The 57,671-nt window shown below is 33.4% G+C and carries 40 protein-coding genes; 7 read left to right on the top strand and 33 right to left on the bottom strand.

Going from position 1 to position 57,671, the window contains the following annotated elements; all coding sequences use genetic code 11:
- Nucleotides 1-215: 215 nt before the first annotated feature.
- Both N4A68_17230 and N4A68_17225 read right to left on the bottom strand, forming a co-directional pair.
- The gene (locus tag N4A68_17230; GenBank protein ID MCT4566037.1) at nucleotides 216-737 is read right to left on the bottom strand and encodes a chromate transporter; all 522 of its coding nucleotides are present in this window, start codon (nucleotides 735-737) and stop codon (nucleotides 216-218) included.
- Nucleotides 738-767: 30 nt separating this feature from the next.
- Nucleotides 768-1,307 carry a chromate transporter gene (locus N4A68_17225; GenBank protein ID MCT4566036.1) on the bottom strand — a complete coding sequence of 180 codons (540 nt, stop codon included), beginning with the start codon at nucleotides 1,305-1,307 and terminating at the stop codon, nucleotides 768-770.
- 311 nt (nucleotides 1,308-1,618) lie between these two features.
- Between N4A68_17225 and N4A68_17220 the strand changes: the two genes are divergently transcribed.
- Nucleotides 1,619-2,851: an LL-diaminopimelate aminotransferase gene (locus tag N4A68_17220; GenBank protein ID MCT4566035.1), complete on the top strand. Its 1,233-nt coding sequence runs from the start codon at nucleotides 1,619-1,621 to the stop codon at nucleotides 2,849-2,851.
- A gap of 220 nt (nucleotides 2,852-3,071) precedes the next feature.
- Here the strand turns inward: N4A68_17220 and N4A68_17215 are convergent, their stop codons facing one another.
- From N4A68_17215 to N4A68_17150, 14 genes are all read right to left on the bottom strand, one after another.
- Nucleotides 3,072-4,130: a serine hydrolase gene (locus N4A68_17215; GenBank protein ID MCT4566034.1), complete on the bottom strand. Its 1,059-nt coding sequence runs from the start codon at nucleotides 4,128-4,130 to the stop codon at nucleotides 3,072-3,074.
- 86 nt (nucleotides 4,131-4,216) lie between these two features.
- The gene (locus tag N4A68_17210) at nucleotides 4,217-5,218 is read right to left on the bottom strand and encodes an ABC transporter ATP-binding protein (protein ID MCT4566033.1); all 1,002 of its coding nucleotides are present in this window, start codon (nucleotides 5,216-5,218) and stop codon (nucleotides 4,217-4,219) included.
- Between the two features lie 5 nt (nucleotides 5,219-5,223).
- Entirely contained in the window at nucleotides 5,224-6,195 is a 972-nt protein-coding gene (locus N4A68_17205; protein ID MCT4566032.1) for an ABC transporter ATP-binding protein, read from the bottom strand.
- 5 nt (nucleotides 6,196-6,200) lie between these two features.
- Entirely contained in the window at nucleotides 6,201-7,076 is an 876-nt protein-coding gene (locus N4A68_17200) for an ABC transporter permease (protein ID MCT4566031.1), read from the bottom strand.
- Between the two features lie 12 nt (nucleotides 7,077-7,088).
- Nucleotides 7,089-8,060, bottom strand: coding sequence for an ABC transporter permease (locus N4A68_17195; protein MCT4566030.1), 972 nt, complete (start codon nucleotides 8,058-8,060; stop codon nucleotides 7,089-7,091).
- 141 nt (nucleotides 8,061-8,201) lie between these two features.
- Complete coding sequence (locus N4A68_17190; protein ID MCT4566029.1) at nucleotides 8,202-10,061, bottom strand: ABC transporter substrate-binding protein; 1,860 nt, start codon at nucleotides 10,059-10,061, stop codon at nucleotides 8,202-8,204.
- Nucleotides 10,062-10,419: 358 nt separating this feature from the next.
- Complete coding sequence (locus N4A68_17185; protein MCT4566028.1) at nucleotides 10,420-11,148, bottom strand: M15 family metallopeptidase; 729 nt, start codon at nucleotides 11,146-11,148, stop codon at nucleotides 10,420-10,422.
- A gap of 697 nt (nucleotides 11,149-11,845) precedes the next feature.
- Nucleotides 11,846-13,807: a beta-galactosidase gene (locus tag N4A68_17180; protein MCT4566027.1), complete on the bottom strand. Its 1,962-nt coding sequence runs from the start codon at nucleotides 13,805-13,807 to the stop codon at nucleotides 11,846-11,848.
- Nucleotides 13,808-13,835: 28 nt separating this feature from the next.
- Nucleotides 13,836-16,073: an alpha-galactosidase gene (locus N4A68_17175; GenBank protein ID MCT4566026.1), complete on the bottom strand. Its 2,238-nt coding sequence runs from the start codon at nucleotides 16,071-16,073 to the stop codon at nucleotides 13,836-13,838.
- 34 nt (nucleotides 16,074-16,107) lie between these two features.
- Nucleotides 16,108-16,968, bottom strand: coding sequence for a carbohydrate ABC transporter permease (locus N4A68_17170; protein ID MCT4566025.1), 861 nt, complete (start codon nucleotides 16,966-16,968; stop codon nucleotides 16,108-16,110).
- An 11-nt stretch (nucleotides 16,969-16,979) separates the two neighbouring features.
- Nucleotides 16,980-17,861, bottom strand: a complete 882-nt coding sequence (locus tag N4A68_17165; GenBank protein MCT4566024.1) for a sugar ABC transporter permease — start codon at nucleotides 17,859-17,861, stop codon at nucleotides 16,980-16,982.
- A 128-nt stretch (nucleotides 17,862-17,989) separates the two neighbouring features.
- Nucleotides 17,990-19,318 (bottom strand): extracellular solute-binding protein, encoded by a 1,329-nt coding sequence (locus tag N4A68_17160; GenBank protein MCT4566023.1) that lies wholly within the window; start codon nucleotides 19,316-19,318, stop codon nucleotides 17,990-17,992.
- Between the two features lie 141 nt (nucleotides 19,319-19,459).
- Nucleotides 19,460-21,031 carry a response regulator gene (locus tag N4A68_17155; GenBank protein MCT4566022.1) on the bottom strand — a complete coding sequence of 524 codons (1,572 nt, stop codon included), beginning with the start codon at nucleotides 21,029-21,031 and terminating at the stop codon, nucleotides 19,460-19,462.
- Nucleotides 21,028-22,782 (bottom strand): sensor histidine kinase, encoded by a 1,755-nt coding sequence (locus N4A68_17150; GenBank protein ID MCT4566021.1) that lies wholly within the window; start codon nucleotides 22,780-22,782, stop codon nucleotides 21,028-21,030. Before N4A68_17150 ends, N4A68_17155 begins: the two co-directional genes overlap by 4 nt.
- 92 nt (nucleotides 22,783-22,874) lie before the next feature.
- Here N4A68_17150 and N4A68_17145 point away from each other — a divergent pair, with 92 nt between their 5' ends.
- Complete coding sequence (locus N4A68_17145) at nucleotides 22,875-23,525, top strand: DUF624 domain-containing protein (protein MCT4566020.1); 651 nt, start codon at nucleotides 22,875-22,877, stop codon at nucleotides 23,523-23,525.
- A 139-nt stretch (nucleotides 23,526-23,664) separates the two neighbouring features.
- Nucleotides 23,665-23,826, top strand: coding sequence for a rubredoxin (locus N4A68_17140; protein MCT4566019.1), 162 nt, complete (start codon nucleotides 23,665-23,667; stop codon nucleotides 23,824-23,826).
- Nucleotides 23,827-23,846: 20 nt separating this feature from the next.
- On the opposite strand, the gene yihA is transcribed toward N4A68_17140, so the two are convergent.
- The 8 genes from yihA to N4A68_17100 form a co-directional block, all read right to left on the bottom strand.
- Nucleotides 23,847-24,473, bottom strand: coding sequence for a ribosome biogenesis GTP-binding protein YihA/YsxC (gene yihA, locus N4A68_17135; protein ID MCT4566018.1), 627 nt, complete (start codon nucleotides 24,471-24,473; stop codon nucleotides 23,847-23,849).
- On the bottom strand, nucleotides 24,463-26,802 hold the full coding sequence (lon, locus tag N4A68_17130) for an endopeptidase La (protein ID MCT4566017.1): 2,340 nt from the start codon (nucleotides 26,800-26,802) through the stop codon (nucleotides 24,463-24,465). Before lon ends, yihA begins: the two co-directional genes overlap by 11 nt.
- A 211-nt stretch (nucleotides 26,803-27,013) precedes the next feature.
- A complete protein-coding gene (clpX, locus tag N4A68_17125) occupies nucleotides 27,014-28,294 on the bottom strand; it encodes an ATP-dependent Clp protease ATP-binding subunit ClpX (protein ID MCT4566016.1) in 1,281 nt (426 codons plus the stop codon).
- An 18-nt stretch (nucleotides 28,295-28,312) separates the two neighbouring features.
- Nucleotides 28,313-28,897: an ATP-dependent Clp endopeptidase proteolytic subunit ClpP gene (gene clpP / locus N4A68_17120; GenBank protein MCT4566015.1), complete on the bottom strand. Its 585-nt coding sequence runs from the start codon at nucleotides 28,895-28,897 to the stop codon at nucleotides 28,313-28,315.
- Between the two features lie 32 nt (nucleotides 28,898-28,929).
- Nucleotides 28,930-30,216, bottom strand: coding sequence for a trigger factor (gene tig, locus N4A68_17115; GenBank protein MCT4566014.1), 1,287 nt, complete (start codon nucleotides 30,214-30,216; stop codon nucleotides 28,930-28,932).
- 372 nt (nucleotides 30,217-30,588) lie between these two features.
- On the bottom strand, nucleotides 30,589-31,218 hold the full coding sequence (locus tag N4A68_17110) for a RecX family transcriptional regulator (protein MCT4566013.1): 630 nt from the start codon (nucleotides 31,216-31,218) through the stop codon (nucleotides 30,589-30,591).
- Nucleotides 31,219-31,258: 40 nt separating this feature from the next.
- Nucleotides 31,259-31,813, bottom strand: coding sequence for an HD domain-containing protein (locus N4A68_17105; GenBank protein MCT4566012.1), 555 nt, complete (start codon nucleotides 31,811-31,813; stop codon nucleotides 31,259-31,261).
- 329 nt (nucleotides 31,814-32,142) lie between these two features.
- Entirely contained in the window at nucleotides 32,143-32,988 is an 846-nt protein-coding gene (locus N4A68_17100) for a patatin family protein (GenBank protein MCT4566011.1), read from the bottom strand.
- A gap of 402 nt (nucleotides 32,989-33,390) precedes the next feature.
- On the opposite strand from N4A68_17100, the gene N4A68_17095 reads away from it, so the two are divergent.
- Nucleotides 33,391-33,573 carry a uracil-DNA glycosylase gene (locus tag N4A68_17095; protein MCT4566010.1) on the top strand — a complete coding sequence of 61 codons (183 nt, stop codon included), beginning with the start codon at nucleotides 33,391-33,393 and terminating at the stop codon, nucleotides 33,571-33,573.
- 792 nt (nucleotides 33,574-34,365) lie between these two features.
- Here the strand turns inward: N4A68_17095 and N4A68_17090 are convergent.
- Nucleotides 34,366-43,221 (bottom strand): S-layer homology domain-containing protein, encoded by an 8,856-nt coding sequence (locus N4A68_17090; protein MCT4566009.1) that lies wholly within the window; start codon nucleotides 43,219-43,221, stop codon nucleotides 34,366-34,368.
- A 189-nt stretch (nucleotides 43,222-43,410) separates the two neighbouring features.
- On the opposite strand from N4A68_17090, the gene N4A68_17085 reads away from it, so the two are divergent.
- Complete coding sequence (locus N4A68_17085; GenBank protein MCT4566008.1) at nucleotides 43,411-44,310, top strand: LysR family transcriptional regulator; 900 nt, start codon at nucleotides 43,411-43,413, stop codon at nucleotides 44,308-44,310.
- Here N4A68_17085 and N4A68_17080 read toward each other — a convergent pair.
- Nucleotides 44,293-45,039 (bottom strand): folate family ECF transporter S component, encoded by a 747-nt coding sequence (locus N4A68_17080; GenBank protein ID MCT4566007.1) that lies wholly within the window; start codon nucleotides 45,037-45,039, stop codon nucleotides 44,293-44,295. The genes N4A68_17085 and N4A68_17080 overlap by 18 nt on opposite strands.
- A 199-nt stretch (nucleotides 45,040-45,238) precedes the next feature.
- Between N4A68_17080 and N4A68_17075 the strand changes: the two genes are divergently transcribed.
- The gene (locus tag N4A68_17075; GenBank protein ID MCT4566006.1) at nucleotides 45,239-45,550 is read left to right on the top strand and encodes a hypothetical protein; all 312 of its coding nucleotides are present in this window, start codon (nucleotides 45,239-45,241) and stop codon (nucleotides 45,548-45,550) included.
- Nucleotides 45,551-45,819: 269 nt separating this feature from the next.
- Here the strand turns inward: N4A68_17075 and N4A68_17070 are convergent, their stop codons facing one another.
- The 5 genes from N4A68_17070 to N4A68_17050 form a co-directional block, all read right to left on the bottom strand.
- Nucleotides 45,820-48,264: a leucine-rich repeat domain-containing protein gene (locus N4A68_17070; GenBank protein ID MCT4566005.1), complete on the bottom strand. Its 2,445-nt coding sequence runs from the start codon at nucleotides 48,262-48,264 to the stop codon at nucleotides 45,820-45,822.
- Nucleotides 48,265-48,346: 82 nt separating this feature from the next.
- Nucleotides 48,347-48,694 (bottom strand): hypothetical protein, encoded by a 348-nt coding sequence (locus N4A68_17065; protein MCT4566004.1) that lies wholly within the window; start codon nucleotides 48,692-48,694, stop codon nucleotides 48,347-48,349.
- Between the two features lie 20 nt (nucleotides 48,695-48,714).
- Entirely contained in the window at nucleotides 48,715-48,990 is a 276-nt protein-coding gene (locus N4A68_17060) for a hypothetical protein (GenBank protein ID MCT4566003.1), read from the bottom strand.
- Between the two features lie 219 nt (nucleotides 48,991-49,209).
- A complete protein-coding gene (locus N4A68_17055) occupies nucleotides 49,210-52,641 on the bottom strand; it encodes a pyruvate carboxylase (GenBank protein MCT4566002.1) in 3,432 nt (1,143 codons plus the stop codon).
- A gap of 503 nt (nucleotides 52,642-53,144) precedes the next feature.
- On the bottom strand, nucleotides 53,145-55,259 hold the full coding sequence (locus N4A68_17050; protein MCT4566001.1) for an ATP-dependent helicase: 2,115 nt from the start codon (nucleotides 55,257-55,259) through the stop codon (nucleotides 53,145-53,147).
- Between the two features lie 242 nt (nucleotides 55,260-55,501).
- Here N4A68_17050 and N4A68_17045 point away from each other — a divergent pair, with 242 nt between their 5' ends.
- Entirely contained in the window at nucleotides 55,502-55,882 is a 381-nt protein-coding gene (locus tag N4A68_17045; protein MCT4566000.1) for a helix-turn-helix transcriptional regulator, read from the top strand.
- 249 nt (nucleotides 55,883-56,131) lie between these two features.
- Here the strand turns inward: N4A68_17045 and N4A68_17040 are convergent, their stop codons facing one another.
- Nucleotides 56,132-57,001 (bottom strand): radical SAM protein, encoded by an 870-nt coding sequence (locus tag N4A68_17040; GenBank protein MCT4565999.1) that lies wholly within the window; start codon nucleotides 56,999-57,001, stop codon nucleotides 56,132-56,134.
- Between the two features lie 399 nt (nucleotides 57,002-57,400).
- Nucleotides 57,401-57,671: FAD-binding protein (locus tag N4A68_17035; GenBank protein MCT4565998.1), on the bottom strand; the 271-nt coding region annotated here is incomplete at its 5' end.

Below are 57,671 nucleotides of genomic sequence, written 5' to 3'. Positions count from 1 at the left end.
GGTGTAAGCCCATGCTTACACCTTTTAAAATTGCAATAATCCATTGAAGGTTTTCAATAGAGCAAATTGCATAATTACTTTCTATAAAAATCATCTACTATATATAGTTTTAAAATCTCCGAAGCTATACCACCAAATATGCTATATCTTAAATATTCAAATTAAGGATGATATTCGCATATCAGGTTCTGCCAAGTCAGAGTTATACAATTTCCTCAATATACAATACACCCTAATACGCCTGCCATTATTACACAAACAATAGGATGAATCTTTAATTTTAATATAGATAGTAATACTACTGTTGCAATGAAAAAGCTCTTTACATCTATCAACGCAGTTTTACCAACAGATACAGCTGCTGAAAAAATGAGTCCTAAAACTGCTGGCCTTATGCCCATAAAAATATTTTTGATAACATCAGAGTCCTTTGCATCAGTCATATATTTACCTGTCAATATTAGAAGAATAAATGAAACAAGTATTACTCCAATAGTTCCCGCTATTGCTCCTTGGGTCATTGCAATCTTATAGCCCACAAAGGTCGCAGAATTGATGGCTATAGGCCCTGGAGTCATTTCTGCTATAGCAATTATATCGATAAATTCTTTAATGTTTAGCCAGCCATTGGAAGTTACTATCTCCTTTTCAATAAATGGGATCATAGCATAGCCCCCACCAAAGCTAAAGCCTCCTATTTTTAGGAAGGCAAGAAATATATTTAAGACTAATTTCATCAAATCCTACTCCTTTAGATAAGAACTTTTCTATAGGGATTCCTTTTCCTTATATAAGAAGTACCCTAATGCTCCAGCCACAATTATGATAAATATTGGATGCACCTTGAGTATAGTAATCAAAAGTATTGTAGATATAACTACTATATAACTAAATGTAGTCCTTTTAACTCCCCTCTTCAGCTTAAAAACTGCTACCAATATAAGTGAAACAACGGCAGGTCGTATGCCTTTGAATATTTTCTCCATTAGGTCTTTATTAATTGATCCAATTAAGAATTTAGCTATAATCAATATAATAAAAAATGAAGGTAATACTGCTCCAAGACATGCAATAACAGCACCCCTAAATCCAAATTTTCTATATCCTATGTATACAGCAGTATTAACGGCTAGTGCCCCTGGTATGGATTGTGCAAGGGCTATAATATCTAAAAATTCTTCTTCACCAATCCAATTATTTTTATCAACAATTTCCTCTTCTATTAAGGGTATCATTGCATAGCCTCCGCCAAAGGTAAAGGCTCCAATCTTAAAAAAAATCAAAAAAAGTCTAACAAGCTCTTCCATTTATATAACCTCGGCAATTCCTTATTTTTCGTCCATATTCTACTTAATTGTAAAGTAATTCATATAATCCGTCAAATCCACAAAAATTATACGCTCTTGTATGTGAACATATTATTTAAGGTCAGAATACTATATTTTATAGATAAACAACATTAGGCCCTAGGGTCGTTTATCTATATAGGAATATTAATTTGACCTAGATTATTCATAGTAAGTCAAAGCTCTGTGAAGCATACTTGAATTCCTGTGAATATGCTGGGTTAAAATTGCTTTTTTTATCCTTGTCTTGATTATGAAAGGGGATGGTTCAAATGAGCTACATAAAAGATATGATCGCCGATAGATTTAGAGATGAAAGCTTCGACATAGCCAAAGAAGACTACAAATTTATAAAAATAAAAAAAGCTAAGGATTCTGTGAAAAAAAAATATCCGAATGTTGACCTAATAGATTTAGGAATTGGAGAGCCAGATTTACCTGGGGATTCAAAGGTTGTGGAAGTACTATGTAAAGAAGCAGGAAAATCTGAAAATAGATGGTATGCAGATAATGGAATCCCAGAATTTCAAGAGGCAGCCGCAAGATATCTATATAAAGTATTTAAGGTAAAGGATATTGATCCATATAATGAAATTTTACATGGAATTGGCGCTAAATCAATCCTCTCAATGCTTCCCCTATGCCTAATAAATCCAGGAGATATAACCATAACTACTCTCCCTAGCTATCCTATAATCGCCACACATACCAAGTACTTAGGCGGTGTAGTTTATGGATTACCATTAACAACATCTAATAATTTTTATCCTGATTTCACTAATATCCCAAACATTATTTTATATAGATCTAAGCTTTTATATATTAATTATCCCAACAATCCAACTGGGCAAATTCCTACAAAGGATTTCTATAAAAGAGTAATTGATTTTGCACATAAAAATAATATTGTTGTTGTAGCTGATTCATCCTATGCAGCTTTAACCTTTGATGGTGAAAAACCTTTAAGCTTTTTGTCCATAGATGGTGCAAAGGAAGTGGGTGTAGAAATACACTCATTGTCTAAGTCCTTTAACATGACAGGCTGGCGTCTTGCTTTTATTGCTGGAAATGCTGATGTTATAAATATCTATGGTAAAGTAAAAGCGAATTCTGACTCTGGACAATTTAGAGCCATACAGAAATCAGGAATCTATGCTTTAAATCACCCAGAGATAACCCATATGAATTGTGAAAAATACTCTAGAAGATTTGACTTACTTGTGGCCGCATTAAGGTCCGTAGGTTTTGAAGCAAAAAAACCTAAATCCACCTTCTATTGCTACGTACCTATCCCAAAGGGTACTAAATCCGGTATAGTTTTTGAAAATGCTGAGGATTTCTCTTTGTTTTTGCTAAATAACGCCTTTATATGTACAGTCCCATGGAACAATCCAGAACCGTATGTAAGACTTTCAGTAACCTTTGAAGCCGATAATCATGATAAAGAGGTGGAAATCATAAATGAATTAAAGAGAAGATTGATGAAATTAGAATTAGTATTTTAGAGATAAAAGCGTCTGACGACGCTAAGGCTGCCTAACAAACCCGAATTTCTTCGTTGTTGCTTCAAGCAAGAACCCTTACGTATGTCTATATACACTGCGGTCTCTCGCTTTCACCACGCCTCGAACTTCAGTTTTTTAGACAGCCTGCCATCTAGTTGACTTTGTCAACAAGCTGAGCGTCTGACGACGCTTTTTTAGTTGCAAGTCAAAAGCACTTATTTTAACGCATACAAGTCATGGCAATATTATTAATTAGCTTTCTTCTATTCACCAATTTTTCATTATTCACCCTAGATGGATGATTAACATTTGATAATAAAATGAATGCTTTGCCATAATATCTATCTATTAAAATGGATGTCCCCGTAAACCCTGTATGATATATAGCCATATCACTAGCCAGTTCCCCGACGGAGTTTTCACTATCCTTCATAGCCCACCCATATGTTCTATTAAGATTAAGATTTTTTGTTTTAGGTGTGCATATTAAATCAATTGTATTCCTACTAAATATTTGCTTATCCTCAAACATTCCATCCTTTAAAACCATCATCGCAAAGTTTGAAAGATCTTCTACGGTAGAAAATAATCCAGCATGTCCTGCTACACCTTCAAACAAATAGGCTTTTTCATCATGAACTTCTCCTCTAACAATTGTATTCCTCAATGTACAGTACTCAGTGGGAGCAATTTTTGAGACCATATCCTTGGAAGGGTTAAAAAATGTATTTTCCATTCTAAGTGGCTTAAATAATCTTTCTTTTAGAAAGACTTCAAAGTCTCCTGTAATCTCCTCAATAATGAGCCCTAAGAATAAAAACCCAATATCAGAATACATAACTTTCTTTTCAAATTTTTCTTCATCAATAGTACAACCATATAATATCTCCATCAATTCCTTTTTGTTTTTACAACCTTTATAGACTGGCTCAGCAGAATATCCAGCCGTATGGAGCATAAGATGCTCAATAGTTAAATGGTCGTACTTAAAACCACTAAGGATATCTTTTATTTTTGTATTCATTTTTAATTTTCCATCTTCAAGCAATATCATTATGGCAGATGTAGTTGCTATTACTTTTGTAAGGGATGCTAGATCAAATATGGTATTCTGGGTCATGGCCTCACTATTAGGATATTTCTGTTTTTCTCCAACAAAGCCAATATATTTGTCTTCGGGAGCTACAAGTCCAAAAACAGCACCGGGAAAAACTCCTTTATCATATACGAGATCCCTTAAATATTCTTCAAAATAAGTTATTCTTTCCTTAATAAACATAATCTAACTCCTTTGTATTTTCAATAGCAAAAGCGATTTACCCTTTACCCCCTAGACTCCCTATTAGCTTTCAGCTTTTAATCTTTTTATATTAATTTCTCATTAAAATGACATGCTACAAAGTGATTTTTTCCCCTCTCCACCAGTTGTGGTTCTTCCTTTCTACACTTTTCCTTTGCTATGGGGCATCTTGTATGGAATCTGCATCCCCGAGGTATATCTGTAGGTGAAGGTGTTTCTCCCCTCAGAACAATTTTCTTTCTTTTTTTTCTAATATCTATATTGGCTAATACACTAATAAGGGCTTGAGAATATGGATGGATACAATTACCTGATATTATTTCGCTAGGGCCTATTTCAACTATCTTGCCTAGATACATAATGGCTATCCTATCGGAAACTAACCATGCTAAAGCTAAATCATGGGTAATAAATAGGTAAGATGTTCCTTTTTCCTCTTTCATTTCAAACATCAATTTCACTATATCCGCCCTTACAGAAGCATCTAACATAGATACAGGCTCATCGGCAACTATAAAGTCCGGTGAAATAATAAATACAGCTGCTATAGCCACCCTCTGCCTTTGCCCCCCACTAAGCTCATGGGGATATCTATATAAATAATCCTTTCCAGGCTTTAATCCCGCAAATTCCAAAGCCTCTATAACTCTTCTTTCTATCTCATCCTCCCATAGATTTTTTTCTATAAATCTAAGGGGCTCAGCTACTATGTCTACTATCATAAATTTCGGATTTAAGGATTGATATGGATCTTGAAAAATCATTTGTGCCCTTTTTCTAAAATTCTTCATCCATTTCTTATCTTTACAATTAAAGGATTCCCCATTAAATTTTATCTCCCCTGTATTATGGTGTACCAAATTTAATATAGCCCGTCCTGTAGTAGTTTTGCCACTTCCACTTTCTCCAACAAGGGAAACAATCTCCCCTTTATCTATGGAAAGGTCTATTCTATCAACAGCCTTTACTACTTTTTTATCTTTTTTTAATAAATCCTTAAAAAACCCTTCTCTAACATCAAAGTATACACTTAAATCATTGACTTTAACTACAGCATTACTCCCCATCCCTACTATTCCCCCTTTACTACATGACATGCTACAAGGTGTCCATCTCCCAAAACAGTATACCTAGGAACGGTGGTTTTACAAATGTCCATGCATTTATGACATCTTGGATGAAATCTGCATCCCTTGGGAGGAGCTAATAAATTAGGTGGAACTCCAGGTATTGACTCAACCATCTTTTTATCACCATATATATTAGGAAAAGCTTTAATAAGCTTCTGGGTATATGGATGCCTACAGTTTTCAATTATATCTTCAATACAGCCAACTTCAACTATATTTCCAGCATACATAACTGCTACCTTGTCACATATTTCCGAGATTATGGATAAATCGTGGGTTATAATAATCATGCTCATGCTTAATTTGCTTCTTAGGTCATTTATTAGATCTATAATCTGTGCTTGAACCATAACATCTAATGCCGTTGTGGGCTCATCTCCTATGATAAGCCTTGGATTACAAGCTAAAGCCATGGCAATCATTACACGTTGTTTCATTCCTCCACTAAACTCATGGGGATAATAATTGATTCTCTTTTCATCTAGTCCAACTAATTTAAAAAGCTCTATTACCCTTTTTTCTACAGCTTCCTTTGTTACATTAGGCTGATGAAGCTTTATCGCTTCACCTATTTGATCACTTATCTTCATAACAGGATTTAGTGAATTCATCGCACCTTGAAAAATCATGGCTATTTTATCCCATCTATATTTTTGCCACTGGATTTCATCATTTTTTATTACATTTTCTCCTTCAAAAAAGATATTTCCTTCATTTACATATCCATTACTTGGCAGCATTCCCATTATGGATAGTGCAGTTGTTGTCTTCCCACATCCCGATTCTCCAATGAGGCCTATGGACTCACCATCCTTAAGTTCAAAGCTCACATTTTCAACAGCTCTTACTACCCCTTCATTTATTTTAAAGAATACACTTAAATCTTCTACCCTTAGTATGTTTTTATTTTCCATAGCTACTATCTCTCCCTTAGCTTAGGATTGAGTATTTCATCAAAGGAATATCCTAAGAATGTAAAACTAAGTACAAGTAAAATAATACAGATTCCTGGAGGTGCATAGTACCACCAAGCCCCTATACTCACCGCCCCATTTGTAAATGCTCCATTCAGAATTTGACCCCAGCTAACGGCTAAAGGATCTCCAAAGCCTAAAAAGCTCAAGGTTGCTTCCCTTAGAATGGCCCCAGATGTAACTAGTATGGTGTTAGCAAAAATAACGGGAAATACATTTGGCAAAATGTGCTTTATCATTATATATACATTACTTGCTCCTATACATTTCGCCCTTTCAATAAATTGTCTTTTTTTAAAGGAAAGGGTTTGTGAACGTACTAATCTAGCCGTACCCGTCCACCCCGTCAGTCCAATAACTAGTATAATATTCCTGATACTAGTTCCCAATAATGCTGCTAACACCATTATGAGTGGCAAAGCTGGAAGCACCATCATGCCATCAGTAAGACGCATCAGTATACTATCAACCTTTCCCCCTATATATCCTGACCATAAACCTACTAAGGTTCCAATGGAAACCGAGATAGCTGCCCCGGTAAAACCAACTATCAATGATATTTTTGCTCCATTTATCAATGCCCCAAATAAATCCCTACCTAGCTGATCAGTTCCCAAGAAAAATTCCTTGCTAGGCTTTGCAAGCATATCACCCTTAGCTACATCAGTAATATCATAGGGATATAAAATAGGACCAATAAATGCTACAGCAACAAAAGAAGTCAACATTATAAATCCAACTAACCCGATTCTATTAGCAAAAAATACCTTTAAAAAGCCTTTGAAATTTTTTAATTTTACATCAACTTTATTTCTACCCATAGAACTAACCCCTTATTCGTATTTAATTCTAGGATCAATATACATGTAAACAATATCAGCAATGAAATTAGCCGTGACAACACAAAAACTAATAATTAGGAATACACCTTGTAACAAAGGATAATCCCTCATTTGAAGTGCTTTTATTGTCAATGTCCCAACACCTGGCCATGAAAATACAGTTTCCACTTGTATAGCCCCTGCAACCACAAAACCCAAACTGATTGCAATCACCGTTACCATTGGAAGCATGGCATTAGGAAGAGCATGCTTCTTTATAATGTATTTTCTATCAAAGCCCTTTGCTCTAGCAGTGGTAATATAATCCTCTGTGAATATGTCTAATAATGATCCTCTCATGATCATTGCGTACCTTCCTGTTATGGCTAACCCAAAGGTTATAGCAGGAAGTATTATATGATGGGCGACATCTTTATAATATGCAGCCTTTGAAGCATGATTAAGTCCCGGTGTGAGCATTCCAAAAAGAGGTACTGCTCCTAGCTTTACTCCAAAGTAAGACAATAATATAATACCTAACCAGAAAGCTGGTATAGCATATATGAAAAGCGCACTTCCCAACAAAATTACGTCTATTTTCTTTCCCCTTTTAGCAGCAGCTATGGTACCTAACAATATACCGAATACCATTGCAAGAATTTGTGCCGCTAATGCTAAAATAATCGTATTGGGTAACCTTTGACCTATTACGCCAAGTACGGGTTTTTTAAAGGAAAATGATTGACCAAAATTTCCTCCCAGCATATCTTTAATATATACTAAATACTGCTTATGTAATGGTAAATTCAGCCCATATTGTTTAACAATTGCCCTTGCGACCTCGGGATCTAGACCATCGGATTTTACAAACATGCTTACAGGATCACCGGGCATAGCTCTAAACAATATGAAGCTTATGGTTAATACAATCCATATGGTTACTAAGCTTTGAACTAGCTTTTTTATAAAATATCTCAGATTCATTTATATTCCTCCACGTTTACTATGTGAGTAAATCATCAAGAACCTATTTTCTCTTCTTTTTATATAGACTCCATTGCAACAATCTTTTTGTCATATGCCTTTTGAAAGCAAAGGCATATGACAGAAACTTATATATTATTTTTATCTTTTATCTTTCTTATTGAACATAATAAAACCAACAACAACTACTATAACAACTAACCATAAAATTGGACTTGAAAGTATTCCCTTGGATTCTTGTGGTTGCTCAGGGGAGGCATCTTTAGCTGTATTATCACCACTAGGCTCTTCCGCCTTTTGTACTGGAGCTTTAGATTTGATTTCTAGGTAGCTGGTGTTATTAAATATAGTCCCATCTCCATTTCTCTGTACCCAACCCTCAAACCTATCAGTTCTGAAGGCTTCATAGTATCCTTGATAGTAAAGAGCTACATATGGAGCTTCTTCTAAAGCCATTTTTTGTAATTCATTAATTGTCTCTAATCTTTCCTCTTCATTTACTTGCGTTAATTGTAATTTATATAACTCATCATACTTAGAATTAGAGTACATACAATCTGAGCGTCCACCTATTTGGTCTGTAGTCATAACAGATAAAATAAATCCTGGCTCATATCCAGGTGTCCATCCCCAAATAAATAGATCAAAGTCGCAGGCATTATCCCCCTCCAATTGCTGTTTCTCACTAAGGGTACTTCCATCCATTGATTCAACGATTAGTCCTATACCTACTTCCTCTAACCACTTAGTCATGAAGGGCATACTTTCCCTATAGTGCCAAGCATATCCATTACTCAATAGGGCTAGTCTAAATACAAGCTTTTCACCTTTATCATTTTTACGAACCTTAACCTCTCTACCACTTATCTCTTCAGTGGAAAATGAAGTGAATCCTTGTTTTTCTAGTAACTCTATTGCCTTTTCTGGACTATATTCGTGGGATATATCCAAATGCCATTTTCCAGATGCTGTTGGTACTAATGTGGAGCCTACATTTCCTACTCCCCCAAGTACCATATCCACAAGCTTATCTTTATCTAAGGCATAGTCAAAGGCTTTACGGATATTAGCATTTAGTAATAGTGGATTACCATTTGAAAGGGGATGTGACTTATCTGGATTTTCCGGATCAGTCCAGCAGTTAAAGCCCAATTGTGTTAGTTTTGGAGCCATAGACTTCACTACTTTAAAGGTTTCTTCTCCCTCTAGCTGAGGTACCTGGGTCTTAGATGGACTAAATACATCTATATCACCATTTCTAAAGGCCTGGAACATAGTATCCTTATTTTCAAAAAGTATATTGATTATACCATCTATGTTTGCAGTGCCATCATAATACTCATCATTTCTTTCTAATTCAAATATATTATCTTGGGGATTAAAGTTGCCCTTAAGCTTAAAGGGGCCTGTTCCTATAGGATTTTCATTAGTAAAATCTAGCATTTCCTGTGGAGTCATTTTTCCCCAAATATGCTCTGGTACTATTCTAACTGTATTAAGTGGTTCTGTAGTAAAATTTGCTTTTGGTGTAGAACATGTCATTTTCACTGTATACTCATCGATCTTTTCTATTTTTTCTACTTCCGATATATCCTTTTTACGTCTAAATGTCTGCTCTTCCTTATCCTTTGAATCTAATAGTGTTTGATACGTGAAAATCACATCATCTGCATCAAATTTTTCTCCGTCATGCCATACAATATTTTCCTTAAGGCTAATGGTCCATACAAGCCCATCTTTACTTACATTCCAGCTTTCTGCCAAATCCCCTTCCATCTCTAAGGTTCTATCATTCATTTTAACTAACCATGAATATACTCTGCCTTGAAGTGCATTATCAGCTTGCTTAGATTGAGTCCATGGATTTGCATTGGTTGGAAAGGCTGTTATACCTAATCTCAGCTTATTATCCCCTACAGCCTGTGCATCTACACCTATGGGCATCAACCCCACAAAAACTAACAGAACTGCCAATGATAAACTTAAAAACCTTTTACTCATGTTTAAAATCCCCCTCTAAAATTTATATGTACATTCTAAGTAACCATAGGCTTGGTCACTTATTAATAATTATGTGTAAATCCATAAACATATGATTTCGTAGTTCAATTTAATTCAATTTAATTATATTCAAAATATCAACAATATATATTGCTTATAATGCCTTAAATATTGCAAAAAGTGCTTTAGAACTGATTTGTCTTTTATGATACAAAAAACTAAAAAAACAACATAGAAAACCAAAGTCCAAGGTAATCTATGCTGTATTCTTCTATTGATCTATAGCCTTTAAATAATCTAATACTAATTTTTAAAGCATCCTTCCAGTCTATATAAAAGCTCTTTGCGATGAACTCTACTACCGTTGAGTTAGATCAATTTGTTTTTGAAAATGCTGATAATCCTTAAGGGATTTCCATTCACCACCCCAAATCCATCCTCTTTTTTTAAAGGCTTTATAGCAAATATCATCCTTTACTATCATACCCTTTCTCACATTTTTTCTATTCTTATATTCTTTACCCTCTATGGGAGATACTCTTTGTCCTGTGATACAAGGGTTTTGTACAGGATTAATATCAATAGCTAAACCATAGCTGTGTTTTGATAAAGTTCCCTTCTTCCCAGCAACTTCTCGATAACAAAATGATGAAGTATTATTATCCTCCATTGATAGATCATCACTGGCATCGTATTCATCAATAAGCCTTATTTTCTCAATTGGGAATTTAGCTTCATGAAGCTCTTTAAATATTTCTAGGATTTCCTCAGCAACTTTTTTATGTACAATCAACTCCCCCATATGTTCTTCTTCATCAAAACCCCAGTACTTGACCTTTACATAGGATAAATCCTCAAACTCTACGGGAGCGCCTTTTTTCCACGATACGCCATTAATCCTATTAATTATTTCCTCGGATAATGGCTCAAGGGTAAAGCTATCCATAGCATTTTTAGAAATATCCTCTGCCATTAATTGCAGGTCATATTTATCAGCAAGCTGCTCAGTCAATGTGGCTTTTACATCACCTATATGTAAAAGCAGTAATGTTGGTATTAACATAAATACACCTCTTTTACTCTTCATTTCAAGTCCCCTTTTCTTTAAGGTTTCAAGCAAAATACTAACCCCTTCTATATAAACTCTATAATTATAATTTTATCATAAATATTAAAATATATAGGGTTTTCATAGTATAAAGTTAAAGTCTATACTAAAATCCCCATAGAGAGTTTCAATTTCTTTTCAAAAAATAAAATGACCTTCCTCTACTATAAGGAAGGTTAATTACTATATTTACATAAAATAACGAGAACATAACGATCTACCTTGCACCATTATAGATAGCTTAGTACCCAGCCATGATCTTTCGACCATAACCAAGCAGGTCACCACCCATAATAATGGTTCGTTCGACCCTACATGATATCTTAACAACCCTATGCAATCTTTCGACTGCATAGAATCATTAGCAGCAGCTTAATCCATAAGAATACTACATCGACACCATGCAAAATCTTCGCTCGACCCTATATGATAGGTTGGGATCATATTACGATAATACTAGGTACGACCGTAATACAACCTTTCCCAACCATATAGAATCTTCCCTCCGACTGCATACCAGCCAACTAAGACCAATATACAATCTTTGGCCGACCCATATACACCCCTCGGCGAGAAGCATATATAAATCTTGGCTCAACCGTTATATCCCCGTTAATAATATTATGCCCTGATATTATTTTTATATTTAATTTTAAAAATGGTATTTTTTTGAATTTTAAGTTACTTCTTTACGGTTTACGAGCTTACTTTCATATGCCCCTATCTCAATATCATTAAATTTCTTCATTTTGTCGGTATGATTGGTAATCACTAAATATTCTTCATCATTATTATCCCGTATATATACCTCAAGCCCATCCTGGCTATTAATATAACGGATTCCTCTTTCAACAACAACTTCCTCTGCTATCCCTTGAATAATCTGGGTATCTACCCCGCCACCGATGTAATACACTCTACCCTTGCCATATTCATTTACAGTTACACAGGCTTTATCACTATACAGCTTATCCCTATACCCATATAGTATCCTGGCAGTTTTTGGGGTGATTAAATCCCTCCAAACTTCACACAGACCTAGCCTTCCTTTATATTTTCCTTTACCTACTATTCCCACTTCTTGACCTGTCTGAAGCGACTCTACCTCATTTACTTCGATCCCAGATATTTTCCTTACATTACATGGAATAACATCTCCAAAATTAATATTATTATCTCTATCCTTAATCCCAGCTCTAAAGGAAAATATAATTATACCTCCCCTTGCCGCAAAGGCTTCCAATCTATCCCCAAGGTCTCTATCAATAATCTGCAAGGTGGGTATTACTAAAACCTTATATTTTGTAAAATCCCGGGTAACAGGAACTACATCCATGTTTGTATTTAAATTATAGAAGGGTGTATACAGTCTCATTAGCTCCTTAGTAAAATCATACCCTGTACTTTGTGGTTGGAAGTTCCATGACCAAATATTGTCGTAGTCATACAAAATTGCAATATCCGATTTTATTTCTGAGTTGAAAATCCCTTCGTGGGCGGCAATTTCAGTCATAAAGGATTGAACTTCCCTATATTTTCTTCCATATCTATTGTCATGGTCCACTATGCCAAAACAAAACTGCTCTGCTCCCCTGTTCATACCCCTCCATCTAAAATAAAGCATATTTGTACAACCATGGGCAAAGGCCTGATAAGACCACATTTTTCCTTGATTGGGCCTAGGAAGATATCCTATGACAGTATGACCCTGGGCACCCATTAGTTGCTCTACAATCCAGAAATTTTTATCCTGGAGTCCTCTGATAAAATCTAGGTTCATGGCAATTTCAGCCCTTGGTAATGGTTCCGAAAGACCTCCCCAAACTGGATAATTATCATAGGATACAAAATCCAAATCCTTTACATGCTCCCCATGATCAAAGTATTTACCAAAAAATCCACCGGCAACGTTGGTTGTAATGGTTTGATGATCTCCCTTCAAACTCCTAACAAGTTCTATATGCTCCTTTGCAAAATCATTAAGGGAAAAGGATCTAAATCTAGCCCAATCCAATTGTAAGGATGGATTATGGGTGGTTATAGTCTTTAATGGAATTGGTATCTCATGGAAATTATTATAGGTTTGCCCCCAGAAAATAGTTCCATAGATTTCATTTAGCTCATGGATATTTCTATATTTATTTCTTAAAAATATCTGGAATTCCCTTTGACAGCTTTCACAGAAACACATATCACTGCCCTCATGTCCAAATTCATTATCAATTTGCCATGAAATAATAGATCCCTCATTTTTGTAATGCTCAACTAATTTAGCAACTATCCTCTTGCTATATTTCTTATAGATTTCAGAGTTATAGCAGTATTGCCTTCTACCTCCAAATGCTCTACTTTGTAAGCCCTCGTCCTTGGATAATATAGAAGGGTGTTTTTTTGCAAGCCATGCTGGAAACGTGGCCGTAGGAGTACCAAACATCACCTTTATATCTTGAGCCTTTAGCTTCTCAATCACCATATCGAAAAATGAAAAGTCAAACTCTCCATCTTTCTTTTCCATTAGGTACCATGCAAATTCACCTATTCTAACGATGTTAACTCCAAGCTCCTTCATGGCCCTTATGTCCTCATCTATCATTTGTATATTCCAATGCTCTGGGTAATAGTCCACACCTAAATACATATGACTTCCCTCACTTTATTTTTTCCATTTAGTCCACAGCCTTTATAATAAAAATCCTTGAACCAAAATCCCCTACAAAATTGGTATTCTCCGTGAAAGCAGTTCCTAGGTATTCTGGCTCCAATAATAAGCCTACATTCATTAGCTCATCTCCATTTAAGACCAAGTCTCTCCCATTTATTCTATAGCTCAGTACTTCACTAAGACCCTTAAGTTTGATCCTTTCAAAGGATGGATTAGGCTCTGCCAATATCTTATAGTATCCTAATATAGACTCCCTACCATCTTCTGATACTACCATCCATGCTGCCCTGTTTGAAGTATAGGGTGATATCAGTCTATAAAATTTACCATTTAATATCAATTCCCTATATCTCCTATAGAATTCTATCTGTTCTTTGATTTCATCTAGCTCTACTTCCCTCAATTTATTTAAATCAAGCTCATATCCTAATACCCCGAAGATAGAGGCGGCAAACCGTGTTTTTAAGGGCGTCGTTCTTCTTAGCTGATGATTCGGTACGGCAGAAACATGGGCTCCTATTGATGATATTGGATATACCATGGAGGTTCCATACTGTATTTTCAATCTTTCAATGGCATCCGTATTATCACTTGCCCATGTCTGGGGCATATAGTATAACATTGCGGGGTCAAACCTATTCCCCCCACTGGCACATGATTCAAATAGGATATCTGGAAATTCAGCTGTAAGTCTTTCTAATATTTCATATAATCCAAGGATATAACGGTGAGTAACCTCTCTTTGCCTATTTTCTGGTAATCCTAGAGAACCAATTTCCGTCATATTTCTATTCATATCCCATTTCACATAGGATATTGGAGTATCCAACAGGATTTTTCTGATCATCGAATAAATCTCTTCCCTAACCTCTATACGACTCAAATCCAATACATACTGATTTCTTCCATGGGAGGTTTTTCTATTGGAAACCTTTACAATCCAATGGGGATGCTTGCAATAGAGCTTACTATTTTTAGATATCATCTCCGGTTCAAACCAAATTCCAAATTTCATTCCCAGATCCCTTATCTTAGCAGCCAATCCATCCAATCCATTTGCCAGCTTACTTCTATCCACAAACCAATCCCCCAATGAACTAGTATCATCATTTCTGCCTTCAAACCATCCATCATCCAATACAAAGAGTTCAATTCCTACTTCCCTTGCTTTCTCCGCCAGCCTAACTATTTTTTCTTCATTGAAATCGAAGTATGTTGCCTCCCAATTATTTATGAGTATTGGTCTTTCCCTATCCCTCCAAGGTCCCCTTGCTAATCTTTTTCTATATATTCCATGATAGGTTTGACTCATTCCGTTTAAGCCCCTATCACTATATACACTTACTACTTCTGGGCTTTGGAAAGCCTCACCGGGTTCCAGCAGCCAATTGAAATCAAAGGGATTTATACCCATTTGTATCCTTGAAGTATTGTAGTAGTCTACCTCCACTTGGGCTAAGAAGTTTCCACTATATACGAAGCTAAAGCCATATACCTCTCCACTGTCTTCCCTAGTTTCAAATCTCTTAAGGGCAATAAATGGATTGTGCTGTGAGCTACTACATGTTCCCCTTTTACTATCTATAGCTTGGATTCCCGGCTTCAAGGCTCTAGTATTTATATGCCTCTCCCTGATCCATGCCCCATCCAGCTGAAGCATTTCAAAGTCGGAATCGGGGAGGTCTATACTTATACCCATTATCCTATCTATGTTTAGCTTCTGCTTTCCTTTATTGGTTATCTTTACACTTCTTGTTATAGCATTATAGTTTTCAAAAACTGAATATATCAACCTTAGTTCAGCATCAATTACTCCATCATATAAAATAATTTCCAAGGTGGAAGCCTCACTTTTATCCTCCACATAGGTTGCAGGAAGCCCCTTTAATTTAGGCTTACCTTTGTATAGTTTATATTCCTTGTATTTAAAATCCGTTATTCTACTGCCATTTTCTTGAATCACCTGGATTGCAGGCTCCCTGTAATCCGTTGTTCCATATGAAGGATATTCCTGTTTTATCACTTCCATGGTGAAAATATTATCACCCTCATAGACAAATGATGCATTCCCTACGGGTTCATTTGGTAATTGCAATAGATATGAAAAATCATCCCTATGTCTAATTGCCTTTCCATAATATAGCTGACCTAGATGTCCATTGCTCAAAACCTTAAATATATAACTGGAACCCTTTGATTTCAAATGAAATTCTTTATTATATTTATTAATAAAAACGGGCATTTTCTACACCTCTATTCTTAAAACCCATTTATTTTTATCCCTTAACGGCCCCACCAATGGTTATAGCTTTTTCCACTTGATTGCTAAAGAATATGTACATTATCACTGTGGGTAAGCTAGCAATGGCCATTGCCGCCCCCATTGCTCCCCAATCAGTGGTAAACTGTCCTTGAAAAAATAGTAGTCCCAATGGTAATGTTTTCATGCTTTCCTCAGTAATTAATATTAGGGCTATGGGAAATTCATTCCATGCCTGCAAAAAGGTAAAGATGGTAAGGGTTGATATGGCTGGCTTTAAATTTGGGACAATGATTCTGAAAAAGGTTGTAAATATCCCTGCTCCATCTATACAAGCTGCTTCCTCAAGCTCTATAGGTATACTCCTTAGAAATCCATATAATACCATGGATGAAAAGGCTAGATTGAAGGCTGAGTATGGAATTATTAGGGATAAATATTTATTAGAAAGATGTAGGTCCCTCACTAATACCGCTAGGGGGATCAAAATCGATTGAACCGGTATAAACATACCAATAGCCACAAATATCCTCGCAAAATTTTGACCCTTCCATTTCATTCTGGCCGTTGCATAGGCAAACATAGTGGCCAATGAAATGGTTACAATAACCGTAACAACAGATACAATTACACTGTTCAAGAAATATCTTGGTACATTGTATTGTGTCAATGCCTTAATATAATTTTCCCATCGAAGTACCCTAGGTGGCCCAAATGGATTTGATACGAATATTTCGTCATTATTTTTAAATGAATAAAAAATCATCCATATAATAGGATAAAAGGATACTATAGCATACACCCAAAGAAATACCTTATAAAAAACTCCCCTTGTACCAACTTTATTCTTCTTCACTTTTCTAGTAACGGCCTCCATTTTAACACCTCCTAGTATACAATATTTTCCTTGGCTATTAATTTATTAATAACTATTGTTGCTATTAAGCATTCTATAACTAAAAATGATGCTGCTGCCATACCGTATCCATATTCCGTTGCTCTAAACGCCGATGAATACATCATATATGTAAGGGTGTAGGTTGAAGTACCAGGCCCTCCATTCGTCATTATAAACATCTGGGTAAATGCATTTAATCCCCCTGTAATAGCTAATACTAGACAAAATCGATAGGTCTCCGCTAACATAGGAACAGTGATTTTCAAATGGGCTTGAAAAGGCGATGCCCCATCGATCTGGGCCGCCTCATAGTAATGACTGGGAATAGATTTTATCCCCGCAAGAATTAATGCAAATTGATATCCTAGGTAATGCCACGCATTAACAAAGGCAACAACATATATTGCATTATCCCTTTCACTAAGCCAATCCTGGCTGAAGGCCATCCCAATCATTTCAAATATTTTATTTAGTAATCCGTATTCCGAATTAAAAACCGATAGCCATAGCTGACAAACTACCGTCACTGAAAGAACAACAGGTAGGAAATATACGATTCTAAAGAAGCCTCCAGCCTTTGTTTTAATATTTGATGCAGCAAAGGCCAGTACAGTTCCAAGCCCAATTTGATATATGGTTAGGAAAGCCGCAAATATCAATCCGTTTTTTATTGAAATCTTAAATGTGGTATCTTCAAAAAGTCTTGTGTAGTTTTCCAGTCCAATAAATGTCCCCTTACTTAGTCCATTCCAATCATAAAAGCTCTTTATAAATATCTGAGCAAGGGGATAAAAAACTATGATTGTAAATAGAAGCAGGGACGGAAGAACAAATATGGCTATTGCCTTTTTATTTGAAAAAAAACTCTGCATACCTCATCCTCTTTTCCTTTAAGAATAAAAACCCATAAACACAGCCCTACTTAATTTTCATCTGATTTTTCTTGAAGAAATTTCCTTAATAAAAGGGCCATCCCATTTAGACAGCCCCCCATAGCATATTATTTTTTTAATCTTTGGATTATTTTTTCTAGCTCCTCTATAAACTCTTCAGAGGAATATCCCTCTGTTAGTAAAAATTGTGATTGATCTTCTATTGCTACCTTGAACTTTGGCTCTGTCAGTCCCCAGGCAAATGCTGTTGTAGATGTTATATTTGGCAATTCCCTTGCTAACTTTTCCATCATTGGAGGAAATTTTTCTACAGGCTCTAGTGACGGGTCTATCTTTAAAGCCAATAGGGGATTTGCCCTATATAGATATTTTGCTTCGCAATATTTCTCTGAGATAAATGCAGCAACTTCAGCTGCAAGCTCCTTATGATCTGAGTGGGGTGATACAGCATATCCACCGGGGGCACCTCCCCCTGCAAAGGCATATTTAGCTTCTGGATTTTCACTGAACACAGGATAGAACATCCAGTCCACCTTATCCCCTAGTTTTTCAGTAGATGCTTGAATTTCCCACTGTCCGTTAATAAACATGGCTGCCTTTTCTTCGTAGAATAAAGATGCCGCCTGATCATAATTCATATTTGTTGCCCCATCAGCTAATAAGCCTAATTCTATCAACTCGTGTAATTTCTCAGCTGCCTTTACATATGCCTCTTCCTTTGCACTACCATTTCCACTATCAAGCTTTCTAATTCCACCTGCATCAAATCTAGTTGCAAATACATCATATAATGCGGTTGTTATCCATTTCTCCTTTGCAAAGATAGAAAGTGGTACTATATCAGCTTCCTTAAATTTAGCAATAGCTGCCTTAAGCTCTTCATATGTCTCTGGTACTTTAGCACCATGTTCTTCAAATAATGCCTTATTATAATATATTAGTACTAGTTCGTTGCCAGCATAGGGAAATGCATATGCATGGCCATCCTTATTCCACAATAAATTATTGGCACTCGGGTGTATCTTTTTATCAAAGCCGGTGCTTTTAACATATTCATCTAGGAGTAAAATATTTTTTGATTCCTTGAAGGTTTCAATCTGAGATGTCCCGACCTGAAAAATGTCTGGTAAATTTCCAGTTGCCGCATAGGTTTGGAGCTTCTGTCCGTCATCCTGACTTTGGATGTCTAATTCTAGTTTTACATTTGGATAAGCCTTAGCCAGCTCTTGAACTGCATAATCATAAGGAATCTTTGTATCTTCATCTGAATATTGAGCATAAATCTTTAAATTTATTACTTCATCCTTTGAGCTATTAGTGTCAACGTTTTCCTGGGAAGCATTTGAATCAGCCTCTTCCTTAGCAGCACAGCCTGCAAATGCAAAAATCATCATCATTACAACTAAAAAAATAGCCATCAAACGTTTTGCCCTCATTAAAAATTCCCCCTTATTTCATCCCATATTATTTCTTGACTACATACTTATCTTAATACTATGGTCGTATTAAGTCCATGTAGTATCCGATAATAATTTGTACTTTTCAAAATATAAAGGGTTGTCGTAATTATTTGATATTTATTTATGATTATACCTATATTTACTGGGACTGATTCCTATATTCTTCTTGAATATTTTACTTAAATAACTGGAATCATTGTATCCAACCATATCTGCAATATCTGCAAGTCTATATTCTGTTGTTTTCAAAATCTCCTTAGTTTTATCAAGCCGTATATTTGTGATATACTCATTAACCGTCATACCAGTTTCTTTTTTAAATAGAGATCTCAAGTATGTTTCATTAATGTACTGGGATTTTGATACATCCTTTATGGCTAGATCATGTCTGAAATAGTTTTCTTTTATGTATTTTTTCGATCCCTTTACCAATTTATAACTACGAGTATTTTCAAACTTTTTAGAAAAATCTATGGTCTTTCCATAAAAGTCTATCAGTATTTCAAGTTGCCTATTTAAGTTTTTTTCCCTTGTTTTTTGCATTACATAATTTCTATCCCCCAATATGTCATCTATTTCTCTACCCGACTGATATATATATGAAAATAGCACGGATAGAAGCCCCTTGTATATCATCTCTGTAAATTCATTTTCAGCCTTTTCCATAATCAACCCTTCATATGACTGGATAAGCACCCGGTTGATTCCTTGAATATCCCCATTTCTTAAATATTTAAGTATGAGTTCATTTGTCTCTGCAGAGTAAAATATATATTCTTTATTTTTTTTAGAAATTTTGCTGTAATGAATAATTTTATTATTACCAACTTCAAAGCTATATCTAATGGCACTAACACCCTCCAGATATGATTTTCTAATACCATCAAACCCCCTATAAAGTCTCCCTATCCCAATGGTCATATCAAATCCTAAATGTTTATTTATTAGCTTCATGAGCTTACTTAATTCATCCTTTGAAAATTCATCATCCCTTTTATCGGTTTCCGATAAAATTACAATTCTACCTTCATAATCGGATATTACAAACATATTTAGATCCGGTTGTAACATTTGCTGTAGCATATTTATTATGGTTCTTTTCCAGATATGATTCCCACCACCTATATCTTCTTTTTTATTAATTTCAATGACAGAAGCTATAAATGATTTTGAATCAAAGGATATTCCGAGCTTTGAGAAGCGTTGTTCAAATTCCTCATCCTTTTGAATCTTTTCACGATAAATTAATTGTTGAAGTAATAATTCCAGTAAATCCCTTTCCTTATCTTCCTTCTGAATATTTTCTTCATTGGCTTTATTGATATTATCCTTGAGTTTTAAAAGGGTTAGAATAAGCTCTTCTTTTTCAAAGGGTTTGACTATGTAGCTGCATACCCCTATCTCAAGGGCCTTTTTAGCATATTCAAATTCACTATGGGCCGTTATTAATACAACACCCATATCCGGATATTCCTCAATAAGTCTTTCCGACAATTCAAGACCATTCATCAAGGGCATATTTATATCCGTTAGAAGTACATCGGGAGGTGTTTCTTTAGCCCTTTGCAAGGCTTCAACTCCATTTTTTGCTTCACCACAGATATTAAACCCATATTTATCCCACTCAAACTTCTTTATAAGATATTCTCTAAAAAGAGGCCTATCATCAACAATCATTACATTGATCATGCCATGTCCCCCTCAACCTTTGGTAATGTAATAATAATAGTTGTTCCCTCATTTTCCTTAGAAATTATTTTTAGACCAGCTTCATCTCCAAAGTATAGGGTTATCCTATTTTTTACACTAAACAGTCCAAAATGCTGTTGCTTTTTCCCTAATTCTGATTTATTTAATCTACTTACAGCCTTTTCTCTCATTCCTATACCATCATCCTTGACGGCAATTTCAATCTTGTTTTCAATACTTCTTCCTATGATATTTAATTTGCCAAGCCTACCCCTAGGCTTTAACCCATGATATATAGCATTCTCTACTAGGGGCTGTAACGTCAGCTTCATGATGTTGTATTTTAAAATATCTTTATCTACTTCAATGCTGTACTCAAAAACATCGCTGTATTTAAGGTTTTGAATATATAGATAATCCTCTAATGCCGATATTTCCTCTTGGATTGATATTATTTGTCTTCCATTACTGAGTGTTCCTCTATAAAAATCAGCTAAAGATTTAGTGGCCTTAAGGGTTTCCTTTTTCATATCCATCTCCGAAAGCATATAAATAATATCCAGGGTATTGTATAAAAAATGGGGTTTGATCTGCTGTTGTATTAAAGCCAGTTCATATTCTCTTTTTTGACTTTCCTTTTCCTCAACCTTTCTTAAAAGATTCTTTATTCGTATAGCCATCCTATTGAAAGTCCTTAAAAACATACCTATCTCATCATTGCCTTCTACTTCAAAGTAAACGTTAAAATTCCCTTCTCCAATAAGCTTCATTTTCTCTCTCACCTTGTTAATTGGATTTACTATAAGATATGAAAGCACTTTGGCTCCGATTATCTGTATAACAATGCTTGTAAATAGAGTTATTATTATCAGCATGGTAATCTTAGATAGGTCATCGGTTAATGTACTTAGGTCAGTGCTTCCAACTAGGTTCCAGCTTTCAAACTCAAGGGGCACATTTACTATTATATGATCTGAACCATTGATTTCAGTAATTATTGACTCCTCTGTCTTGCCCTTCACTGCTTGTATGATTTCCTTAGTTGTCTCGGCATTTAATTTGCTATTATCCTTTGAAGATATGATCTTACTACCACTCACTAAAAAATAGTCTATTTCTTGTCCTCTAAACATTGAAGAAAATGTGTCCTCGGATACATTTAAAAAAAGGTAACCCAGGGTTTTGCCACTCTTGATATGTATAACCTTTTTCCCCATTGTGATTAATTGTTTTTCAGTATCTTCCATACAATGATTTATCTTTTTCATATCCAACCATAGACTTTTCCCTGTACTTTCAAAAACCTTCCCCATAGTATCCCAGTTATAATTTTTTGCTAGATACTCTTTTAATCTATAATCAGTAAAATAATTATTCCCTTCACGATCTACAAATGATATGGATTCCACCTCTGAGAATATTATCTTAGCATTGTTCAGTTCTCTATTGATATCAACCGTTTTTTCAAAATCTGAATAATTTTCATTTTCCTTTACCTCATCAATTATTGTATTCAGATTTATAGTTAACATATTGGAACAATCATTTACATCCTTAACCATTTCGTCAATTTTGCTAATGATCAATTTAGAACTATCAATTATATTTCTATAGCTGGCCTCTTTAACCCTAGATTTATAAATAGCTGAGATTATAGTAGCAACTATAATCAAGGGGATTATGCTAAGGGGTAGATATATATATATTATTTTTTTACTAATTGAATAATTTTTAAATTTGTCTTTTATCATATTCACACCATCCTTTGACATAATCTTTTTAAAGGACTATACTTGCATTATATCTTTACTTCTTAAGCTAATAAAGTAACCAGGAGGCATCCATGAATATTTTCAATATTGACGGTTTCTTTCATCGTTTTGGAACATCCCTCTTTGATTTAATGGTACTCAATATCATATTCATTTTAGTGGCGGCATCAGGCTTTGGTATCACCTTTGTCCCTGCTTGTATTGCCATGGTTTATACTATCTATGAATCCATGAGAAAGCAGCAGGGTAGACTACTTTACCACTTTGTAAAGGGCTTTAAGGAAAATGTAAGGCAAGGAATTTTACTTTCAATTTGCTTTATTATATTATCTATGTCAATGACTTTAGTTTTAAGAAACATATCCATATTTGGGGGGTATTCATTTTTAGTATTAAGTACACAATATTTTATGATATTTGAAATATCCATTGTATCATTATTTCTATTCCCTATGTTAGCAAAAATAGACTTAAATATCAAACAAGCAATAATCAATTCATTTCTACTGGCCCATAAGCACTTGTTTACTTCCATATCATGCTTGTCACTAATTGTTTTGATCTATTATGCCATAAAATATATAAGTCCAATATTCATCGTTCTTGCCTTCGCCACAGTTGCATATGTTATTGAGAGATTAATCTTGGAGAATATCATTATTAAGAAATATGTCTCGGAGGATATGAGAAGAGAATTGGAAATTGAGGATATGAATTATTGACAAATAGGCTAAGTTAAACATACATATTATGATTCTCTCCTTAAAATATTAATTTATGTTTTAAATAGTTATCCTGTGGGTATAATCTAATTGTATCAATAATATGCATAAATTAGTGAATTTGAAAGGAGAATATAATATGAAAAAATACAGATGTGTACCATGTGGTTATGAATACGATCCTGAGGTAGGCGATCCAGATGGGGGAATAGCTCCAGGTACAGCCTTTGAAGATATTCCAGATGATTGGGTTTGTCCTGTTTGCGGTGTTGGCAAGGATATGTTTGAACTAGTAGAGTAAAAAAAGAAAGCAGCTGAAGGTTAAATCTCAGCTGCTTCTTCTATGGTTATATCATATCCTTTTTGAATAAATGTACTGCCTATAGCCTCCCAGAGTTTTTCTTTACCTTCCCTATTCATAGAGGATACAGGTATCAATACATCGTCTTTACTCATTTCTAGTGTTTTCCTAATTAAGCTAATTTGTTTCTGTCTCTGACTTCTCTTAATCTTGTCCAGTTTTGTAGCAACAACTATACCTTTAAACCCAAAGTGCCTTATCCAATTATACATTTGTATATCTTGCTGAGTGGGTTTATGTCTTATATCTACCAGCTGTATAACTTCAACCAATTTTTCACGGGTTGTTAGGTAAGTTTCTATTATTTTACCCCACTCTTCTTTACTTTTTTTAGAAACCCTTGCATACCCATATCCGGGTAAGTCCACAAGATGATATTCATTATTTATAAGGTAAAAGTTAATAGTCTGGGTTTTGCCGGGAGTAGAACTAGTTCTAGCTAGTTTTTTTCTATTTAATAGCATATTGATTAATGAAGATTTTCCTACATTTGATCTTCCAGCTAAAGCTATTTCCGGAATTTCATCCAAGGGATACTGATTCTTGTGAACAGCACTAATTATAAATTCACAGCTTCTAATCTTCATTATTATTTTCTCCCTTTACCAGTGCATGCTTTAATACTTCATCCATATGCTCTACCAATACAAACTCCAATTTTCTTTTAACCGTATCTGGTATCTCTGTAAGATCCTTTTCATTTTCTATTGGTAAAAGTATTTTCTTTATGCCAGCCCTATTTGCGGCCAAAACTTTTTCTTTTATTCCTCCAACAGGTAATACTCTACCTCTTAGGGTAATCTCACCTGTCATTGCAACATTTCTATTTACAGGGGTTTTCTCAAGGGCTGAAATAACTGCCGTAGCCATGGTTATACCAGCTGAAGGTCCATCCTTTGGTATTGCTCCTTCCGGTATATGTATATGTATATCATTTTTTTTATAAAACTCTTCATCAATATCTAATTTATCTACTCTAGAACGTATATAACTCAACCCAGCCCTAGCAGATTCCTTCATAACATCGCCCAGCTGACCAGTCAATACCAGCTTACCGGTACCCTTCATAGGTGTAACCTCTATAGACAGAGTATCTCCTCCGACTCTTGTCCATGCAAGACCTGTAGTAATTCCTATCTCGTTTTTGTCCTTAACCTTTTCATATCTATACCTAGATATTCCGAGATATTTATTTAAACTAGTGGTATTTACTCTGATTATCTTTGAATCATTTTCAACTATATGTCTTGCTGCCTTACGACACACAGTTGCTATTTGCCTTTCTAATCCCCTTACTCCAGATTCTCTAGTATAGCCGTTGATAATCCCTCTTATTGTTTGTTCAGATATCTGAAGATTATCGGGCTCCATTCCATGCTCCTTTATTTGCTTTGGAACAAGGTATTTCTTAGCAATTATAGTCTTTTCTTCCTCTGTATACCCTGAAACATCAATTATTTCCATTCTATCTAATAAAGGTCTTGGTATAGTCCCCAAGGTATTTGCTGTAGTGATAAACATTACATTAGATAAATCAAATGGTACTTCTAGATAATGATCTGTGAACTCCTTATTTTGTTCAGGATCTAGGACTTCCAATAATGCGGATGCAGGATCTCCTCTAAAATCACTACTAACCTTATCTATCTCATCAAATAGGAATACTGGATTTTTAGAACCAGCGTCCTTAATAGCAGAAATAATTCTTCCTGGTATTGCACCTATATATGTCCTTCTATGTCCTCTGATTTCCGCTTCATCTCTAACCCCACCAAGGGACATTCTAACGAACTTTCTATTCAACGATCTTGCAATGGACTTCGCTATAGAGGTTTTTCCTACTCCAGGAGGTCCTACTAGACAAATAATAGGGCCCTTCATTTTTTTAGCAAGCTTTCTGATTGCAAGATATTCAAGAATTCTTTCCTTAACAGATTTTAAGCCATAATGATCTTCATCTAGGATTTCTTTAGCCTTCTTAATATCAATAGAGTCTTTGGTTTTCTTATTCCAAGGTAAATCTAATATCCAATTTACATAGGTTCTTATAACTCCACCCTCAGCGGACCCCTGGGAAAGCTTAGAAAGTCTGTCTATCTCTTTATAAACCTTTTCTTCAACCTTTTTAGGAAGCTTAATCTTTGCAATTTTGTCATAGAACCCTTCTATTTCATCATCGTACTCTATATCTTCTCCAAGCTCTTCTTTTATTGCTTTAAGCTGCTCCTTTAGATAATACTCTTTCTGTAATCTATTTATTCGTCTTCTAACCTTAGTATTGATTTCCTTTTCAACCTCTAATATTTCTACTTCCTTTAGAAGTATTCTATAAAGAACCTCAAGTCTATCCTTTGGGTCAAAGGCTTCCAAAATCTCTTGTTTTTGGTCAGTCTTAAGAAGCATATGGGATGCAATGACATCTGCAAGCCTTCCAGCCTCTTCAATGGATGATACACTAATTATCACCTCGGGAGAAATCTTATTGCTAACACTTACATAATTTTCGAAGGCATCAAGAACAACCCTCATCATAGCTTCCAGCTCTTTATCAAGATCTTGTGTTTCTAATACGTACTCTTCTATCTCCGCTCTAAAATATGGGTCCTCATGTACTACATTAATCATTTTACCTCTACTAATTCCTTCAACAAGCACTCTAATAGCATCGCCTGGTAATTTAAGCATTTGCTTAATCTTCGAAATTGTGCCTATTTCATAAAAATCTTCAGTGGTAGGTAAATCTATATCTATCTCTTTTTGAGTAGTTAGAAATATAGTCTGATCCTTTACCATTGCTTCTTCCAAGGCTTTTATAGATTTCTCTCTACCAACATCAAAATGAAGAACCATATATGGGAAAACAGAAAGACCTCTAAGTGGTATCAATGGCAATTCTATGTTTTTATTATCTTCCATAACATTCCCTCCTTTGTTTGAGGACTCATTAGAAAATAAAAGTAAGTATAAAGAACAAAACTTTATTGCATTTTTATAACGTACTTTTATTGGTTCCAAGTTCCAGCATTAAATTATTAATATTATATTTTACATTTTTAAATTTTCTTATACTTTTTGTACAGGTAATAAGAAAGCGAGCCACTTTGACTCGCCTTAATCAATCATTTCATTATGAAGCAGTTTCTTCATTCTTTTTTCTAGTCTTTTTCTTTTTTTGATCAGCAAGAACTAAAGTAGGTGGAATTTTTTTATCTATTGTCTCTTTTGTCACAATACACTTGGTTATATCCTCCCTTGATGGTATGTCATACATAACCTCAAGCATAGAATTCTCAAGTATACTTCTAAGGCCTCTCGCCCCAGTTTTTCTATCGATTGCCATTTTGGCAACAGCTCTTAGAGCCTCTTCTTCAAACTCTACATCTACTTCGTCAAGATCAAATAATTTTTTATATTGTTTTACTAAAGCATTCTTTGGCTCGGTTAATATCTTAACAAGAGCTTCTTCATCCAGTTCATGTAGGGATACTACAACAGGTACCCTTCCCACAAATTCTGGTATTAATCCATATTTCAATAAATCCTCTGGCTCTATCTTCTCTAAAATTTTACCTATATCAAGTTGAGCCTTACTTTGTACATTAGCACCAAAGCCCATAGCTTTCTTACCAGTACGCTTTTGGATTATCTTTTCTATACCATCAAAGGCTCCACCGCAAATAAATAATATATTTCCAGTATCAATTTGTATGAACTCTTGATGGGGATGCTTCCTTCCACCTTGAGGTGGAACACTTGCAACAGTTCCTTCAAGTATCTTTAATAGGGCCTGCTGTACTCCTTCACCACTCACATCACGAGTAATAGATGGATTGTCGGTTTTTCTAGCAATCTTATCTATCTCATCTATATAAATTATACCTCGCTCTGCTTTTTCTATATCAAAGTCCGCTGCTTGTATTAGCTTTAAAATAATATTTTCTACATCTTCTCCAACATAACCAGCTTCAGTAAGTGACGTAGCATCAGCTATGGCAAATGGTACATTCAATATTTTAGCTAATGTCTGTGCAAGAAGGGTTTTACCTGACCCAGTAGGACCAAGTAATAATATATTACTTTTTTGAAGTTCTACATCATCACTTTTAGTATCCTGATCAATCCTTTTATAATGATTGTACACAGCCACAGCCAAAGCCTTTTTTGCTAAATCTTGACCAATTACATATTGGTCTAAAATATCTTTAATCTCCCTCGGCTTAGGAAGCTCCGATGTTACTATATCAAAATTTTCTTCAAATTCTTCATGAATAATTTCTTGACAAAGCTCTATACATTCATCACAAATATATACATTAGGACCTGCTATAAGTCTTTTAACTTGATCCTGCGATTTGCCACAAAAAGAGCATTTTAGCTTGCTTTTGCTTCTGTCATCAAATCTAGACATCGCTACACCTCTCTTGTGTTATTTCCTAGAAGTAATAACTTTATCAATCAATCCATACTTCATAGCATCTTCTGGATCCATAAAGTTATCTCTATCGGTATCTTTTTCTATTGTCTCTAAAGGTTGCCCTGTTCTTTCACTTAATATTTTATTAAGCTTATCTCTCATTTTCAAGATTCTCTCTGCATGTATTTTAATGTCTTCAGCTTGACCCCTTGTACCACCAAGTGGTTGATGTATCATTATTTCTGCGTTAGGAAGTGCAAATCTCTTACCCTTTGTGCCCGCAGCAAGTAAGAATGCCCCCATACTAGCTGCCATTCCAATGCAGGTTGTAGCTACATCGGGCTTGATAAATTGCATAGTATCATAAATAGCCATACCAGCAGTTATAGACCCCCCAGGACTATTTATGTAAATATGAATATCCTTATCTGGATCATCGGCCTCTAAGAATAGTAGCTGGGCCACAACTAAACTAGCAGTATGTTCATTTACTTCCTCGCCTAAAAAAATTATTCTCTCTTTAAGTAGTCGAGAATATATATCGTAGGATCTTTCCCCACGATTAGTCTGCTCAACTACCACAGGTACTAAAGCCATATAACCTCACTCCTCACTTCTTTATAATTTAATTAAGCTACATTAGCATTTTCCACTAAAAAGTCAATTGTTTTTCTAACTTTAATAGTATTCTTAATATACCCAAAGTTTTCTTCTTTAAAAGATTCTTTTAATTTTTCAACAGTTGTTTTATGACTTTCTGCCATTTTTTCAAATTCTTGTTCTAAATCCTCATCATTTGCTTCGATTTTTTCTGATTCACCAATAGCTCCTAAAGTTAAAGACGTTTTCACTCTATTGTATGCATCATCTCTCATTTGTTTTCTTAAATCTTCAATTTTACTGTTAGTAAATTGTAGATATTTTTCTAAATCTAATCCTTGGTATCTTAGTTGGAAATCAAAATCTCTAAGCATATTGTCTATTTCAGTCTCAACCATAGCCTCTGGAATTTCAACTTCAATAGCTTCTACTACTTTGTCTAATACCTTTTCTCTTAATTCCTTTTCTGCTTTATCCTTAGCACTTTCTTCCATTTTCTTTTTTGTATCATTCTTTAGTTCATCTAATGTATCAAATTCACTTACATCTTTAGCAAATTCATCATCTAATTCAGGTAATTCTTTAAATTTAATCTCGTTAACTTTAACATTGAAAACGGCATCTTTCCCTGCTAAGTTTTCTGCATGATATTCCTCAGGGAAAGTAACCTTAACTTCTACTTCATCCCCAATATTTGCACCAATTAATTGCTCTTCAAAACCTGGAATAAATGATTTTGATCCAATAACTAAAGTTTGGTTTTCAGCAGTTCCACCTTCAAATTGCTCATCACCAACAAATCCCTTGTAGTCGATGATAACATTGTCATCGTTTTGTACAGGTCTATCTTCAATATTGACTAATCTTGAGTTTTGATCCCTCATTTTTTCTATTTCGTTGTCTACATCCTCGTCAGTTACATTATACTCAATTTTTTCTACTTCTATACCTTTATACTCCCCTAATTTAACTTCTGGCTTTACTGTTACAGAAGCTGTAAAAACTAAATCCTTATCCTTTTCAATGTTCTCAATATCTATATCCGGTCTATCAACAGGTTCTAAATTATGCTCCTCAACAGCTCTATCGTATTTTTCTGGAAGTACTATATTTATAGCGTCCTCATAGAAAACTCCTTCTCCATATTGCATTTCGATTACTTTTCTAGGTGCCTTTCCTTTTCTAAATCCAGGAATGTTGAATCTTTTTCTGTTCTTTAAATATGATTGATGAACAGCTTTATTAAACTCTTCAGCACTTACGTTAATTTGTAAAGTAACCTTATTATTTTCCTTTTTTACTATTGTTGAATCCATTATTATTTTTTCCTCCTTATTGTATTTTAATATTTCCATTATTAACTAAAAACACTAAGTTTAAACTATTATAACCACTTAATTATACCATAAAACATTATATGCATAATACCATAGTTGTATAATTTTTTTAGTTTAATTATTTAGAACACACTAATAAATCTACATTTTGATCTCTTGAATAGACAACTTTTTAAGGATATTCGAGGAATGAAAATGTAAAAGCTTTATTGAGTTTCTATATTTAAAAGACCAATGGATTTCCATTGGTCTAAAGTACCTTTAATATCATCATAGATATTATATCACTATAAAGTTTATTGTAAATACTTTTTTGCCTTATTTCTCAATTTTGATTCCATAATCATGTTTCTACAGAAGTTCTTTTAATATTTTAGATATTATCTCATAGGAAAATCCTCTTCTTTGGAGATAGGAGCCCAATTTTCTATATACAGCTTGTCTTTCTTCTCCTTTGTATGCTTTGACTTTTTTCTTTGCTTGCTGGAGGGCAGCATTATATTGTTTTTCAAAATTTAATTCATCTTCTAATATGTTAGTTATTATATCATCGCCAACGCCTTTTCTAGAAAGCTCCATCTTTATTCTACTTTTACCATACTTTTTTGCTTTTGCCTTAGTATATTCTTTAGCAAAGTCCATATCATCTACAAGACTGTATTCCCTTAACCATCCTATGGTCTTATCAATCACTTCTCCTTCATAACCCTTTTGTTTCATTCTATCATTTATTTCTTTTTCGCTTCTTTGTCTATAGGATAACAGCTTGATTGCATAATCATTTGCTTTTTTTTGTTCTTCTGTTTTTATTATTTTTTCTATAAAATCTTCATCTATAAGCTTGCCTTTTTCTAAATTTAATTTATATACTATATCTTTATGTACCCCAAGGGCATATTTATCATTTATATATATGGATATTCTGTTGCTATTCCTCTTTTGAATCTCCAGTTTAGTAATCTCAAACTCCTTTTTCGACAATATGATATCCTCTCCTTCTATATTTACAACCCCATTGCAACTAAAATAAGTAGTTAACTGCCTCTTTAAACTGACTGTACATTTTAAACTCTTGAAGCTCTTTTAAACTATCGACTAAGCTGTGATAGTACCACTTTTGTTTTCCATAGGGTGCATTAAATCTATCCCATAGTCTATCTCCCATATCATCATAGCCCTTAATCATACTCCTTATATTGCTAAGCTTGTCTGCACAGGCAATCATCTTTACATCCCTTGGAGCATTTTTTAAATGCTCTATTGTATGGAGCTTTCTATCATGCCAAGGAGTGTTTTCCCTATCATCCAGTTCCTCAGAGGCTCCTAAAACCAGCTCCAGTATCCTATCTCCAAATATGTCCCTTATCTCTTCCTTGGTAAGCTCTGTATCTTCTAGGGTATCATGTAGTATCCCGGCTGCAATTACTTCTTCACTGGCACTATTTTCCTGTAAAATGAGAGCTACTTCAAAGGGATGGACTATATATGGGATTTTCGTTACCTTTCTGTACTGGGTACTATGAGCCTTCGCTGCTTCTTCTATTGCTTTATTTATTAGATAGTTAAATTTTTTCATAATTTATATACCTCTTTCTTTACAATCTAAACCACCCTAGGCATATGGAAAAAGTGAACAAGTCGAGTCAGAAAATAATAAAAGGAACTAGTAAGATGACTAGTTTATTTTTTATATTTGCCCTGTTCTCTATCATACAATATTATATTATTCACAAAAATACAAGAGTATTAACAAAATCTTCTGAACAAGCTTTTCTGGTTCCAATTTTTAGTTCCCTTACAATACGTTTTAAAAATATATAAAAACTAAGGAAGTATAACCCCCTTAGTTTTCATCTCATTAATATACCACACTTATCCAGACATCACATCCATTATATATATTTATTATTGTAACCAGGTCCTTAGCTCAAGGTATTTTTCTTCAGCATCCCTGTAGCCTAATTCATATAGTTCTTTAACTCTTGTAGTATTTCTATCAAATGTTTTTAGCTTCAAATATCTGCTTGGTCTTATAATAAAAACTTTTTTTTCAGTTTCAAGTTCTTTTATATAGTCAATAGTTTCATGATATAATGTATGACAATCTAGGATTGATTTTACTAAATCCCTATAGTCTGGATACATTCTATTGGCCAGTCTTTTCATTTTGAAAGCTTTCTGTGTATATCCATCTTCATTAGTTAAAACTATTACATTTCTATTATTTCCATCCTTTATTGATTTTTTTATGGGTATAGGATCTGATATGCCTCCATCCAAAAGATTCATATCTTCAAATCCCACGGTTTTTGTTACAAAGGGTACACTACTAGATGCTTTTATGGCTGTAATGATGTCATTACAGTTATCCACATCTATATATACGGGATTTCCATTATTACAATCGGTGGCGGCAATAATAAATTTGTTATCGCAATTAGCTATTTCGTCAAGATCAAAGGGGTCTAGTGTATTTGGTACTTTATCAAATATGAAATCCATATCTACTATACTCCCCTTGGTTAATAGGTTTTTATAGCTTATGTATTTATTATTACTTATATAATCTATACAAATTTTCTTTCCAAATCCTCTTTTTCCTGTAATATATGCTATTGCATTGCACGCCCCAGCCGAGACAGCTATAATATATGAAAAATACAAATCTTTATCCATAAAAAAATCTAGTACTCCTGAAGTATATACTCCCCTCATCCCTCCACCTTGTAATACTAATCCTACACTTTTCATAAAATCACCCTATTTTTTTATTTCATTCAGTATAAATTTTTTGTACTATTTACTCGTTATATTCCACTAAGCCCATGTTAAATAATGGGTATATTTTAACCCCGTTGTAAATTTCAAAAAAATAGAGTAATATTTATAAATAAGTCTTGATTTTCGATTGAGCAAATTGCATAATTACTTTCTGTGAAAACCATCTGCTACATGTAGTTTTAAAATTCTTAAAGCTATACCATCAAATATGCTTATATCTTAAGCAATTAAATATAGGATGATATTCGCATATGCAATTGTGCCAAGTAAGAGTTATGCAATTTCCTCGATTAATGCTTTAGAAATAAAAGGACACAGCAAAGTTTTAAATTTTCTATGAATAATTTAGACTAGGTCAAAAGGAGATTATGTATGTCACAAAGGGATAGAATAGATTGTTTTAAATGTAAGTATTTTTATATAACATGGGATCAAAACAGTCCAAGGGGTTGTAGATATTTTGGCTTTAAGACCAGTCTGATACCATCAATTGCGGTTCTTAGAAGCTCGGGGAAAAAATGTGGAGCCTTTGCAGTGAAAAGCAAAAACCTATAAAAAAGGATTATAAATGGAAAAAACTACATTATGTATTTTAGTATATACTCCACATTATCGTCCATAATATATAGTGTCGGGGACATAACGGTTGAGCGAAGATCTATATATGCTCTATAATCTAGGGTGTATATGGGTCGACCAAAGATTGTTTACTGGTCTAGTATGGCTGGTATCCAGTCGGAGGGAAGATTTTATATGGTTGGGAAAGGTTGTATTATGGTCGTACTTTTGTATTATTATAATAGGATCCCAACCTATCATATAGGGTCGAGCGAAGATTCTGCATGGTGTCGATGTAGTATATTGGTAATACATTATACTGCCAATGATCCTATCTGGTCGAAAGATTGCATAGGGTTGTTAAGATATGATGCAGGGTCGAACAAACCATCATTACGGGTAGTGATTTGCTTGGGCCGAGTCGAAAGATTTTGTTTAGGTAATAAGTTATCTTTAATGGTGCGAGTAAGATCGTTATGTTCTCGATCTATTCCTTTACTTTATCAAAAACAAAAGCGTCCTAAGACGCTGTTTTTCTTTATAAACTAGCAAATGAAAATATCATACCTGAAAACAATCCAAAAATCATAATAGCCGCTATAGCTATTGCTACAGTTTTTTTCATTTTGGGGTTCATATTATTCCACCTTCCTTATTGTCAAAAAGAATAATTACATTATATCAAAAAAACAATCTAGAACGTAGCATATTATAAAATTTTTTATGATTGTAATGAAAAAAAACCGGGTTTCCCCGGTATATTCTAGAAAATTATCAAAATTTGATTTGTTAGTTTTGATTTAAAGCTTTTATTATTACCGTTGCAGCCTCCCCACGGGTAACATATTTTTTAGGTTTAAATGTTTTATCTGGATATCCATTTATTATATTATTATTGTATGTTTTTTCAACCGATGCCTTTGCCCAATCGGCTATTTCATTCCAGTCTTTGAAGTCTTGTTTATTAGATTGATTTTGGTTTTCAATGATTCTTGAGATTATTACTGCCATCTGTTCTCTAGTGATGAAATCATTAGGTCCAAAACTATTCTCATTATATCCCTTTACTATTCCTCCAGCAGCAGCCATATCTATATATTCTCTAGCCCAATGATTTTTGGTATCACTATAAACTATCCCCTTCTTATCCTTTAAATCGAAAGCTTTTGATATTATAGATACAAATTCTCCCCTAGTTATGTTTTTATCAGGTCTGAAATATCCATCGGGATATCCACTGACAGCACCCTTTAGAACTAATTGTTCTATATACTCCTTGGCCCACATTCCTTCTATATCCTTAAAGCTTATATTTTTCATTATTGGATTCTGTTCCTTCACAATAGCAAATGTACTAAATCTGTCTACAGTAACCTTTATTCCAATGGGATTGCCCCTTTGATCATATGAGATATTTCCTTTTTTGTATTCTATATCTCCATCACTGTGAACCACTAGAACCCTTAGTTTATCTAAATACTTCCTTAGTTCCATGCCCCTTTCTAATAATAGCTCTCCATCTAAGGGAACATATACATCGGTATTCATATTGATATCAGCCTTAATTTCTATAGGACTCCCAATTATTTTAACATCCCGCTGTATTTTTTTAATCCCTTCTATATCCCCTAAACTAATCTCTAAATTGATATCTTTACCATTATCATTATATTTTTTTATCAATTCCTTACTTAGCTTAAGCTTTACCTTGTTTATATTTATACTTATATTTCTATCATCAAAATGGGATAATAAATTATTTGGTATCCTTATATTACTTACATCAGAGTCCTTAGCTTCATATACCATATCAATATCTTGTTTAGTAGAATTTTTTAGCAGGTCGATTACATCTTTATTTACTGTATATGTAATCCTTTGTCTTCCTTTATCCAATTTAATAACCTTTTTATCATAATACTTTTTGGATTTTGGTTTATGTTTTTTCTTTTGAACATAATTATTTTCTTTATCTACCGGTGCGTTACTGTCTTTATCAACTTTTATATAGGATAATTCGCTTTCTATACCCCTAACTGTTTGGGATACATAATAACCCCTATCACCATCTATATTTTTAAATATATAATCATTTGAAGCATCCATCACATTAACAGCTTTTATGAGATTTTCATTTATATCGTACAATTTCAATCCAGCTAATCCCTCAACCCCCATTACTTTAATACCATTATCCCGATTACTTAACTTTACCTTTTCCGGGGCTACTATTACCTTTCTCACCTTGACTTGTGAAGCCACCCCTTCTTCGCTGGTACAATAATAATATATTTCATTCGAACCCACAATCGACGTGTCAATTTCATCCCCCGTTACTTCAATTCTCTTTGATATATCTGTCTCTCCATCGTATGCCTTAGCACCTGGGTCTGTAAATGTATCTCCCCTTGTTATCCTCATCTCAGTATCTCCACTTAGCACTACAAAGGGTGGATCAGTTACCTCTACTGTACACTGAGCCTGTAATATACCGTCTTCTGTCTTGGCAGTAATAACCCCAGTGCCTTTGTTAATTCCTTTAACCCTTCCATTTTGATCTACATGGGCTATAGAGGGATTATCGATACTCCATATAACCTTTTTGTACTCTGAATCCATGGGGGAAAATACTTCGATCAATGTTTCTGTAGTATTTACTCCTAATTTTAAATTTGATTTATTAAGCTTGAGGGACTTAGGTACAAGGGCTTCTTTCTTTTCTATTGGTTTCTCATTATACCCATAAATATTATTAGAATAATCGTAATCATCGGTATCAGAATCTACTATAAAGTCTAATTTTGCAAAGCCTTCATTAAAATCACTATCCTTCGGTGTCCACTCAATACTCTTTTCAATCTGTGCCATTGGAGTTATGTCCCCTAGATGTACTGTATCGATTAATCTTCTTTCCTCCTTTCCCTCTACATATAATTCCAATAATGAATTTTCAGCTATTACACTACCATTATTATTGATTTTTACATACAGCTTTCTTTTATCCTGCAATGTTCTAGTTTTTATATCTGAAATTTCGAGATCAGGTTTAACAATATTTGAAGCTGCTATATTATTTGATCTATCCCTATCCATCTTTCTATTCTTAGGATCTACTATTATATATATATTATGGTTTTTCTGTTCTATTGGTATATTCCAGTCGGTAGATACAATTTTATCTTCTTTACCACCTAATATATCAGTTATTTCTACCGTATCTATTAGTATTCCTCCATCTTCTGGATCACCATCATAGAATGAAACTTCGATATTTTTCTGCACAAATTCCCCTAGATTTTGTAATAATGCAGATATAGTTATATTGTTTCCCGGCATAGGATTATCGTTAGAAAAACTAATACTTGCCCCATTGATAGCTAAATCGTTTCCTATTTCATAGCTTGCGTATTTTAAATCGGTTCTTCCGGCTTCTATCCCTCCAGCTTTTTCAACTAATTCAACACAGTCATATAAAGCCATTATATCCCCTTTATCATTCAAGGAAGCGTCAAAATAACGACTAATCTTACTCCCAGCATCTCCTTCAAGTTTTTCACTATTTGTGTCTGTAATTTCTAGCTTTTGACTCCATATATTACTTTCTGGGTCAAATACTGAAGTGAATATTTTCCCAGAGCCCTCTGTCCATGCTAGGGTCATTATACCCTTATTATTTTGAGATATTTCAAATCCGATTCCTTTACTAACATTTTCGACGGCGACTTCAATATCCTTTGTTTCAAAATCTCTAACATAAACGATTTTCCCATCTTGATTCCAGAACAAAACAGGTTTATTTTCATAATATATAACCCTAGGATTTGTGTCCGATACTCCATTACTGGTTATACTGATGGGTTCACTCCACTGCCCTTTAGCTTCTTCCCCAGTATCATCATAGGTTATTATGTTTATTTCCTTATCAATTGATGTAATGAAGTCTAAATCTTTATCAGCTTCATATGCATAGATAGCCCTGTACCCATCATAGGCTAAAGAACCCTTTGAAAGGGACCCTTCATTTGATATAACTGTCTGTGGTTCACTCCACTGATTTCCATCCCATTTTGAAAACATTATATCTATGTACTTAGGGTCAGCATTTAAAATATCTGCTATGGTATTTAAGCTGCTTAAATCATCCTTTTTATATTTACTCCAGACTACCATACCCCTTGATCCATCAAAGGAAATACTAGGCACTCCATCATAATACAGGTCATCGGTTAAAGCTATGGTATTATTCCATTGATTTGCTTCAGATTTAGAAGGTACTTCAAAGGTACTTGCTTTGATTTCTGTATTAGCCATAAAATCCTTTATTGTGGCAGTATCATCTAATTCCTTTGATGTGTTTTGCCAAACTGCCGCCCCTCCCCTTGAGGTCATTGCTAAATCAGCGTTAAAATCAGCAGTATTGTCATTGTTTATCTGAATAGGTTCCGACCAATTTTCTTCATCAAATATGGAATAAACAACTGCTGTTCTATTCATATCCGAACGCTCTTTAATATCATCTATCCAGACACCTAGGTATCCATCCTCTAGCTCTACAACCTTAGGTTTAGCATCACCAAAAACATCCTTTGAAATAATATCCCCATCTTCATCAGTCCTTAATGCTCTAAACATCATACTATTATTTGAACCCGTTCTTTCCATAGGCTTTAAATCCCATAGCTTTACTTCATTCATTTCATTGAAATCTAGGGCGAAATTAGTATTTCTAACTCTGTCTATCTCTTCAAAGGCCGATGCAAAATAATCGGATTCCATACTTCTTGCCATGGCAGGGCTACTTTCATTTTTATCCGATGTACCCTTTTTTATCGTATCCTCCCATGTATGTTCAAAGACTTTTTCCCTTGCTTTAAAAAATAAAAATCTTACTTCTCCACCCAACTCCATAATCATTTTGAAGAAAATATCTGTCCCATCTTTTTGGAATTTAAAATCCACAGAGGGCTCTATTTTTCCATATATACCTACACCTACATACTCGCTACCTAATCCTGCATATATATTTCCTGTGAGTGTAGGGGTTATACGTCCAATCAACTTCAATTTCTTTTCACTATAATCAAAGTCAAGGGCGGCTTCTAGCTTGCCGATTATCTCACCCTCTACATATACGGGTACACATACTATTACAAATTGTTTTCCTTTTTTAAAGCTTGCTTCACCTACTAAAGCCATACTGCCTTCATGGAACTTCCACTCTGCATTTTTATCATCCCATTTTAAAGTAAGGCTTCCACTAACCAGTAGTTCTGCACCCTTATCACTATTACTTTTGCCAATAGAAAACTTCGACTTGCTATTTACTGTTTTCTTGACTTGATCCTTTATTTTCTTTAATTCACTTCTAAGCGACTCCAGCCTTTCCTTGCCTGAATTAGAACCAAATTGTTTATCCTTGATACCCTTTCCTATTTCCATCTTCATGGTACCATTACTCTCTTTTTTCACTTCAATATTTACACTGGAAAATTTTAAAGCAATGGATAAATTATTTAAGAATTCAAAATCATCCGGTGTACTGGGAGACTCCACTGAGGGTAGTTGTTCCTCAGCTACAAGCCCCTCTGCGTTGGCTATTCCAGATCTCTCTATTAATACTATCTTAACTTCTACTGGCTTTGTAGTTGTACCAACCTCTGTTACACCCTGAATAAAAAGCCTGTCGCCTATTTTCCAATCCTTTCCTTTTTCAATCCTCTGATTTATGATTGCATTGTTGTAAGCTCCCACGGGATGATCTATTACATTAGTCGTATCTCCATTACCATTTTTAAATATGTATTGTACTTTTTTAGGCCTATGTCCATTCCAATTCATATGTAGCCTCGTATTTATATCCTTTCCTTTACTTAGCACATACTCCCTATCATATGTATCGATGACATCAAGATACCTACGATACTTTAATTTATCTGATTCTATTTCCATATTAAATTCATATAGCATTGGATCTTTAACCCCTGTATCATAGGCTAAAAATACATCATATACTGTTTCTGTATCCAATTCTGTATTGATCAATGTTCTAGATAAGCTCATGACCGGATGCTCCACTTCTATTGTATATTCATCACCTTGTTCTAAACCTTCAATCCTATATTGACCTTCTTCATTGGTACGTGTGGTTTTCACAAGCTTATCGTATTTATATACAGAAACCTCTACTCCATTCAAAGTTTTTTTAGACTCCGCATGATATACGGTTCCCGAAAGATTAGTATATCCTTGGAATACATAATAATTGGTATTGATATTTTCTATATACCTATACCTATTGTAAGTAGGAATATTTGATAAGTCAGGCTCAAATTCGGTATCCATTTTGTAATCCAAATTATAGGTACCATTAATAAATCCTTTTTCTGGAACCTGTACTTTATACTGAGCCTCACCCTTTTCATCGGTTTTAACTATTGTTTTTATTACATCATTATTGGGCTTCTTTTCCGTGACTACTATTGGTATATTGGCATAGGGATAGTCTTTGTTAATATCTGCTACCTTTATATTCCAAATACTCTCTTCACTTGGAAGAAGCTTTACTAAAGAGGGTTTATCAATACTCATGGTTGGAATATTACTATTTTTTATAGTATATCTCGCCACTGTTTTTTCTGTCCTAATCCTATCATCAGGGTCTACTTCATAATGTATCTCAAAATACTCATCATCCTCTGGTAATCTATCATCAACTATATTGATAATAGGCCAACAATCCTTATAATAGTTACTTTCTTTCTCATAATAATTCTTATATGGCTTTACATCAATTATTCCTTCCTTTGATTTTACTGTGAAGTCTTCGCCTTCCTTTGCAGTTCCATCTATTATTTTATATTTTACCTTTATGGTCTTATTACTATCAAGGAGTTCCTTGCTTCCTCCTATATCTACATATATAGGATATCCATAATTTTCATGGACATCCCAATCATCATAAAACTCTAATTTCCCCAAGGGTTCTTCTTGTAGTCTAATTCTTATATCCTTATTAAAGCTCATATTTTTATCATTGGAGTAATAATGGATCATACCAATGAGTATATCGTCATATCCATCTATTTTTTTTGCTTTAAGGGTCACAGTTTTTTCGGTTTCATCGGGTTCAAAGACGATTTTATTTGTATCTATGGTTATATAATCCGTATCCCATGTTAGAAACATCTCATTTCTACATTCTACATATCCTTCCCTCAAAAAAGTAATATCAAGGGTACCGTCTTCTGATTCTACAGCATTATAAAAGGATTTTATTGAACTGATTTCCCCATCCCTTTCATTTATGGTGAAGGCCGCCTTGTTATTATCTCCTATATATGTATTTACAGAACTATTGCAAACACTTTTGATTATCAAGTTTATGGTTTCTGTACCCTCAAAACTAGCATCATCTTTACTCTTAATCCTTATAACCTTTTCACTTTCTCCGGTGCTAAAACTTATCCTAGAATTCGACTTGTTTTCATCATCGATATAAAAATCACAAGGATTGTACCTGTAGTCTGCATCAAATTCTAAATCAACGTCTGCACCACAGTTCAAATATCCTGTTCTTCTAAGCACAAGCTGTATTTCCTTTTCATCCTCTTCATATACTGTATTATTATACCTTCCATCGAATTCTATCTTACTTGCAATGTCAACACAAACTTTATCCTTGCCCTCTATTATTATATTGGGTGAAGGAGCTTTAAGTCTTATGGCTACAGCTTTACTTGACACCTTCCCTATATCCATATCTATATCTACAATTTCATTGGAGTAGTTTAACTTTATATCCTTTTTTTCTTTATAATGATCCCCTACTAAGGGATTCCCCTTCTCGTCTACTTCTTCACATTCAATAATAACAGGTATACTTTCTTCAAAATAGTTTTTACTTTTTATTAAAACCTTTAATCGTTTTATATTAGGATTATATGTAACACCTTTAAGCTCAATTCTTACAACCTCATCCCCGGCTAGGCTATCATCATCAGTAATATTTACTGTCATTTCGCCTATGCCCTTTATTTTCACATTTTCTTTGGCGTCGGTGATTTTAAGCTTAAAGGATTCTTTATCCTCAAATGAATTGTCATCCAATATATTTAATTTGATGGATTTTCTTGTTTCGCCCTTAGAAAATATTAGGGTTCCTTTTACTGATTCATAATCCTTGCCCTTTTCTGCACTTATGTCCTGAGTCTCGTAATTGATCCAAACCTCCTGATCAACAGCCCCCGATCTGTTGACAACCACTTCTACATCCTTTGAGCCTTCATAACATCCCCAACTATTACCGTCAAATTCAACGGTATTGTCTTTATCATATACTTCTACGTAGGCTGTACTAGCTTCAAATTTGCCCTCATCCCTATTTTTTATTTTCAATGTAAAGGACTCCATGGCTTCATCTAAATCATCTTCCATTATTTCCATAGATATTGTTACTTCTTTTTCCCCTTCGTGAAAAAATACAGATGAATCATAAAAATTATAATCCCCATAATTAACAAAATCACTACCTGCTGTGGGTTCAATAACTATGTCTAAGTTGAAATGATCATCGAGATTTCCTGTACGAAGGATTTTGAATTTTGCCGGTTTCTTATACCCTCCCTCATAGAATTTGTATTCTGTTTTTTCAAAGGAAAAAAATGTTCTCTTTTCGTCATTATCTTCAATATATATATTCTTGATGGGATTTTCACCTAGGATAGCTCCACCCGTTGGTTCCTTTAGCTCTATGGTCATTAATTCTTTCTTTTCATGCCTAGAATCATCTATTATTTTTATCTTAATTTTTTTCTCAGTTTCCCCGGCTTTAAAGGTTATAGTTCCACGACTATACTCAAAGTCTATATTAGGAGATGCTTGTGGAGAACCTGTTTCAAAATCAACTGTTACTTCGCCATCCCCTACACCGCTGCGATGTACGGTAAATTCAATTTCACCTGCATCTTCCTGTACAGAATAATCCCCTGCACTGAATGACAGGCTTATGGGTGATGCTTTTTCAACAGTAGTCAGCTCCTCGCCTAGGGACATCTCTTCTGTATCATTTTCTAAATTTTCATCTTCTGAACTATTATCTTCTAGATCATTATCCTTTAAATCATTATTTTCTAGTTTATCATTATCCCTTATTTCTATTCTACAATCGCTCTTGAATCCCCCATTACTTTCCAATAGGATATTTATTTCTTCCGTAGCTTCTACCTCATCATCATCTATTATCCTTAATGAAATCTCCTTAGACATTTCTCCACCATCAAAGGTTATACTTTTACTATCTAAGCTATAATCTTCTCCCTCTGTACAGGTACCATTGAAGGTCAGTTCTAGGTTTTTTTCCTCCCCTACCTTCAATCTTTTTATTACTATATTGATTTCTCCATCATCTTCACTTACAGTTTGGCTCTTGCTTTCAAAAAAGATTACATCGGAGTCATTTAATATATCTACTTCTGTGTCAAACTGATTTAGATCAATAACCTCCGTATTTTGAGTTCCATCTTGAGCCTCCTCTGATGTTTCAGCGTATGAATTGATACTGCCCATATAAAATATAGGGTTTATAATTGCATTAAATAAAGTGAAGAAAGTAATAATCCAGCTGCATATTTTCGATTTTGTCTTCATAAGTTATCCCCCTTTAAAATTTGGTTTTAAAACGCCACTCTATACATTACTTTTTTAGATATATGTACGCAAAAATATTGTCATTTTTGCTCAAATGTTGTATTATATACTCATTATAGCATAGGCCAAGAGGTTTCAAGCATTTGCTTTACTAATTCAATTATCTAAAAAACTAATAGAAGGTGAATTATGACTATAAAACAATTAACTTATTTAATAGAAATACAAAAAACAAGTTCCTTCACTGGAGCTGCAAAGAATCTTTATGTATCACAAGGCGTAATTAGTCAGTCAATCAAGGATCTTGAAAGGGAACTTGGTTTTAAAATCTTTAATAGAACAAGTAAAAAGCTTGAGATAACAAAGCAGGGTTATCTGGTACTATGCGAAGCAAAAAAAATACTAAATACTGTGAAGAATATAAAGACCATCAAAAGAATCAATACTATCAACTCACTTAAAATAAAGACCTTTGATTTTTCACCTATTCTAGATGCCTTTAATGCATTTGCTAAAAAATATGAAAGCACAAAAAATACCCACCTATCTTTAAAAATAAGTGAGTATAACGAAATCATTAGTGGAGTGTTAGAAGAAGAATGTGACCTTGGTATATTGATTTTTCCCTACGACTCCAAATATGGTAAAGGTAAATATTTAGATGATGATCTATTTGAGATAATTCCCCTAAGTATACAGCAAATATATGTTAAGTTAAGACAAAACCATCCGGCACTTGAGAAAGCTAATCCTTTAAACGAGCTGAAAAACTATAAGCTTGTTCACTTTAGAAATGAATCCTATTATCCAAATACGGCAAATGAAAAGCTTTTTATTGATTCCAACAATAGTATCTATATCAACGATAAGGAAGCCAGATACAAGCTTGTATCATCCACAAACGCATATATGATGGGCATGACCCAAAGTGCATATTATAAAGAAAAATATAATCTACATGAGATTGAAATAGATAAGCATATGGTAGAAATTATATGCTTTCATAGGAAGAACAAAGCTCTAAGCAATTATACAAGTGAGTTTATAGATTTACTGTCCCATAAAATTGCATCATTCTTGAAAACGTAAAATATCTATCAATATTGTAGTTGCTATGGATAGCATAGGTATCATTATAAAATTAGTCAATATTCTGGCTGGCAGAAAAACAAACATACCTTTACCAAACAGTATTGATAGTAAAAAGGTATTCAAAAACACCGATGTAATAATTCTAGAAACATTTATACAAAAATATATCTTTTGAAATGATGTAAGGGAGTTTTTCCTTTTAAATATTTTTGTAGCCATCACGGGAAGAAAAATAAATATTATGATCACAATAAATAATAAAATAGTAACCAATATATTTTGAGAAAAAAGAATACCCTTAATATAAAAAATACTTAGCAAGCAAGCAGAAACAAATAATATAAAAATCGTATTTATTTTATAAAAGTCTATGATTCCTTTTTCTGTATATTTATAAATCAAGGCGGGAATCATTCCCACCAATCCGGCAGAAATAGCGAAAAAGAATCCAAGACCAGGAAGAAACGCTCCTGCCCCATTGGATATAAAGGAGCCTATGTAGTCGGATACAAAGCCACAGATAAAACCAGCAAGGGGGCCATATAGAATCCCCGCCAGAAATAAAGGAACATGGGAAAAACTAATCTTGATAGTGGGAAAACCCGCAATAGGTAGCATAACGCCTAAGAATCTAGATAAAATAATATTCAGTGCTATAAGTAAACTTATTCTTGTTAATATTCTAGTTGAAAACAATCTAGCTTTAGTTGAAATGTCATTTTTCATAAAAAACCTCTATGTATATATTTTTTGCAACAGATTATTTCTATTATACAGTTATAGTTTGTTCTTTTCAAGGTTGTTTAGCCACTAAAATACCTCCCACTGGACATTACTCCTTTGGAGGTACTCAGTATAAAACGTCCTAGGGCTGTACTTTATCGGTGTACAATGGTAATATAAACTTAGATTAGGAGATTGAGACTTGAAAGGTGGTAATCAAATGGAAAAAATGTTTAAAGAAATTATGAAAAAATTAGACTCCATAGATGAAAAAATCGACACTTTAAGCGGAGAGGTTAAAGTAAATAGAAAAGAGATTACTGGAAATCGAAAAATCATGCAACATTGCTTCGGTGATGTTTATGAGCAACATGATAAAGCTTATAAAAAATTGAATACTATAGAAAAGGAAATTTCTAGAATTGATGATGATGTTGATTCTTTACTCTCAAAAACTTCACGTAATAGCCAAAAAATTAGAAAACTTGATGAAGAGCTTAATAAAGCACAATAACTGGATCTTTTAGAATACTCATTGATATATTTCTATATACATTATTAAATAATTTGCTTAAGTCTTGGTATATTTATCCTAAAATATATAAATCTTGTATCCATAGTGACACTAAGGATAAACAATGTCAAGATAAATGAAGCTCTTCCCTATCCACGTACATAAATATTTATACACATATGAATTTATTAAAATCTACTTTTGAAAAAAAGTTAGACTTGAATAATGATTCAAAAAAGAAAACAAAACCGAGTTTTCCCCGGTTTTAATTAATTTATCCTACCTTTTAAATAGCTTAACCATTCATTTTGTATTTCTTTAGTTGATTTATTATATATGGTCATAAAAACACCTTCTATATTTTCTTGTGTAGGTTTATTTGGCAATGACTTAAATAAATCTTTAAACTGCTGATGGGAATAATTTTTCAATAGAAATGTTACTAGGGACCCATTAGCTATATAATCATTTCCCTTATTAAATCCTTTAAACAACGTCTGTATATCCTTTAATTCGCCTTTTATCATAAGCTCCCTAGCTAAATCATCAACAGGTCTATTTAAAGCCATAGGAAACCCAATATTGTAGTTACCAAAATATACTGCTAAGCCCTCTCCTAAGGGTAAATTGTAATTAGGATTGAATCCATACTCCACCACGTGACAGGTTTCATGGAAATCAAAGGCTTTACCTATTGTATATAATGAATTGGTACTTGATTTATAGGTTCCAAGGGCATAATAATCCTTAGTATCATATGCAAGCTCATATATTTCCTCTGGATATGTACAGATATAGAAATTGACTTTATCTTTTATTTTGATATCAAAAAACTTCTCAATTTCCATTAATCGTTTTTCTTGAAGGACTATTTCTACATCTGATATCTCCATACCATCCTTATAATTATATACCGTTCTTTCAGTTTCCTTACTTGCCCAGTTTATTTGTGAATCCAGTTCTAATTTTGCATTGATTTCATTATTATTCAAATCAATAGTCCTATGCATAATTAAAGGTTTATATCCTCTTTTAGTAAATACTATCTTGTATTCCCCTGGAAATACTCCTTGTATTTTAAATTCCCCATGTTCATCGGTTACATCCATGGTGAGTTTATTATTTTGTCCATATAAATCTATCATTGTTATGTATGTATCCGAGCCCTTATGCTGATCATTATAAAAATCTGTAACACTTCCTTCTACAGTAATTCCAGCTTTAGGGGACTTATAATCAATAGTTCTAATAATCTCTAGATTATTAAGCTCATACAGTGGACTAAAATCAGATATTGGATTATCATATATCTTTAAAACCTTTAAATTTGTATTGCCATTTAAATAACTTATATCTGAAACCTGATTATCCGCCATATTTAGGGTTTCTAAATTTATCAAGCCAGTAATACTATCCAATCTGGTAATATTGTTATCCTCAATTGACAAATTCTTAAGCTCAGTATTTTCTTTTAAACCCTCTATATCCTCAATATGGTTATGACCTACATATAGGTCTCTAAGGCTTGATAAATGCTTTAAGGATTCAATATTGTCTATATTGTTGTTGCTTAAATTTAAGTATTTTAGATTTACCAACAGTCCTAATGGTCTTGTATCCCATAAATAATTATTTGACAGGGATAAAGTAATAAGCTTTTGATTATCACTTAAAGAAATAATATTATAAATACTGTTTCCATCTAAAAATAATTTTTCTAAGGAATTAAGTTCTGATAAAACCTGTATATTCATCAACCGATTATTTTTTAAATCTAAAACCTCTAGCTTTTTCATTCCCTTCAATGAAGTAATATCAGAAATTTGATTTTTTGATAGGGTAAGAAATTTTAAATTATTTAATGTCTCAAGCCCTTTTGCAGTGCTAATATGGTTATCATCAAATCTTAACCTCTCCATATTTTTTAGATTATTCAAAGAATCTATATTTCTTACATTATTATTAATCATATAAAGTGCCTTGAGGTTGGTTAGTTCACTTAAAGGATTAATATCCCTTATATTATTATTATTCAAATTTAGAGTCTGTAATTTTTTTAGGTTAGCTAATGGAGCTATATCTTGAATTTCATTATAGGGCAATCTAAGTTCTGTAAGTCCTTCTAAATCGATTAAAGGTTCAATATTCGTTATATGATTAGACCATAAGCAAAGATACTCTAAATTTGTTAGGTTATGTATAGGACTAATATCAGTTAATTTATTACTACCAAGTCTTAAAGCCCTAAGATTGGTTAATCCCTTTAAAGAATCAATATCCGTTATTTTATTACTATCCAGGTCTAGTTGTTGTAGATTGGTAATATCTTTCAAAGGTGTAATATCATTAATATTATTTTTCCACAGGTTTAGGTATCTAAGATTCTTGAGTTCTGAAATAGGTGTAATGTCTGAAATATTATTTTCCTTAAGCAATAATTCTTGTAAACTCCTTAGATATTCTATACCCTCTAAGCTAGATATATTTTTATTTGAAGCATGTAATTTTTTTATATCCTTTACTTCATCAACCAATATGTTTCCTACGGGCTTATTTATTATAGTACGAATTGCTGCCTCCAGATTTGAATCAGCAAATTTAATAATTTTCTTTTCCGATATTGAGTCACTAATCATTTCATCTTCACAATATACGGGTATAAATATTGAGATTAGCATAATCCCAATTATTGATATGGATATTAACTTTTTCAAAAGATTGTCCTCCTTGTAATAATTTTTATATACCCCACAATTATATCCAAAACCATGCAAAATTAAAAGACCCCTTTAGGGTCTATTCCTCATTATTTTTTATACTTTTTAATTTTTCAAACAAAAAATTTGGTATACCTATAAATTCTAAGCATATTTTATACATTTCACCAATTTTGTTTATACATTTTACTTTCCCTAATACTTTGTCAAAGGGTATACCATCAACCCTAATATTAAGTAATAATATATCTTCTTCACTAAATTGCTTATCGGTGATTATCTCTAATCCCTCAAAGGAAATATTTAAAGTAATTATTTCAAAGGAAGAATTTAGTTCCATTAGTTGGCCTTTATGATAATACCTATAAACACTAACTCTTTCAAAGTATTCAATTTTAAATTTGTCCCTTACACAATTATCCGACATTTATTTTATGCACCTCAAATCTATTCCAAGTAAATGTTCTCAACATTAATTTTCTTCAATAATTCCATAACCTTAACCTTGAAAGTTTGAACTTCATCCTTATCCAAAATATATCTATCATCAATATTTTTTTGACTTTCAATGTCTTTAATGGTATCAATAAAAAATTTATCATGGGCTATATGTATTTTATAATATATTTCATCACTATCCTTCTTCCCCTTTAAAACCACCCCTGGCTTATTTTCCGTCATACTACCAACATAATCAAAAAACTGCTGTATAGTCAAACCCATTATTACTTCACCCCCATAAAAACATTTTGTAGGCTCCTAAGCAGTAATCATTATAATATCCAATGTCCAACTTTTATTAATAATTATATGTCTTAATCCTTTTTTTAATGTCTATTAATTATTAATACCCACAAAACACTTTATTATATCATTTATTGTATACAATTACGAACTTTTTTGCAAAATTTATAAGGATAGGCTTTCACCTATCCTTTAAAACTATTTTAACTTTATTAGAAGTTGACCCGATTTAACCTGCTGACCTTCTGACACCAATATGCTGTCTACTTCACCCTTTATAGTGGATAATATATTTGTTTCCATCTTCATGGCTTCTATAATAATTATACTTTGCTTTTCTTGTATATTATCTCCTTCTTTAACAAGTATCTTGGTTATTGTCCCTGGAATAGAAGCTCCTATTTCCTTATTATTATTTATATCCGCCATAACAGTTATATCTACATTTTGAGTTTCTCCATAGTTTTTATCTAATATTCTCATTTCTCTTCTATTACCATTAACTTCGAAAACCACTGCCCTAAATCCTTCTTCATCTATTTTGCCGACCTCTACAAGCTTAATGATCATTATTTTTCCTTCTTCTAACTCAACTTCACTTATTTCACCTTCTTTTAGTCCATAGAAATATACATGGCTCTCAAGGTTACTCAATTCTCCATATTCTTGTAGTGATTTCAAATAGTCACTATATACCTTAGGGTAAAGTGCATAGCTCAATACATTTCTTATGTTTGCACTCATATTAAATTCATCTTTTAATTTTTTACTTATCTTATCAAAATCCACGGGCTCCAATATTTCACCGGGTCTACATGTAATAGGCTCTTCTCCCTTAAGCACTATTTTTTGAATATCCTCTGGGAAACCTCCCACGGGTTGACCCATCATACCCTTAAAATATGATACTACTGAATCCGGAAAAGCTAGATTTTTGCCTTTTTGTACAATATTTTCCTTGGTAAGACCATTCTTCACCATGAATATCGCCAAATCCCCTACAACCTTTGATGAAGGTGTAACCTTAACTATATTTCCTAAAATTTCATTAACATCTCTATACATCTCTTTTATTTCATTAAATAAATGTCCCATTCCAAAGCTTTCCACCTGGGGCCTCAGATTCGAATATTGTCCACCGGGTATCTCATATCTATAAATCTCAGCAGTACCTGATTTAAGACCGGATTCATAGGGCTCATAAACCTTTCTTACATCCATCCAATAATCCGATATTTTTTGGACATCCATAGGATCTACACCTGTGTCATAATCAGTATTCTCTAGGGCAGCAACTATGGAATTAAGGGCTGGCTGACTAGTAAGCCCCGCCATGGCATTAAAGGCAGTATCTACTATATCCACACCCGCTTCTGCTGCCATTAAAAGGGTAGCTACTCCATTTCCACTTGTATCATGGGTATGAAGATGTATGGGTATTGATATCTCCTGCTTCAGTGCTTTTATAAGCTTAGACGCAGCATAGGGCTTAAGTAGTCCGGCCATATCCTTGATACCAAGTATATGGGCTCCCATTTTCTCAATTTGTTTAGCCAAATCAACATAATATTTTAAGGAGTATTTATCCCTTTTGGTATCTAGAATGTCTCCTGTATAGCATAAACAAACCTCTGCGATTTTATCGGTCTGTAGTACCTGATCTAATGCTACCTCCATGCCTCTTAACCAGTTTAAGGAATCAAATATTCTAAAAATATCTATTCCCTTTTTAGCAGCTTCATCAATAAATGTTCTTATTACATTATCGGGATAATTTTTATATCCTACTGCATTTGAACCCCTTATAAGCATTTGGAATAGAACATTTGGTATTTTTCTTCTAAGGGCTTCCAATCTTCTCCAAGGAGATTCCCTTAAGAACCTGTATGCAACATCATAGGTTGCTCCACCCCACATTTCAAGGGAAAATAAATCTTTACCATATACCGATGTTGCATCTGCAATCTTCACCATATCCTTAGTTCTAACCCTCGTAGCTATTAATGATTGGTGAGCATCCCTAAAGGTTGTATCCGTTAGTAAAAGTTTCTTTTCATTTTTTATCCAATCGATTACCCCTTCTACTCCTTTTACATCCAACAGCTGTTTGGTTCCCCTTAGTCCATTGTCAATAGAAACCTTTGGCACCTGGGGAATATCATAATCCCTCTTAGTACCCCTTATTTCATTTACTACTTTTTCTCCGATATATTTTAATATCTTAGTTTCCTTATCCTTCTTAGGTGTTATATCAAATAATTCCGGTGTTTTATCTATAAAATGGGTATCACACTGACCACTCAAGAACTTTTCATGGTTAAGGACGTTTATAAGAAAAGTATCATTTGTTTTTACACCCTTTATATTAGTTTCTTTTATGGATCTTATGGCCTTCCTAGAAGCATCATCAAAGGTTCTTGACCAAGATATTACTTTAACAAGTAAGCTATCATAATATGGAGAAATTATTGAGCCAGTATAGCCATTCCCACCATCAAGTCTTATACCAAACCCTGAGCTAGTTCTATAAATATCTAATTTCCCTGTATCCGGTGCAAAATTATTGAAGGGATCTTCAGTGGTTACACGGCACTGTATAGAATATCCTCTGGTTTTAACGGATTCCTGGGAAGGTATATTAATTTCATGTGAATCCAATGAATGACCCTTAGCGATTTCAAGCTGGCTTTGTACTATATCTATTCCCGTAATCATTTCAGTAACCGTATGCTCAACCTGTATTCTAGGATTCATCTCAATAAAATAATGATTTCCATGCTTATCAACTAAAAATTCAGCCGTACCCGCACTTTCATAATCCACAGCCTTTCCGATTTTTAAAGCATCATTACATATTTTTTGTCTAAGCTCTTCACTTATGGCTATGGCAGGTGCGAACTCTACTATTTTTTGATGTCTTCTTTGTATAGAGCAATCTCTTTCAAATAAATGCACAATATTTCCGTATTTGTCCCCAAGAATTTGAACTTCTATATGTTTGGGCTCCTCTAAGTACTTTTCAATAAATATATCGTCTATACCAAAAGCTTTTTTGGCTTCATTCTTAGCACTACTAAACTCTCTACTTATTTGCTCTTCTGCGTATACTATCCTCATTCCTCTACCACCACCACCAGCGGCAGCCTTTAGAATAATAGGGTATCCATATTGCTTAGCAAACTCTACGGCCTCTTCATCAGATGTTATAGGTTTATCTACACCTGGTATTGTGGGTACTCCAACACTTTTAGCTAAAAGCTTTGACTTTATCTTATCCCCCAAATTATCTATAGTTTCACTTGTAGGTCCAATAAATTCGATACCCGCCTCTTTACATTTTTTTGCAAATATATGGTTTTCAGATAAAAATCCATAGCCTGGATGTATAGCATCCACACCTTTTTTCAAAGCAATTTTTATGATCTCATCCATACTTAGATATGCTTCTATGGGTCTCTTTTTCTCTCCTATTAAATATGACTCATCGGCTTTAGTTCTAAAAAGCGAATATTTATCTTCCTTTGAATAAATAGCAACGGTTCTTATACCTAATTCTTTACAAGCTCTAAATACTCTTATAGCTATTTCTCCTCTATTAGCCACTAATACCTTGTTTATTTCCCTTAACATATTTTCCCTCCTTAAAAATTTCAGGATTATTAAATATAGGCTTGAATTAATCAAAACATTATGTTGCATTTTATGAAAGATTTTATATATATATACATTTATTAACTAAATGTAATTTCTTATAATTTTGAAATATTTGCGAATATTTTTAGCATTTATTATATATATTGTTTGGACGTATGTCAAGAACTTTCACCTAATAAAACTTCTTTATATTTATAAATTTTTTTAAATGCTATAATGCTATTTAAAAAATTTAAAATATAATAATTACACATATGAAATATTTTATACGTATAATTATTAATAAAATCAAAAAAAGAGGAAAATCCCTCTTTTACAGATTATATTATATCTTTAATTATTAGAACATCCTTAGGCTATATTTTAAACATAGCTTTAATTTCTACCGTCCAAGCATTTCATAGTATTTACCTTCTCCTAAATCCATATTCATATTTTCAGTATTATGATTTGATACAAGAGTATACTCTTAGGAGTTTCTATAGTTTTATTAATTCTAGTAAATTTCTTTTTATACACATATCAATGGATAGGTGCTTTAATCCCTTTTCATCAAAATCTATTGTGATTAATGAATCCTTTATGCCCTTTATTATCCCCAAACCAAACTTTCTATGTCTTACTAAGGAATCTTTATGTAGGGGCATTGAGGAGTCCTTTTTTATATTTTTAGACATAAATTGCTCTATTTCCTTAATAAACCTTGAAGGCTGAGTTTCTTCATTATTTTTATATTCTACAGTCAATAGTTCAAGCTTCTCCTTTGCTCGAGTCATACCTACATACCATAATCTTCTTTCCTCTTCCATAGCCGATGTATCGCCCATAGAGTCCATTTTAATACTGTCCTTAGTAGGTATTTGACCTTCCACTAAATCTATCATATATACCTTGGTAAACTCTAAGCCCTTAGATGAATGAAGTGTAGACAAAGTTACAGCATTATTTTTTTTGTTATGCCTGGATTCATACATTACTCTTTTCAAGGTATTTAGCTTGTCCACAAATTCTTGCATAGTATGGGTTCCTTCGGATATTTCTTCAAGGGTATTTAGTATATATTTCAAATTGTCCATGGAATAACCAGTAAGCTCTGCATATCCCTCAAGTCTTTCTTCATATTTTAAATTGTGTCTGATAAATTTTATAGCTTCTAAGGGCTTTTTTACTTTAAGCGTTATAAAATCCCTCTTGAAACCCATTAGATTTTTCTTTTTAAATTCCTTCATATAAGGGAATGTGACTAGATTGTCAAATACCGACTTGCCTTGATCTTGACTTTTAAGATATTCCAATTCCCTTTTAGAAATATATGAATTGAATTTTGTATATATTGATTGTAATAAAGGAATACTTGTATCATCATAAGAGAATCTAACAAAATTTAAAATATCATTTAAAACCCAATGACTAAAGAAATTCCTAAGATAATCCTTCATGTAAAATTCAATATTCTCTTCATATAATCTCTGGGCTAATCCTATACCGGATATATTATTTCTATATAGAACTGCTATATCAGTGATACCAGTATCTTGTTTCATAGATCTTATTAGATAATCCAGTTGATCCTTTTCAGTTCCTAGCTTTACTATTTTAATAGGTCCATTATTCCCATTTTCCGTAACCATATTTTTAGGATATCTCATTGAATTATTATTTATAAATTTGTTACTAACATCAACAATGTTGAGACTTGAACGATAGTTTTGCTCCATAAAAACTATACTAGCCTTAGGATATCTTTTTTCAAAATCAAGTAAATACTGGGGGTCAGCACCTCTAAAGCCATAAATAGACTGATCGTCATCACAAACTATAAATAGGTTATTGGTGGGAAAGGCTATTTTCTCCACTATTCTATTCTGAATAAGAGATGTATCCTGTCCTTCATCCATCATCACATATTTGTACTGGTTTTGATATTTTTTAAGAATATAGTCATTGCTTTCAAGTATACTATTGGCTTCAATCAACATATCGTCAAAATCCAGCAAAACCATATTTGCTTCATTATTTCTTTTATAGCTCTCATAGGCCTTAAAGACTTTATCAAAGTTTTTGCACTGAAACCTATGGGAATTAAAGTCTTCAACATCTATCATAAAATTTTTAACAAAGCTTATGGAATTAGAAAGCTCGTCCAATTTATCATCATTAATATTGCTATTATTTATATCCCTGTATATTTTTTGTAGTATGATCCTTTTATTATAGTGTGTTTTACCACCTTCAATAAGCTCATACTTTATTTTGTTTATATAATAATAGTGTCTAATAATTTTATAGGAAAAGCTGTGGATAGTAGAAAATCCAATACCTTCTGGTATTAAATCTCCATAGGTATTATAAAATCTATCATTCATATCCGTTGCCGCTGCCTTGCTAAAGGTAAGGGCAAGTATATTTTCTGGTCTAATCTTATATTTGAAAACCAAATAAGCTATATGGGCATTTAGAACCGTAGTTTTTCCACTCCCCGGAGTAGCCAAAACTAAAACTGGACCGTTCTTCTGTAAAACAGCAGTTTTTTGCTTTTTATTGAAATCTATGTTGAATTTTCTTTTAAGAAAATCAAAAAAATCTAAGCTCATACAACAAACCTCCTTATATGACATCCTTTATTATATCATATAGAAGTTTTGTGTAACTTTATAATAAAAATTTATATTATTATATTTTAAATTTTGAATTCTATTTTAATACATGATATAATTTTAGATACAAACATGCATTTTTGGTAAGTACGGTCATATTTTTTTATTGTATTCCATTTATGCTATAGTATCCTTATGTATACTATGTAAATTTCTTTGGATTAAAGGAGGTTATTTAATTGTCCAAAATAAAAGCCAAAACTTATCAGTGTCCCCTATCACTATCTATAGACCTAATTGGAGGCAAGTGGAAAAGTATAATTCTATGGCAGCTAAGGGAGAAGGTTCTGAGGTTTAGTCAGTTAAAGCGAAGGCTCCCTGGAATAACACAAAAAATGTTAACCCAACAATTAAGGGAATTAGAGAGTGATGGACTAATCGCTAGGGTGGTATACCCACAGGTTCCTCCAAAGGTTGAATATTCTTTAACAGAATATGGACAAACTGTTTTACCGGTTCTACGCTTAATGTTTAAATGGGGATTAAAATATTCGGATAACTTTGATGTCGAAGTGGATTTGAGTATCTATGAGAATAAAAAGGACTCCATCGAACCATAAAAGAGCTAAAAAATATAGGTTCCCAAAAAAGACCTTTTAATAGCAAAAATTTAGTTATATTTGTCAAATACCTAAACAAATATAACTAAATTTATTGATTGAGCAAATTGCATAATCACTTTCTATAAAAAACATCTACTACATGTAGTTTTGAAATCCTCAAAGCTATACCATCAGATATGCTTATATCTTAAGTAATCAAATCAATGATGATATTCGTATATTAGGCTTATTTATAATAGTGTTTTTCTAAAACCTTCTAAATAGTTCATCTTTATAATCATAATTCTCATCCAACGCTTCTTCTAATTGCTTTAATAGGTACTCCTTATCCTGTGGAAATACACCACCTAGGGCTACATAATTTGAAGCATGATTGCTTCTAAAAACACAGTTCTTTAGATTAAGATTTGTAATTAATTCCTTCGTTTCTAACATAACCTCTTTAGGATCTAATAATTCCATATCGCCATTTTCTATTTTTTCATGTATTTCTGTTCCAGGATTTATCAGCAAAGTAAGAAGTGCCGCATACTGGGGATTTATCTCGTTCAATACTCTGGCTGACTCAAGAGCATGCTGTTTCCACTTTTCCCTTCCCCCTAGTCCTGAAATAATCATTACTGACAACTCTATCCCAGAAGCTACCATCTTTTTTCCCGCATCGATCATTTGTTGGGAAGTTACACCTTTTTTGGTATCCTTTAATATCTCATCACTACCGGATTCAATCCCTAAGTAAGCAATTTTTATACCTAATTCATTTAATTCCTTAAGTTCTTCCTCGGTCTTATTCAATATATCCTTTGGTGCAGAATATATGCCTACTCTTTCACACTCGGGAAATAATTCTTTTATAGCTAGCAATATCTTTTTCAAGTCTTTATTTCTTAATACTAAGGCATTTCCATCTGCTAAGAAAATTCTTTTTACACTTCTATAATACTCCCTTGCTTCCCTTAAATCTTCCATTATTTCTTCTATTTTTCTTACTCTAAACTTTTTTTCCTTATACATATCGCAGAAAGTACACTTATTATGTGAACATCCTATTGTTACCTGTATTATAAGACTCCTAGCTTCACTTGGGGGTCTATATACAGCTCCTTCATATCTCATGTTATCTCTCCTCATTAAATATAATATTTTTGAAACTAACTTTATTACGTATATACATAATATCAATTATAATTATAATATAAACTTAACAAAATCCTTGACAAAAAATCAAGGATTTTGTTAATTGTTGTTGTTGTTGTTTTGTTGCATTCTTTCTAAACACAATAGATATACGCTAATAAAGTATTGCAAATGTTGTACTATCTTTGTTCCGTATATATAATATAAGGTGATGGATCATGGCTGAGTATATTGATAGAATGTTCCATGCAAAGCTTTAACTGCGTACATCTATAACTATATAGTTATGATACTATAGGATTACTATAATACCCATAACTTTATTAAAATCAACTGCCCTAATTGGGTCAGCTGTTTTAACTAACAAGATTTAATATATTAAGCTATGTTCATAGCCTTAACTTGAGCTGTTAATTCAGGAACAATTTTATTTAAATCCCCTACTAATCCGAGATCAGCAACCTTCATAATTGCAGAACCTGAATCCTTATTTACAGCTATTATAAAATCACTATCCTGCATTCCTGCTAAATGCTGTATAGCTCCTGATATTCCACAAGCTACATATATCCTTGGTCTAACTGTTTTTCCTGTTTGTCCTACTTGTAATGCATGGTCAATCCATCCATTGTCTGTAGCCGCTCTTGAT

The sequence above is a fragment of the Maledivibacter sp. genome (assembly GCA_025210375.1).
Classification (GTDB): domain Bacteria; phylum Bacillota; class Clostridia; order Peptostreptococcales; family Caminicellaceae; genus JAOASB01.
This window is presented reverse-complemented; position numbering and strand designations above follow the sequence as displayed.

Coding starts and splice junctions, on each gene's coding strand:
- N4A68_17230 (MCT4566037.1), bottom strand. CDS start 737: ATGAAATTAGTCTTAAATATATTTCTTGCCTTCCTAAAAATAGGAGGC.
- N4A68_17225 (MCT4566036.1), bottom strand. CDS start 1,307: ATGGAAGAGCTTGTTAGACTTTTTTTGATTTTTTTTAAGATTGGAGCC.
- N4A68_17220 (MCT4566035.1), top strand. CDS start 1,619: ATGAGCTACATAAAAGATATGATCGCCGATAGATTTAGAGATGAAAGC.
- N4A68_17215 (MCT4566034.1), bottom strand. CDS start 4,130: ATGTTTATTAAGGAAAGAATAACTTATTTTGAAGAATATTTAAGGGAT.
- N4A68_17210 (MCT4566033.1), bottom strand. CDS start 5,218: ATGGGGAGTAATGCTGTAGTTAAAGTCAATGATTTAAGTGTATACTTT.
- N4A68_17205 (MCT4566032.1), bottom strand. CDS start 6,195: ATGGAAAATAAAAACATACTAAGGGTAGAAGATTTAAGTGTATTCTTT.
- N4A68_17200 (MCT4566031.1), bottom strand. CDS start 7,076: ATGGGTAGAAATAAAGTTGATGTAAAATTAAAAAATTTCAAAGGCTTT.
- N4A68_17195 (MCT4566030.1), bottom strand. CDS start 8,060: ATGAATCTGAGATATTTTATAAAAAAGCTAGTTCAAAGCTTAGTAACC.
- N4A68_17190 (MCT4566029.1), bottom strand. CDS start 10,061: ATGAGTAAAAGGTTTTTAAGTTTATCATTGGCAGTTCTGTTAGTTTTT.
- N4A68_17185 (MCT4566028.1), bottom strand. CDS start 11,148: ATGAAGAGTAAAAGAGGTGTATTTATGTTAATACCAACATTACTGCTT.
- N4A68_17180 (MCT4566027.1), bottom strand. CDS start 13,807: ATGTATTTAGGTGTGGACTATTACCCAGAGCATTGGAATATACAAATG.
- N4A68_17175 (MCT4566026.1), bottom strand. CDS start 16,073: ATGCCCGTTTTTATTAATAAATATAATAAAGAATTTCATTTGAAATCA.
- N4A68_17170 (MCT4566025.1), bottom strand. CDS start 16,968: ATGGAGGCCGTTACTAGAAAAGTGAAGAAGAATAAAGTTGGTACAAGG.
- N4A68_17165 (MCT4566024.1), bottom strand. CDS start 17,861: ATGCAGAGTTTTTTTTCAAATAAAAAGGCAATAGCCATATTTGTTCTT.
- N4A68_17160 (MCT4566023.1), bottom strand. CDS start 19,318: ATGAGGGCAAAACGTTTGATGGCTATTTTTTTAGTTGTAATGATGATG.
- N4A68_17155 (MCT4566022.1), bottom strand. CDS start 21,031: ATGATCAATGTAATGATTGTTGATGATAGGCCTCTTTTTAGAGAATAT.
- N4A68_17150 (MCT4566021.1), bottom strand. CDS start 22,782: ATGATAAAAGACAAATTTAAAAATTATTCAATTAGTAAAAAAATAATA.
- N4A68_17145 (MCT4566020.1), top strand. CDS start 22,875: ATGAATATTTTCAATATTGACGGTTTCTTTCATCGTTTTGGAACATCC.
- N4A68_17140 (MCT4566019.1), top strand. CDS start 23,665: ATGAAAAAATACAGATGTGTACCATGTGGTTATGAATACGATCCTGAG.
- yihA (MCT4566018.1), bottom strand. CDS start 24,473: ATGAAGATTAGAAGCTGTGAATTTATAATTAGTGCTGTTCACAAGAAT.
- lon (MCT4566017.1), bottom strand. CDS start 26,802: ATGGAAGATAATAAAAACATAGAATTGCCATTGATACCACTTAGAGGT.
- clpX (MCT4566016.1), bottom strand. CDS start 28,294: ATGTCTAGATTTGATGACAGAAGCAAAAGCAAGCTAAAATGCTCTTTT.
- clpP (MCT4566015.1), bottom strand. CDS start 28,897: ATGGCTTTAGTACCTGTGGTAGTTGAGCAGACTAATCGTGGGGAAAGA.
- tig (MCT4566014.1), bottom strand. CDS start 30,216: ATGGATTCAACAATAGTAAAAAAGGAAAATAATAAGGTTACTTTACAA.
- N4A68_17105 (MCT4566012.1), bottom strand. CDS start 31,813: ATGAAAAAATTTAACTATCTAATAAATAAAGCAATAGAAGAAGCAGCG.
- N4A68_17100 (MCT4566011.1), bottom strand. CDS start 32,988: ATGAAAAGTGTAGGATTAGTATTACAAGGTGGAGGGATGAGGGGAGTA.
- N4A68_17095 (MCT4566010.1), top strand. CDS start 33,391: ATGTCACAAAGGGATAGAATAGATTGTTTTAAATGTAAGTATTTTTAT.
- N4A68_17090 (MCT4566009.1), bottom strand. CDS start 43,221: ATGAAGACAAAATCGAAAATATGCAGCTGGATTATTACTTTCTTCACT.
- N4A68_17085 (MCT4566008.1), top strand. CDS start 43,411: ATGACTATAAAACAATTAACTTATTTAATAGAAATACAAAAAACAAGT.
- N4A68_17080 (MCT4566007.1), bottom strand. CDS start 45,039: ATGAAAAATGACATTTCAACTAAAGCTAGATTGTTTTCAACTAGAATA.
- N4A68_17065 (MCT4566004.1), bottom strand. CDS start 48,694: ATGTCGGATAATTGTGTAAGGGACAAATTTAAAATTGAATACTTTGAA.
- N4A68_17060 (MCT4566003.1), bottom strand. CDS start 48,990: ATGGGTTTGACTATACAGCAGTTTTTTGATTATGTTGGTAGTATGACG.
- N4A68_17055 (MCT4566002.1), bottom strand. CDS start 52,641: ATGTTAAGGGAAATAAACAAGGTATTAGTGGCTAATAGAGGAGAAATA.
- N4A68_17050 (MCT4566001.1), bottom strand. CDS start 55,259: ATGAGCTTAGATTTTTTTGATTTTCTTAAAAGAAAATTCAACATAGAT.
- N4A68_17040 (MCT4565999.1), bottom strand. CDS start 57,001: ATGAGATATGAAGGAGCTGTATATAGACCCCCAAGTGAAGCTAGGAGT.